Raw genomic sequence first — 57,671 nt, forward strand, 5'->3', positions numbered from 1 at the left:
CCGTCTTTAAATAGGCGGTATTTTTGACGCCGGAAAAGGCATAAAAGAGACAGTTGATCGGAGCCATAAAATTGGAGTGGTCAGTCATCTTTCGCGAAAAACGGTTGTGCTGCACCAACCCCCGTTTTTGCACATAAATAGCGCACACTACAAAAATTGCAAGAATGATAATACCCATAATAACAACCACTTTTCAGACAACAGGAATGGGCCTGTTATGCGCTATGGCAATAGTTTTGCAAGCGCAAATAACAGATTGGTAGAGCGGAAAATTTAACGGGGAGCGTCAACCATAACAGTATCCTTACTGACGGTATGAGAAAAAAGCGAGTACCGAATATGATAGATCATTTTTTGAAATGCACCTCTTGAAGTTGCTATTTTAAACCTTCGTTGTCACACAATCGACACAAAGAAAAAAATATTTTTCTGTTACCGGCTATCGCATTTTTCTACGTAATTTTCTTTACAGTTTCTTCGCGGTATGCGCAAAGCCGGCATTACCGCGAAAAAACGTCAGGGTGTATTTTTTCAGGAATCGTGCGTTGCTATTCCGCCACCCAGTGCCCGGTATAATTCCACCCGGTTGCTGAGCAGCTGCCGGTTTATTTCCAGTAATTGACTGGCCGAGGCAAACCGGCTGCGTTCACTTTCCAGTACTTCGCTGTAAGTACTGATGCCGCGTTCGTAACGCACCCGCGCCAGGTTGGCCCGCTCATCATCGGCGGCGGCAACACGCTGCAATGCCTGTTGTTGTTCGTGCAAACTGCGGCCGCTTACCAGGCTGTCGGCAACTTCGCGAAACGCCTGTTGAATGGTGTGTTCGTATTGCGCGACAGCAATGTGGTTACGGGTGTGCGCAACATCCAGATTGGCGCGCAAGCGGCCACCCTGAAAAATAGGCACATGCAATTGCGGCGTAAATGCCCACTGCCGGGTTTGGTGTTCAAACAAATCGGCGGCATCGTTACTGAGATAACCGTATTGACCGGTCAGCGTTACCTGCGGAAAAAACGCCGCTCTGGCGGCACCGATATTGGCATTGGCAGCACGCAGTAATTGTTCTGCCTGGCGAATATCGGGGCGCCGTTCCAGCAATTGTGACGGCGCGTCTGCAGCAACCGCAGCGATGACATTGTCGGCTAAAGGCGTGTCATCTTCTGTCAGTAAATTGTCAAAACCGCCGGTCAGCAATTGCAAGGCGTGTTGCGCCTGCTGCCGTTGTTGTTGCCGAACTGACAATTCTGCGCGGGCTGATTCAGTGAGGCTGATGTCGGTTTGCAATTCCATGTTGCTGCTCAAACCGCGTTGGTAACGTGCTTCGGTAATTACCAATGTGGCTTCACGGGAATCCAGCGTTTGTTGTGCAAGGCGTGCTTGCTGGCTGGCAGAACGTTCCGCCAGCCAGGCGTTGGCCACTTCGGCAACAATGGTAATGCGCGCACTGTCAGCGGCTTCTTCAGTGGCTAGATAATTAGCCAATGCTGCTGCAGAGAGATTGCGCACCCGTCCGAAAAAATCCAGCTCAAACGCACTGATGCCGACATTCACACCGGTGCTTTCAGTGACTGCTGATACACCGGTGACCGGATCAAGGTTACGACCGCGATTGAAATTGGCGTTGGCTTGCACTGCAGGCAAACGGTCAGCGCGTTCAATCCGGTAAAGCCCGCGCGCTTCTTCCACGCGCAACACGGCAACGCGCAAGTCGTGGTTGTGCGCCAGCGCTTTTTCAATCAGCGCCTGCAATGCCGGGTCGGTAAATTGTTGTTGCCAGTTTTTCGGGCTGCCGTTAGCGGCAACGGCGTCGCTGTTAAGCACAGCGTTGACCGGTTGCGCCACGGCAGGTTTTTCATAAGCGGGTGCAAGGCTGCACCCGCTTATGAAGGTTGTTGCCGCCAGCAAACCGGTGGTTAATGCCTGCAATTTCATGACTGCACCTCCACAGTTGCCACGCGACGCACCGGTTTGTTTTTAATAAAACGCCCCAGTGCAAAGAAGAACAACGGCACCAGATAAACTGCCAAAACCGTTGCGGTAATCATGCCGCAGATAACGGCTGTACCAATGGCACGCTGTGCGGACGACGATGCACCAGTGGCCAGCATCAGTGGTAACAAACCGACACCGAAAGAGACCGAGGTCATGATGATCGGGCGCAAGCGCACCCGTGCTGCTTCCATTACCGCGTCATAAATATCCATACCATCGCGATAAAAATCCTTGGCGACTTCCACAATCAGAATGGCGTTTTTCGCCGACAAGCCGATGATGGTGATCAAACCTACCTTGAAGTAAATGTCGTTGGGCATGCCCTGCACCATCACCCCCAAAATCGAACCGATCACCCCCAACGGCACCACCAGAATCACGGCGGCGGGAATAAACCAGCTTTCATAGAGTGCTGCCAGTACCAGGAACACCACCAGAATCGACAGACCGAACAGCATCGGCACCTGTGCGCCGGACAGGCGTTCTTCATAAGATTGTCCGGTCCATGCCAGTGAATAGCCGGCCGGCAGTTGCTGCGCCAGTTCTTCCATGGCGGTCATGGCTTCGCCGCTACTGAAACCGGGTGCGGCATTACCGGTAATGTTGAATGCCGGGTAACCGTTAAAGCGCGCCAGCGCAGGCGGCCCGACTTCCCATTCCAGATTGATAAACGATGCCAGTTTCACCATCTCGCCGCGCTGATTGCGCACTTCGAGTTTGCTAATGTCGTCCTGACTGAGGCGGTGGGCGCCATCGGCCTGGATGTAGATCTTGCGCACCTGGCTGCCCAACATAAAGTCGCCGGTGTAATCCGAGCCGAACATGATCGCCAGCGTGGAGTTGATGTCATTGATATTCACGCCGAGAGTCTCTGCCTTGTTACGATCGAGGCTCAAACTCAGTTGCGGCACGTCGGGAATACCGGCAAACATCACCCCGGCCAGACGCGGGTCGGTGGCTGCCATACCGATCAGCTGATCGCGAGCGGCAGCAAAGGTGGCGTAATCAATATCCGCGCGTTTTTGCAGGCGCAAATCAAAGCCGCCACTGCCACCCAGTTCCGGCAACGCCGGCGGGTTAAGTGCATACACCATACGATCCGGACGACCATAGAAATGCATGTTCACCCGGTCAACAATCGCCTGAACGTGTTGCTCGTCGCTGGTGCGTTCGCTCCAGTCTTTCAGGGTGACAAACAACATACCGCTGTTGGGGCCAACGCCGAAGAAGCTGAAGCCACCCAGGCCGAAGGTGCTCGCTACCGGCTCGTTTTGCAGCAGGTATTGCTCGATCTCGCTCACCGTCGCCATGGTTTCTTCCATGGTGGCGCCTTGTGGTTCGCTGACCATGATCATCAGGCTGCCCTGGTCTTCGTCGGGCAAAAAGGCCGAAGGCAGGCGCATAAACAGAAATGCCACGGTCGCTACGATAATCAGATACACCAGACCACTGCGCACCGGGTTGCTGAGCACTTTGCCCACGCCCTTTTGATAGCGCCGGGTGTTGCGGTTGAACATGCGGTTGAACCAGCCGAAGAAACCGCCTTTTTCATGATGGCCTTCCGGTACCGGCTTGAGCAGCGTGGCGCACAGCGCCGGTGTCAGCGACAGCGCAAAAAACGCTGAAAACGCGATAGATACTGCCAAAGTCACCGAGAACTGCCGGTAAATATTGCCCACCGCGCCGGAGAAAAACGCCATCGGAATAAATACCGAAATCAGTACCGCCGTAATCCCGATGATCGCGCCGCTGATTTGCTTCATGGCTTCCACCGTGGCTTCGTAAGGCGACATACCTTCTTCCACCATATGCCGCTCAACGTTTTCCACCACCACAATGGCATCGTCCACCACGATACCCACCGCCAGCACCATACCGAACATGGTCAGCACGTTGATCGAGAAACCCACCAGATGCATCACCACAAAGGTACCGAGCAGTGCCACCGGCACCACCAGCGTCGGGATCAGGGTGACGCGGAAGTTCTGCATAAACAGATACATCACCAGAAACACCAGAATCACCGCTTCAATCAGCGTGGTGAGTACTTTCTGGATAGAAATTTTGACGAAGGTCGATGACTCGTAAGGGATCTGATACTCCACACCGGCAGGCAGATATTTCATCTGCTCATCCAGCATTTCGCGCATGTCTTCCACCACCTGAACCACGTTGGAACCGGGCGCCATCTTGATACCCAACGCCGTTGCCGGCTGGCCGTTGACCTGGGCGCGGAAGCTGTAAAGGTCGGCACCCATCTCTACGCGGGCAACGTCACCCAGGCGAATCGCAGAACCGTCTTCGCGAATACGCAGGGGAATGTCAGCGAATTCTTCCGGGGTGGTGAGCTGGTCGTTGGCTACTATATTGGCGCTTAGCGGGGCGTCATCAGGTACTGCCAGGTTGCCCAGTTCGCCGATAATCAACCGGTCGTTGTAAGTGCGTACTTTGTTGGAAATATCTGCTGGCGTCAGGCCAAAAGCGGCCAGTTTTACCGGGTCCGGCCAGATACGAATAGCGTATTCGGCGCCCCACACAGCAACGCTGCCAACACCCTCGAGGCGGCGCAGCGGATCAAGCAGCGTAGATGAGGCCAGCTCACCCAGGTCGGTTTGGTCAAACAGCGGATTACTGGAGGTGAGTGACACCACCAATTGAACGTTTTCTGCGGCTTTTTCTACCTTGATACCGTTGCGGCGCACCACTTCCGGCATTCTCGACTCGACTACTTTCAAGCGGTTTTGTACTTCTACCGCTGCCAGATCCGGGTCGGTGCCCTGTTTGAACGACAAGGTGATAGAGGCCATGCCGGTCATACTGCTGGAGGCAATATGCAGCAAACCGGGCGCACCGTTCATCTCGCGCTCAATAATGGCGGTTACCGCTTCTTCCACAATACGCGGCGAAGCACCGGGATAAGTGGCGCTGACGGTAACGGTAGGCGGCGCGATATCCGGATACTGGGCTACCGGCAGGCCTTGCAGCGATAGCAAACCGCCCAGTGAAACCAGTAGCGCGATTACCCAGGCAAAAATCGGGCGATCAATAAAAAAACGGGCCATGGATTAATTCCCCGCTGCCGTGGGATCAATCGGTTCGACCGGAACCCCGGTCGGATAGAACGCCGCGTTGCCGACAATAATGCGCTCACCACCTTGCAGCCCTTCGGTTACCAGCCAGTCGCCGCCATCCATCCGGTCGGCGCGCACCAGTTGATCGGCCACGGTATTACTGGCGTCCACGGTTTTAACAAAGGCTTTGTTGCCCACGCGCACCAGCGCCTCGCGGGGGACGCGCACCAATTGCGGGTTGATGGCGGTGGTCAGACGAACCTGTACATAAGCGCCGGGCAGCAGCAGGTGATCCTGGTTATCAAACAAGGCGCGCATGGCGACGTTGTTGGTCTCCGGGTCTACCGACAAATCGGTAAACAGCAGCTCACCGGTTTTTTCGTAAAGGCTGCCGTCGGGCAACACCAGCTCTACTTCCAGCGCATTGTCAGCAGTTTGCAAGGAACCGGCGCGCAGCGCCTGTTGCAGGGCAAATACGGTATCAGCCGGTTGCGAGAAATTGACGTAAATCGGGTCCAGCTGTTCGACCGTGGTGAGAGCAGTAGTGCTGTCCTGACCGACCAGCGCACCTTCGGTGACCAGCGCGCGGCGGGCGCGGCCATCAATCGGTGACTCTACACGGGTATAAGCCAGTTCCAGCCCGGTGCGCAGTAGTTCAGCGCGAGCCGCTTCCAGCTCGGCGCGGGTGCGGGCAACGTCAGCGGTGGCTTCTTCGTAATCCCGTTCGCTAATAGCGCGAACATCCTGCAAGCCTTCGTAGCGTTTGGCTTTATCGCTGGCGATATCAAAACCGGCTTGCGCCTGCGCCTGGCGCGCTTTGGCGGCGGCATGGGCAGCTTCCAGCGGGCGCGGATCAATGCGGAACAGCACATCGCCTTTCTTCACATTCTGACCTTCGGCATACACCCGTTCGGTAACGATACCGGCCACACGCGCGCGAACTTCCGCCTGACGGAATGGTTCCAGGCGAGCCGGAAGCAATTCGATCATGGGTTCGGCCGTGGCCCGGGTGGTAAATAACGCTGCCGGCATCGGGCCTTCGGCAGCCTGCTCGGACGGCGTGTCAGACGAACAGCCAATTAACAGGGTCAGCAACGCCCCGGACAAAGCCGGCAGGCGCAAAACAGACAGGTAAGACATCCAAAGTAATCCTTTGAGAAGGGGGGAAGAGAGGAAAGTGGCGGCTATGCTAACCAAAATCTTTTAATTAATCAAACGTGTCTGATTAATTAAAAGTGAACGATTAGTGTATACTCGCGGTCACTAATAACAACGCAATTTCAATGGGAGTAAGGTGTGGCCAGAAAAACCCGGGAAGAATCCGAGAAAACACGGCAGTCCATCCTGGACGCGGCCGAGTCTGTTTTTCTTGCCCGTGGCCTGGCAACGGCGACCATGGCCGATATTGCCGATGCCGCCGGTATGTCTCGCGGGGCGGTTTATGGGCATTACAAGAACAAGCAGGAAGTTGCCATGGCCATGTGCCATCGCGGCTTTCAGGAAATAATCGACACCCTGCCGCCGTTCAAGGCGCCCTGGTGCGAGCAGATCATTGAATTGTTACAGCTGTTTTTACGGCGCTCGGCTACCTGTTCTTCCAGTGAGCGGGTACTGGAAATTCTCTATATCAAGATGGAAGAGCACGAAGAAAATTGTGCGCTTTTCCGGTTGCGCGATGTTTTCGAAAAGCGCTGGAACCACACCTCCCGCAAGCTGTTGCAGCAGGCGGTGAAAAATGGCGAGCTGCCCGCCGGGCTTGATCTCGACATGGCCAATGCCTCCCTGCTATCGCTTTATCATGGCATCAGCTGCACGCAAATCTGGCGCCATCCGGTGGATAAAATCGACTGGGATATGATCGACCGCCAGTTGCGCGCCTGGAGCAACACCCTCCGTCACTGCCCGGAATTTATTCGCAAGGCCTGACCTCCCCGAAAAGCCTGCCTGCGGACGCCGGGTGCTAACCACTTTGCTTTACCGGGTTAAGCCCGTCTGTTTGTAGCCGCCCGTAAGCCACGACCCGCAAGCCTGCCGCACATGAAAGGTTTCTCGCCATTTGCCCGGCTATACTGGATGGCAACCGCACAGCGCATGCCATCCTTCTGCCGTTTGTGTTTTGCCAGGGCGGGGCGTAGTATTGCGAACTGTTATCAACAAGGTATGTTGAATCGATGAAGATTCGTCGCGTGCATAAAAGCCTCGCTGTAGTGGCCGTTGCCTTTTGGCTGCTGGCGACTGCTATGGGCGTGCACGCGCATCTTTGTCAGGAAGTGCAGGATATTTCCTCTATCCACATGCACATGAAAATCGACACCGGGCATAACCACCACCATTACGACGGCAGCCATTCGGCCGATGACTCCTTCTGCAGTAAGGAAATGAACGTGCTGCAATCCGGCATGATTCACTTGCTGAAAATCGACATGGCGCTGTTGCCGCTGGTTGGTTTGTTGCTGTTACTGCTGGCCGTTTTCCGGCCAGTGTTTGCGCGGTCTCCCGATCGTGTTTTCTATTCCCACCGCACCCGGCTCCGGCCTCTTCTGCGCGCTCCGCCTGTTCCCCGCTACTGATCGTTTTCAGCCGCCTGTTAATCGCAGCGCCGGTTGATGGATATCTCCGAAGCATCCCTTTTTGCGTTGAACAGCAGCGAATTATTCGCATGCTGTGGCGATAAGCTGCAAAAAAACGGGATGCGTGATGTTCGGGCAGCGGCCAGCCGCTGCAATTTTCAGGAGCCGGATTCATGGCGAAGCCATTCCGATTTTTACCCTGGTTGTTGTGTACAGCCGGGCTGCTGGGCGGTGTACCCACCTTCGCCCAGGGGCTGACGCTGCCACAGGCAGTAGAAGCTACCCTTGCGGTTAACCCCCGCTTAAGCGGTTTTCAATTTCGTTATCAGGCGCTGGAAGGCGCTCGCGCTACGGCCGCCCTCGGCCCGCAACGGCAGGTCGCCCTGCAATTGGACGATGTCGCCGGTAGCGGTGAAATGCGCGGCGTCGATAGCGCAGAACTGAGCCTTTCACTCTCCTCGGTGATAGAACCGGCCGGTTTGCGCAATGCCCGGCTGGCCACGGTAGACAGCCAGCGCCAGCAGCTGGTGTTGGAGCAACAACAGGAAGCGCTGGCATTGCTCAGCGATGTCACCCGGCAATTTATCCGCACCACCGCTGCGTGGGATCGCTGGCAGCTGCAGCGCGAAGCACAACACCTCAGCCGGGAGATTCAGCGGCAGGTAGAGCAGCGTGTACAAAGCGGTGCCGCGCCGGAGGCAGACAGCTTGCGCGCCCGTGCGGCGGTTACCCGGCAGACGTTGATTACCGACCAGGCCGAACAACAATTTCGCGAAGAGCGGTTGCTGCTTGGCAGTTTCTGGCAGGAAAACAACCCGGTATTCGAGGCGCCAAAGGCGCGATTGATTGAGCAACCGCTGCTGCCCTCGCTCAGCGAATTGCTGGCGCGGGTAGAACAGCATCCGGCCTGGCAGCGGGCGCGGGAAGAAGAGCGGGTGCAGCTGGCACAGCAACGCGAGCTGGAGCGTCGCGCCGGACTGTCGTGGCAGTGGCAGGCGGGCGTCAAACACCTGCGCGCTACTGATGACACGGCACTGACGATGGGGATGAGTGTGCCGCTGGGAAGTCGTCAGCGCGCTACGGGTGCTCTCACTGAAGCGCGTGCCCGCCAGTCGTTGCTGGCACAGCAGCGCGACTACACCCGCTATCAGGCCAGCGTGGAAATCCGCCGTCGCTACGACGCCTGGCAGCAGCAGTGGCACAGCATTGATCGGCTGCAACGCGAATTATTGCCGGTGTTGCAACAAACGCTGACCGCCACCCGCAGTGCTTTTGAGCGCGGCCGTTACGGTTACCAGGAATTGCAGGCCATCCAGCAGGAATTGCTGCAAGCCCGTCTGTTGCAGGTAGAGGTTGCCGAGGCAGCCCATCTTGCCGGTGTCGACCTTGAATGGCTCACCGGCCTTGCCGTGCTGCCTGAAACCTCCTCTTCCGAATCTGCTGTGAGATTACCCTGATGAATACTTTTATTGCTGCATTACCGTTGCGCTTGCTCGCCCGGTCGGGTGCGCAGCTAGCCCGTTTGTTTATGCTCAGCCTGACATTGCTGGGCGCCGCTTCGCTGGTGCAGGCCCATGGCGATCACGACCATGACCACGAAAAACAATCACCGGTTGTGGATAACAGCACTCAGGCTGCTGACCACGACCACGACCACGACCACGACCACGACCACGACCACGACCACGACCAAAAGGCCGGAGCGGACAGTCACGGTCATAACAAAACCGAAGACGATCATAACCACGCCCATGGTGATGGCGACGATCACGATCACGAAGACCGGGTAACCTTCACCCCCGCACAGCGGCAACAACTGGGCATTCAAACCGCCACCGCCAACCAGGGCGACTTGCAGCAAACCCGCCGCTTTCGCGCCCAGGTAGCTTTTGACCCCCGTCAACAGCGCCGGGTACACGCCCGTTTTCCGGGGCTGGTGAAAAGCATCCGCGTACAACCGGGCAGCCGGGTTCAGGCGGGCAGCGAGCTGGCCAGTATTGAGGCCAACGAAAGTTTGCGCACTTATCCGGTAACCGCACCGATTGGCGGCCTGGTACTGGAGCAAAGCTACCAGACCGGTGAGCTGACCGCCGCCGAGCCGCTGTTTGTTATCGCCAACACCGGGCAACTGCTACTCACCTTTGCGGTATTCAGCCGCGATGTCAGCCATCTGCAAACCGGTCAAACGCTGTCACTAAACGATGGCGGTCGCCGTGCCTCGTTGACGCTGGAATCCCTCTTGCCCGACCCGCAAAACCCGTCGTTGTACCAGGCGAGAGCGGTGCTGGATAACAGCGCTGGCCAGTGGCAACCGGGTGAATGGCTGAATGTGGTGATTGCCACTGCCGCCTTCCAGGGCGTACTCACCATTGAGCGGCGCGCGTTGCAAAACCGTGAGGGGCGCGAGGTGGTGTTTGTGCGCGAGGGCAATGACTTTGTGGAGCGTGCGGTGGTTACCGGCAACCGCGACGCGCAGCGCGTTGAAGTGCTGTCGGGCTTGCAGGCCGACGAAGAATACGTGTCTGCCAACAGCTATCTGATCAAAGCCGAGCTGGAGAAATCCGGCGCTGCCCACGTCCACTAGGAGGCACCGCCATGCTCGATAAATTATTGCGCCAGGTGATAGAACACCGGGGACTGGTGTTGGTGCTGGTGTTGCTCACAGCACTGGCCGGTCTTTGGCAAACCCGTTATCTCACCATTGATGCGCTACCCGACATCACCAACGTGCAGGTGCAAATCAACACCGCTGCGCCCGGCTATTCGCCACTGGAGGTAGAACAACGCATTACCTGGAGCGTGGAAAATGCGCTGGCCGGGTTGCCGGGGCTGGACTACACCCGCTCCTTGTCGCGCTACGGCCTGTCCCAGGTGACGGTGATTTTTCACGAAAAAACCGACAGCATCGAAGCGCGTAACCTGATTACCCAGCGGTTGACCTCGATTAAAAGTCAGCTGCCGGAAGGTCTGGAACCGGTGCTCGGCCCCATGACCACCGGGCTTGGTGAAATCTTCATGTTTACCCTCACCGCTGACGATATTGCCCGTCAGGCGGATGGTTCGGTTTATGACGTCACCGCGCTGCGCGAGCTGCTGGAATGGGTGGTGCGACCGCAGTTATTGCGGGTGCCCGGCGTCACCGAAATTGATGCCATTGGCGGTTATGAAAAGCAGTACCACATTTCCCCCGATCCGCTGAAGCTGCTGGCCTACGGCATTACCCTGGACGATGTGCGCCAGGCGCTGCTTAACAACAACCGCAACCAGGGTGCCGGTTATCTGGAGCGTGAAGGTCAGCAATGGTTGGTGCGCTCCGAAGGCCAATTGGAACTGGCAGATATCGATCTGTTAGTGATTGCTCACTCCGGTGGTATCTCAGTAACCGTGGGTGATGTGGCGGAAGTTTTCATTGGCAAACCGCTGCGTACCGGCACCGCCACCCTGAACGGCGACGAGGCGGTTGTGGGCACCGCGATGATGCTGGCGGGCGACAATGCCCGTGATGTCTCCCACCGGTTATCCGGTTCCATGGATGCGGTTAACCGCTCTTTGCCGGATGGCGTCAGTGTCAAAGTCGTGTACGACCGCACCCGCCTGGTGGATAAAACCCTCGCCACCGTACAAACCAATCTGCTGGAAGGCGCGCTGCTGGTGATTGCGGTGTTGTTCCTGTTGCTGGGAAATCTGCGTGCTGCGTTGATTACGGCGGCGGTCATTCCGCTGGCGATGTTAATGACCGTTACCGGCATGGTGCAGCGCGGTGTATCCGCCAACCTGATGAGTCTGGGAGCGTTGGATTTTGGCCTGCTGGTTGACGGCACCGTGATCATTGTTGAAAACACCCTGCGCCGCCTGGGCGAAGCACAACATCGGCGCGGCGGCACCCTGTCACTGCGTGAGCGGCTTGACGTCAGTTGGGACGCCACCCGCGAGGTGGTGCGCCCGGCGCTGTTCGGGGTCGGCATCATCACCCTCGTGTACCTGCCGATTTTCACCCTGAGCGGCGTGGAAGGAAAAATGTTCCACCCGATGGCAATAACGGTGGTGATGGCGCTGCTGGCGGCTATGGTGTTATCGGTCACCATGGTGCCTGCGGCAATTGCACTGTTTATGACCGGCCCGGTGAGCGAAAAGGAAAACCGCCTGATGCTGTGGCTATCGGCCGTTTACCGGCCGGTATTGGGCTGGGCGCTGCGGATGCGGCTGTTGCTGGTGGGGGTGGCCATTGTGTTGGTGATGAGCTGTTTATGGCTGGCGACCCGCCTGGGTAGCGAATTTATTCCGCAGCTGGATGAAGGCGATATCGCCATGCACGCCATCCGCATTCCCGGCACCGGCCTCGAACAATCGCTGGTTATTCAGCAGCATCTGGGACAAGCGCTGTCCGAACTGCCCGAGGTTGATCATGTGTTTGCCAAGCTGGGTACGGCAGAAGTGGCCGCCGACCCCATGCCGCCCAACGTGGCCGATGCTTACGTGATCCTCAAACCCCGCGACCAATGGCCCGACCCGACACGCCGCAAAGCCGATGTACTGGCGGATGTAGAAGCGGTTGCCGACACCGTGCCCGGCAGCAACTACGAGTTCACCCAGCCGATCCAGATGCGCTTTAACGAACTGCTATCCGGTGTGCGCGCCGATCTTGGCGTAAAGCTGTTTGGTGACGATCTGGATCAGCTGCTGGCCTCAGCCAATGACGTGATGGCGGTGCTCAACACCATTCCCGGCGCGGTGGATGTGAACATCGAACCCATGGATGGCTTGCCGGTTATGTCGTGGGTGCCCAATCGTCAGGCACTGGCTTTGTGGGGCGTCAGCCTCGCCGACGTGCAAGACCAAATCACCGCCGCCATCGCTGGCGAAAATGTCGGTACCTTGTTTGAAGGGGATCGCCGCTTCGAACTGGTACTGCGTATGCCGGAAGCGTTACGTCAGGATGAAGACGCCCTCGCCCGCTTGCCGATTGCGGTACCGCGCCCGCCCGGTTACGTGCCGCTGGAAGAGCTGGTGGAATTGCAGCGAGGCGAAATGCCCAACCAGGTGCGCCGCGAAAACGGCAAACGGCTGGTCGTCATCACCGCCAACGTACGTGGCCGCGATCTGGGCTCGGTGGTGGATGAAGCCCAAACACGCATTCCGCAAGAAGTGAAACTGCCCGCCGATTACTGGGTGGAATACGGTGGCACTTTCGAGCAGCTGCAATCGGCACAACAACGCCTGCAATGGGTAGTGCCGGCCACGCTGGTGCTGATTGTTTTCCTGCTGGTGCTGGCCTTGGGCTCGTTGCGCGATGCCTTGATCATCTTCACCGCTGTACCGCTGGCACTAACCGGCGGGGTGCTATCCCTCTGGCTGCGCGACATGCCCTTGTCGATCTCGGCGGCGGTGGGCTTTATCGCGCTGTCCGGTATTGCGGTACTTAACGGGCTGGTGATGTTGTCTTTCATCCGCGAGCGCTGGATGGCTTGCGGTGATTTGCACCGCGCCATTATCGAGGGTGCCACTACGCGCTTACGTCCGGTACTGATGACAGCATTGGTCGCCAGCCTCGGCTTTGTGCCCATGGCGTTGAACACCGGCATCGGCAGCGAAGTACAGCGCCCGCTGGCAACGGTGGTGATCGGCGGGGTTATTTCTTCTACGCTGCTGACCTTGCTGGTAGTTCCGGCGCTTTACCGCCTTATCTACGGGCGCCGTAAACCGCCGGTGGTGGTGAAAGACTAAGTTATGAAAACAGCGCGTCTGAATAAAAAGCCCCTCAGACTGCGACAGTTTTTCACATCGGCATAGTGCGGGTTTGGCGTTAGGTGCCTTGTTCCAAAACCGTCGGGTCAGGGACGCCCGCCATGGATGGCGGAAGTTAGGGCAACGCAGGAGCAGTTGCCGTTGACTCGTCGGAGCCACATGGGTGGAGTGCGCATAAAGCAAAACATGTTTTGCGCGCACGGAACGCCAATCATCTGCGATGATTGGCCGGCTCCGCTTGCGGATGTTCATGCGTTTTTGGAACAAGGCACCTAATGACAAACGGGCAGGCTGGCACTTAACGTACATTCAGAAAAGCGGGATTTTTGTTAAAAACGTCAGGCACGACTGAAAAGTTGTGCCTTTTTTGTGTCCGGAATTAATCCGAAAACCGCACCGACTTATCCACAAACCCGTGTTGCCGGAAATACCAGGTAATCAACACCGCTGGCAGAATCAATATCAGTAGCGCCCACGGAAAAGACACCACGCCTGACGTCTCCAAAAGAACGCCTCCCAATATCCCACCGCCAGCAATCGCCAGATTCCAGCAAGTCACCAGAATGGACTGAGCCACATCAGCACCCTGCCCGGCAGTGTCGGCGGATGCGGTTTGTAACAGCGTTGGCGAGCCGCCAAAGGTAAAACCCCACAGGGCAATCGCGAGATAAATGATGGCCACATGCGAACTCGCCAGGCCAAGCATCAAGGCGGCCAGCGCAAAACCCGGGAGGCTCAGTAGCACCAGTTTGCGCAGCATGCGGTCAATCAACAAACCGACAAGCCAGATACCGGCGACCGAACTAATGCCGAACACCAATAGCACCATTCCTATCTGATCGGCCATGCCTGCGGGTGACAGAAAAGGCACAATAAAGGTGTAGAGAACGTTGTGGGCAAGCACCCACAATACCAGCACCGCCATCACGGCAGCCGCGCCCGGCGTGAGGAAAACCCGTCGCAACGGCAAGCGCTTTTCTGTTGTCTGGCCGGGATAATCGGGCGCGAAAATGGCAATCCAGGCAATCACCAGCAAGGTGAGCAGCGAGAGCGCCGCGAAGGTACAGCGCCAACCCAGCGTGGTTCCAAGCAGCGTGCCGAGCGGCACACCCATTGATAGTGCCAGCGGTGCACCTATCCCTACTACCGCCAGGGCGCGTCCTTTCAGATGGTCAGGAACCATACGCCGGGCGTAGCCCGCCATAATTCCCCACAACAAACCGCCCGCCATACCGGCGAACAGGCGGGCCACCATGGTCGTGGCGTAATCGGTGGTCAGCGCGGTCAGTGTGTTAAAGGCCAGTAGCACGCAAAGCGCCGTGATTAACAGCGGTTTGCGTCGCCAGCCCATCGTGGCACTTGTCAGCGGAATGGCCGCAACAATGGAGCCAATGGCGTAAATGGTGACCAGCTGTCCGGTCAGTGCTTCAGATACGCCGATATCCTGGCTCATTTGCAGCAACATACCAGCGGGGATTATTTCCGTTAAAAGCACCAGAAAACCGGCCATGGCCAGCGCCAGCAGGGCCATCCAGGGTAATCGGTCAGCGGCTTGGCCGCTGCGGGTGTTGGTGTGGGTCATTGATTTTCCTCGGTTAAACAGCGAGCGGATAACAAATCCGCACAGGCCGCGCAGTGTGAGCGGTAAACTACCGATGAAAAACAGGCTGTAGTTCCAAATACTTATGACTTGAATGTCATCAATGAGAGAGAGCAATGGATAACCTGGGGGCATTGAACGTGTTTTTGCGGGCGGCTGAAATGCGCAGTTTTACCCTCGCGGGTCAAAAGCTGGGTATCTCGGCATCGGCAGTAAGCAAAGCGATTGTGCGGCTGGAAACCCGTTTGGGGGTGCGGTTATTTCATCGCTCCACACGCACCATCAACCTCACCCCGGAAGGGGTTTTGTTTATGGAGCGCTGCCGGCGCATTGTTTGTGAGCTGGAATCAGCCGAGGCCGAGCTGTCGCAAACCCAGGGTGTGCCGAAAGGGAAATTACGCATCAGCCTGCCCTCCATCGGTACGTTTTTTATGGCGAAACTCACCGCCTTCAAACGCATGTATCCGGACATTCAGCTGGATATCGATTATTCCGACCGGCTGGTGGATGTGATTGAGGAAGGTTTTGATGCAGTGATTCGCAGCGGCGAACCGGCGGACTCCAGGCTGATGGCACGGCGTATCGGCTCGTGTCGCAAAGTGCTGGTCGGTTCGCCGCTATACTTCGAGCGCAAAGGCACACCCCGACAACCGCAAGATTTGAATAACCACGACTGCCTGCTTTATCGCTATCCCGGTACCGGCAAACTGGCTGCCTGGCCGGTGGGCGGTGTGGAAGATGGCATTATTTTAAAAGCCGGCATGGTCACCAACACCCTCGACCCGCAGATCTGTTTTGCCGAAAGCGGCCTGGGCATCGCCTGCGTACCGGAACTCGCCGTGCGGCGTCAGCTGCAACAAGGCAGCCTCGTCACCATTCTGGACGACTTCAATCATGACCCCATGGTGTTCAACATCCTCTGGCCCTCCGGCCGCCACCTCTCGCCGCGCATCCGGGTGTTTGTGGATTTTATTGTGGAGAATTTGTTTCCGCTGTAGAGAAACGTTGCCTGTTCGGTGATTTAACGAGAAAAATATAGCCGGCCTCTGGCCGATTTTGCCCCCACCATCGTGCTCAAAGCCAAAGATTTCGCTACTGAAATCACCATTCACAATGCCCGCACACAACAGATGCAAAGTGAAAAACACATTTCCAGCGAGCACGTCACCAACAACCAGGCGGTGCGACAAACTTTACTCAGTCGTGGTATCCAGCCCGAGAACCTCCCGGCAGCTGAGGATGTGAAAAAGGTAGAGCGCAGGTTGGCATCTGATGAGAAAAAATCATTGCAAAATCCCGACAGGTTGGAAAACGACCCAATCAACAATAATTGAGTTGAAATTAAGAAAGACATTTTTATGTGGGCGCGGGATGGAAACGGGAATACGAATTCAGGCGATGGGTTAAACGATAACGGATGCATCACCGTTGGCGTTTCAAGATCGCGATGAGTTTTTCCGCGAACAGATTGCTGAAAAAATTATTCAGTTATTGGTCTGGTAGATTCAGGTTTTCCACCAATTACTGATGGTGACTGGGACGGTATGGCAGGTGCGAGATTGCCCCGTTCCATATTTAATGATCGAATAAAAAAAATCTTAAAATTTTCACAGAAGAGAAATGACTTTACCTTGTCAGCGCATAGCTATCATTCACCAGCTCAACGATTTGTTCATCTGAAAGTGGTCCTTCCAGCGTCACCGTTATCCAATGTTCTTTATTCATATGCCACGCCGGGAAAATACCGGCTTGCTGACGCAGCGAACCCACCAGCTCCGGCCTGACTTTCAAATTAATAATTTCAACCGGCCCTTCTCTGGTTAATCCCAATTTTTCACCGGGAATACGGCTGACAAGGCCGAACCATTTACGGTTGTTGGCATGTCGCAGTACGGCGTTTTCAGGAAATTTCGGCCACGGATAGTCAGGTTCTATGCCGAACTGATTTCTGACAAGGTAAAACAATTGTTCTCTGTTCATCTGTCTCTCACTGTAACGCCGGTGGCGTATTCGGAACCGGAATTAAAAAATTTGCTATCAAAAAAATAGACCTGATTTTGAAATATATCTTCAGCATATTTTGACAAATTGATTTAACCGAGAATTTTTTACAGAGCAATCAGCTGATAGCCGTTCTGATTGAAATGGTGAATTTCATCGTTAGCTTGTTGGTAAAGAGTAGTCGCACCATCTTTTTGTAGTGGAGCGACCTGCGGTGTTGATTTCCCATTCTTCTTATTTACCGCTCAGGTATGTGCGCTTCAATGTGGTCTGAAAGGTGAAGGTTTCAGACCACAGTGATAAAACGTCAGACTTATTTGAACACCGGAATCGTGCCAGACGGGGAAGTACGATCACCTGCCGCTTTCAACTTTTTTCCAAGCTCACGAATGCGCGCTTCACCCCTAGCAAGAGCTGGTGCTGTGGTATGCACGGAGTAGTGACCCAAATGCAATGTATGCGGATGCGGTTTTGCCGATCCGAGTACAAAGACAGCATCTTCCTGCCCTTGAGCCTCAAGCGAGATGGGGGCACCGTCATCCGCAAAGACCACCATGTCACCTTGTTGCAGCAAAGCGCCTGCATCAAGCATACCGCTGGCCACTGCCAACCACGCTACCGTGTGGCCGTCGGGTGGTTGATATGTCCAGCGCTCTCCCGCGGGCAGTGTCACCAGCAGGTAATTGATGCCGTCCGGGGCATCAACAGGGCTTTGGATACCGTCGTAACATCCGATCACCACATGCGCGGGTCCTACTTTAACCATCTCGTTTGCTTCAATGTACTGGCTTTGCGGCTCCGCAAGCTCCAACTCCGCAGGCAGGGCCAGCCATAATTGAAATCCCTGGATGTGGGATACATCGACAGGAGGCGTCATTTCCTTGCCATGCCACACACCAATGCCGGCTCGCATCCACTCCACGCCACCATAATCGATCCGACCGCGTCCGCTGGTCGGGTCGTCGTAGTGCATGCTGCCTTTGGTAAAGACGGTGACCGTCGCTATGCCGGAATGAGGATGCAGCGGCATCTTTGCCATTTCGTGGATGGTGGACTCCTGCGCGTCGAAGATGTCGAGGAAAACAAACGGCTTCAGGGCCTGCCCCAGATCAGAGGGGCTCATGAGTCGCGTGATGGGGCCGGTCAGGCCGTGGCTCCGTCGGTGATGAACGATGCTTCGCGGCAAGGATGCCGGTGCATTCATCGCGGGTGTTGAACGCTTGTTCATGGTGTGCTCCCCCTCAATCCAGACGGATAAAGTGTTGGCGATTCAGCCAGGCGACGGTTGCCGTGATCAGCATCAATACAATCGCCGGTACGGGGCTGCCACCGATAACAAACAGGTGGATGCCGGCCGCGACGAGCATCATTGCCGCCAGCAGTGCGCCGCTAATAGCCACCGTTATCGGGAGCAGTAAGGTGAGCGCGCCGACAACTTCAATCACACCGGTGACCAGGCGGAACCACTGGCCAACGCCGATCTGATCAAATACCCCGACCATCATCGGAACGCCCATCAGCTTGGCAATTCCGGCCGCCAGGAATGCGGCTGCCGCGATGAGACGTAGCACCCAGGACAGTCCTCGGGTGAAGCGCCCGGTCGGGGATTGTTCAGGCAGGGAGGAAATATTCATCATTTGATACCTTGAAAAATAGAAGTGATGGGGTGGGTGAACCTGGCTCGTTCACACCAAGGCTCTTCCGAGCGGTATGTCGCAGCGGTTGAAAACGACCCACCTGGGGAAAACCTGGACGTCTTCCAGGGAAGTTATTCACATGTCGCTGTTGGAGCACACAATAGTGTTCCTGATGGAGGTATGCTAGGCGCCAAAAGTGATAATCAGTGTTGCAGAATGGGGGACGCTTATGGAAATCGAGGATCTACGGACATTTATTGAAGTAGCGGACGCCGGTGGTGTATCGCCAGCCGCCCGACGCCTTGGCATCGCCAAATCTATCGTTAGTCGGCGCCTGATCAGGCTGGAGAAAGAGCTGGGTATACAACTGCTTGCTCGCACCACCCGCGGTGCAGCCATCACCGAGGCTGGCGTAACTTTTCGTGAGCATGCTGCACGTATTTGTGCCGAACTGGACCTGGCACACGAGATGATCTTCCCCGGTGGGGATTTACGCGGTCGTTTGCGTATTGCCGCGCCTTTGACTTTCGGCCCCAGTCACCTGGCGCCGGTGTTCGCGGAACTGGCGCGCCAGCATCCGGCGTTGCAGCTGCACGCCTGCTACACGGACCGTTACGTCGACCTGGTCGCTGACGGTTTTGACTGCGGCATCCGTCTCGGCTATCTCGCCGATTCCAGTCTGATTGCGCGCCGTGTGGTATCAATGCGTGGCAGCCTGGTAGCGACTCCCGGTTACCTGCGCGAACACGGTGAACCCGAGACGCCAGAGGCGCTACTGGCGCACGACGCCCTTTTACAAGGCACAGAAAGCTGGCGTTTTATGGACGGTGACAAGATAGTTACCATTCACCCGCGTGGACGCTTCAAGGCCGATAACGGCCTGGCACTCGCCACCGCTGCGCTCGCTGGACTTGGCATTGCTGCGCTACCGGATTTTCTCATTGCCGATCACCTGGCATCCGGCGCTTTAAAACGGATCATGACCCGTTATCCCCCGCCGGAAGCAGGCCTTTACGTCGTTTGGCCACCCACCGCGCACCCTCCCCGGAAGATCCGTGCATTGATTGATCTGTTGATAGAACGCCTTGGTTAACATGGCACGTTTGGCGCATTTTCAAGATTGAACAACGAAAGATCCAGTCGGATACCGGGTGCACATAAAGTCCACGAAGGCTCGAACTTTGGGGCTTTGCAAGCGGCGAGAGGTGTGTAAAACCCAAAGCTCAACTTCATTACCGGAAATCCCCCATGACACCAGAGTGCCCTTTTCAAGCATCTGGCTAATGATGGATTGCGGCAGCATGGCCGCACCGGCACCGGCAGCGATGGCGTCGCGCACCATCAGCAGTGATGACAGACGTAGCACCGGTTGTGGCTGGATGGTGAATTGATCGTTGTTGACGGACCAGATATCACCATCCCGATAGGAGGGCGTAACGACGGCCGGAACCCGAAAAGGGGTTTCTTTGTGTCCCACCGGCATCTGAATAGAGGGGGCAGCAGCCAGCACCAGTCTGTCTTTGGCGAAACACCGCCCAACCAGGTTGCTGTCCTTGGCAGGGTTAATACGGATGCAAACATCAAAATGTTCATCCACCAGGTTGACCATCCGATCTTCCGCCACGGCTTCAATCTGCACTTCCGGATAGCTCGCCAGAAACTGTGCGGCAATCCGTCCCAGCGCTACTTGCGAAAATAGCAGCGGTGCCGCCACACGCAGGCGGCCTCGCGGCGCAGCAAGGCTGTCACGCGCCGCCGCGATTGCTTCAGCAACCTCATGCATCGGCCCTTCTGTTCTGCCCAGCAACAGCTGACCGGCTTCGGTCAGCTCCAGACGTTGGGTGCCTCGCTCGATAAGCCGAATGCCCAAGGCTTCCTCAAGATCGGCGACACGCCGTGACAGGGTGGCCTTGGATCGGCCGCTGGCGCGGCTGGCTTTTCCAAAACCGCCGTGAGCGGCAACCAACTGAAAGTCTCCCAGTGCGTTTAGATCCATGGTGTCTCAACTTTGATACGGTGTGTATCAATTGTAGAGTCTTTGCACTCAATATGAAACACACTATTGTGAGGCCCTACGCAACCCAAACCTCAATGGTGTTTTTATGAATAGCATTCGTGCCTTGGTACTGAACGAATACGGCGGCCCTGATGCCCTTGGCATTTCGTCAATCGCGCCACCAGCCGCCGGAGCGGGTCAAGTACTGGTTCGCGTGCAGGCTGCTGGCGTCAATGGCGTGGACTGGAAGCTGCGCGAAGGCCTTCTTCAGAAGGCTTTTCCGCTGCAACTGCCGACCGTTCTGGGTATCGAACTCGCCGGGATTGTCGACGCGGTGGGCGCGGGCGTAACCCGGTTCCGCAAGGGAGATCGCGTCATGGGATCCATCGGCGGATTAGGCGCTTACGCCGATCTGGTGGCGGTGAACGAGGCCAATCTCAGTCCGATGCCTGACGCTTTGAACTTCGTGGACGCGGCGGCCTTACCCATCGCTTCGGTTGCAGCCTGGAAAAGCCTCCATCTTGCTGGTCCCCTTCATTTCGGGCAGCGCATTCTGATCCAGGGTGCTGCCGGTGGTCTGGGTGGTTTTGCGGTGCAGTACGCCCATCAGGCGGGTGCCGTGGTGTATGCCACTGCCCGGAGCAATCACATCGACTATGTTCGTGGCCTGGGTGCGGATCATGTCATCGCCCATGACCAGCAGCAGTTTGAAAATCGGGTGAGCGATATTGACCTCGTACTCGACTACGCGGGTGGCGAGGTATTAAGCCGCTCGTGGGCCGTCCTCGCTAAAAATGGTGCCATCGTCAGCGCAGCATCACCCAATATTGTGGCAAGCACCCCGGTGGGCCGTCGCGGCTTCTGGTTCCAAAACAGCCCGGATGCCGCACACCTGCAAGCAGTCGCTGAAGACGTAGTACAGGGTCGCTTGCGCTCCAAAGTCAGCACTGTCGTGAACTTTGACGAGCTGCCCGCCGCCATCGAACGCCACCGAACACATTCCCAACCCGGCAAAACCGTTGTAACGCTTTCCGCTTAACCAACCGATCACCACCTCAATCAGGATTACCATCATGACTATTCTCGTTACTGGATCTACCGGCACTGTTGGCCGTCAAATTGTGGAACAACTCGTCAAGCGCGGTGCTGATGTACGCGCACTGGTCCGCGACCCGTCCAAGGCCGATTTCCCGGCAAGCGTTGGCATCGTCAAGGGCGATATGCTGGATGTCGACTCGCTGCGCAGTGCCTTCTCGGGTGTATCGACGCTCTTCCTACTCAATGCCGTCGCGCCCGACGAATACACCCAGGCACTGATTGCGCTGAACATTGCCCGCGAAGCTGGCATCGAGCGGATCGTCTATCTGTCGGTGTTTAATGGTGAGCAATATCTGAACGTGCCGCACTTTTCAGGCAAGTTCGGTGTGGAGCGGATGATCGAACAAATGGGGCTTAATGCCACCATCCTGCGCCCCGCCTATTTCATCAATAATGATCTTTCGGTTAAGGACGTCGTGACCGGATACGGTATCTATCCGATGCCAATCGGCAGCAAGGGGCTGGCGATGGTCGATACACGAGACATTGCAGAAGTGGCGGCCATTGAGTTGCTCCGTCGCGAACAGGCTGCTGCTCCGCTGCCCATTGAGCGCATTAACCTGGTCGGCCCCGATACGCTGACCGGCACCGATGTCGCCGCAATCTGGTCGGAAGTGTTAGGGCGCCCGATTGCTTATCCGGGCGATGACACCGCCGGGTTTGAAAAGAATCTCCGCCAGTTCATGCCGGGTTGGATGGCCTTCGACATGCGTTTGATGGCCGAGCGCTTCCTCACCGTGGGCATGATTCCCGAGGCTGGCGATGTCGAGCGCCTGACCACACTTTTAGGCCGCCCCCTGCGTTCCTATCGTGACTTCGCCACCGAGGTAGCAACCCCGGCTTAACCATCGGGAACATAGCCGTAATCTGTTCGACGGCTAGCGGCCCGGTGAAGTCCAAGGCGGAACCGGGCGTTCCTTTTTCAATATGCACTGAAGGAGATATGAAATGAGTGATGTATGGTCCCCTATTAACGTGGGCGCGCTGAAACTGCCACATCGACTGGCGATGGCACCAATGACCCGCAGCCGGGCAAAGCCTGACGGAACGCCAGGCGATTTGGTAGCGCAATATTATGCCCAACGCGCCAGCATTGGCCTGTTGATTACCGAAGGCACACAGCCCTCCGACGATGGGCAAGGCTACCTTGCCACGCCTGGAATCTACACCGACGAACATGTTGCCGGTTGGCGCAAGGTTACGGATGCAGTCCATGCTGCTGGCGGGAGCCTGTTTGTGCAGCTGATGCATGTAGGGCGTATATCGCACCCGGACAACACGCCGCATCATCGGCAACCTGTCGCTCCTTCGGCGATTGCACCCGGTGTCGACATGTTCACCATGAAAGGCATGCAGGCCATTCCCGAACCCCGTGAACTGACGACCGCTGAAGTCAAGCAAACCCTCGCCGACTTTGCACAAGCTGCCAGACGTGCCGTCGAAGCGGGGGCGGATGGTGTGGAAATCCACGGGGCGAACGGGTATCTGGTGCATCAGTTCCTCGCGCCGAATGCCAACCAGCGCAGCGATGAATACGGCGGCTCACTGGAAAACCGTGCCCGTTTTGCTATCGACGTGGTGCGTGCGGTCGCTGATGCGATTGGCCCTGAAAAGACCGCCATCCGCTTATCACCGGGGTTCCCCACCGGCGGTATTATTGAAGGGCAGGAGAACGATGATCTTTACCGCTACCTCGCGGCTGAGTTCGACAAAATCGGCATCGCTTACCTGCACCTTCTCCACGCCGGCAACGAAGCGCTACTGGCAGATATCCGCAAGGGGTTTGACGGGGTACTGATGGTGAATCGTCCTGGTCGCAAGCGCGAGCAGATTGGTTCGGACGTAGCCGGAAAAATTGCCGATATCGAATCGTTAGGTGCGATGGCGCTGGCCAATCCGGATCTCGTCGCGCGCTTGAAAACGGGCGCACCCTTTAACGAAGTGCGGCCGCAATTCTTTTATGCTGGCGGCGCGGAAGGTTATATCGACTATCCCGCGTTGGGATCAGCTTGATGTTACCAAGCACTGGTCGTTGAACGCAGGGCGTCAGCCAACCCGATGGCAGCTTGTTACCTGAAAATATCCAGTTGCCATCCCGAATTCTTCCGGGCGACGAAAATGCTTCGGGTTTACAGAAGCTGCCGGGATTCATGCTTAAAAAGCTGTTGAGTCAGAATCGGCTCGCATGTCTTCGCCGTCAGCGATTGGCAAATTCTGAATCTTGCGTCCTTGCCAGCATCAGTAGCAACATCACCACCAGCAGCGCAGCGCCCAGGTTGTATAACATTCCTGCTACAAAGGCAGAGATGTAGTGGTTGGCGCCAGTGCCTGACCCCAGTGCTGTGCTGAACAATATGCCGACAATAGCCACACCCAACGCGGCACCAACCTGTTGCAGGGTTGATATAACGCCTGATGCCATACCTGCCCGGGCTTCCTGTACAAACCCGAGTACCAGATTCAGCAAGGGCGTCATGATGAATCCCTGGCCCGCTCCCACCACGACCAGCACTGGTATCAGGTGAGTCGCCTTCAAGGCCGAACCCGCCGCCCACACCTGGACAACCAGCAACCCGATAGAAACGGCATAGACCAGTGCGCCAGCGACAATGGCAGGGGTTCCCCGGCGGGCAACCAAACGTGGCGCGAGTAGTGAGGCAACGACAAAGCCAAGGCTGCACGGAGCGAAAATGCTGCCTGCCAGAAACGGGTCAAGCCCCAGGCCGGATTGCACCAGCAGCGCGAAGCACAGAAAAAACGAGCTGGAGGTGGAGTAGATCATCAATACCAGTAGCGCTCCCAACGCGAATCGCCGCTGCTTCAATAGCTGCATGTCCACCAAGGGCAAATACCCTGCCCGGCGACGCCGTTCTTGCTGGTGGTAGAAAACCATCAGTAACACCAAAGCTCCTGCCATAGCTGCAAGGCTCCAGGCTGGCCAGTTTTTCCCTGGTCCTTCAATCAAGGGCACCAGCAGGAGCGCCAGCCCGCTGCTGACCAGTAGTACGCCTGGCCAATCCAGCGTCGGACCTTGCGGCGCGCGCGTTTCGGGAATATAGCGAGCCGCTGCAATGGCAGCCAGGCCGATAGGCACATTGATAAGAAAGATGCTGCGCCAGCCCAGGCCGAACAGATTGGCATGTACCAGCCAACCGCCCAGTATTTGACCCGCAATGGCTGCCAGCCCCAACGTCATACCCAGTAACCCGAAAGCGCGGCGACTGTCATTGCCATTAAAGTTGACGCGGATGGAGGCATAGACCTGCGGGAACAACAAAGCCGCTGCCATGCCTTGCAAAATGCGTGCGCCGATCAGAAAGCCGGCATCCGGTGCCAGCCCACACAACGCAGAGGCCGCCGTGAATGCCGCCATGCCTGTGACGAACAGACGACGGCGCCCGAACAAATCACCCAGCCGCCCGCCGGTAATCAGCAACACACCGAAGGCGAGTTCATAGCCGGCTACGATAAAACCAATCTGCGCGAAGCTGGCGCCCAGATCGGCCTGCAGGCTCGGAATGGCGACATTGACCACAAACAAATCGAAGATAGTGACGAAGCCTGCCAATAGCAGCACAGATAAACCCAGCCAGGGCGGGTTATTGATGGCGTTTGGAGGCAGTGTTGGCGTGCAGGAATTTGAGTTCATCTTGCGTATCCGTAATGAAGACGCGATCATTCTCAAAGTCTTTTTAAGCAATTACAATTTAACCATTTATGCTATTACTTAAAGTAATGGAGTCACCATGCGTACCATGGAAAAAACACGTCCTGATCTGGCGGCTTTTTTGCGGGCGCGCCGTGAGCGCCTGTCACCCGCCGATGTGGGTTTGCCCAGCGGCACACGGCGGCGCACGCCCGGGCTGCGCCGCGAGGAAGTGGCGGCACTCGCCGGTGTGGGGTTGACCTGGTACACCTGGCTTGAACAGGGGCGGGATATCGGTGTATCCGCGGCGTTTCTGGACAATTTGGCACGGGTGTTAAAGCTTGATGCCGCCGAGCGCCGCCACCTGTTTCTGCTGGCCCATGAGCGGTTGCCTGCAGAACCGGGCAAAACCTGGTGTGTATTGCCACCGCTGGTGCGCCGCCTGATGCACGACTTGCCCCATCCTGCTTATGTCATCAACCTGCGCTGGGACGTGCTGGGCTTTAACGCCTCTGCTGACCAGCTTTTCGGCTTCGGTACGCATGCGCCGGAACGGCGCAATTTGCTGTGGTTGTTATTCACCGATCCGCTACTGATTGAGCGATTTGTCGGTTGGCAGCAACAGGCGCCGCAAATGCTGTCGGCCTTTCGCCGCGACTTTGCCCGTGCTACCCAGGAAGCTGACCTTCTCGAACTGATAAATGATCTGGAGCGGGTATCACCGGATTTCAAACGCTGGTGGCATCAACATGAGGTACAGGCACCCTGCACGGGCGTTCGCCAGCTGCTCATCGACGACCAGCCGCTGGCATTTGAGCACACATCGCTCACCGTCGATGAAGACAGGCACCTCCGTCTGGTAGTTTATGCGAGGGAACAAGGTGGAGTAACAACAGCCTCGTAACTGATGTTTTTTTGTTTCAGTTACAGGGTTATTTCGGTTATTTTCTTCGAAGATAGCCGATTTACAGACCCAGTCATTTTTCGGCTGCACTGGCAGGAGAGCAAGCCGATTTCTGCTTCCGCTCATTCCACCCCACCCGGGTAGTCAATAGCAAAGCCGCTGTTGCAAATCCCCCGGCTAACCAGAGGTTGCTGGATAAACCCCGCTCATCGACGAGCTGCCCGCCTGCCCAGGCACCCAGTGCAATGCCGATATTAAATATCCCGACGTAGAGCGCGGTGGCGATTTCCATGGCACGCGGGGCGGCCTTCATGATCAACGTCATCAACGCAACCGATACACCGCCGTAGGCCAGGCCCCAAACCAGCAGTGCCACACCACCGCCCGCGAGGGAGCCGCCGATGGTGAGAAACAGCACCGGCGTTAGCAATAGCCCCAGCGCGATGATCAGCAGCGTCTGTGTGATGTGTCGTGCGGCAACAATGCCTGCGAGGAAATTACTGGCAATGCCTACGATGCCGTAAACGAATAGCAGCGCGCCGATCCATTGTGGCTCAAAGCCCGACACCGATATCAGCAGCGGGCGCACAAAGGTGAAGGCCATAAAGTGCCCGGCTACTAACAACAGCGTTAAGGCCAGTGCTATTTGAAGCTTGCCGTTACTCAACTGCTCCCCAAATTGGCGCAAGGTTGCCGAGCTGGCCACAGGCAATGTGGGAATCACCGCGAGATGAAAGACAAGCACCAACCCGCTAAACACGGCCATGCCGCCAAAAGCCCAGCGCCACCCGGCGAAGTCGCCAATCAAAGCGCCAAGCGGTACCCCCAGAACGGAAGCCGCCGCGACCCCGCCAAAAATAATCGACGTTGCCAGGCCAATGGCCCGGGCCGGAACCAGTCGAGCAGCCAGACTACCGGCAATCGCCCAGATACCACCCATGCAAAAACCCACCAGAATACGAGCGGCCAGCATCCAGCGCATATCGGCTGCCAGTGCTGAAGCAATGTTGGCAATCATCAACAAACCCAGCAGAACACAGAGAATCTTGCGCCGATCAATACCACCGGAAGCTATCACGACCAGGGGTGCAAACAAGGCTGCCAGCAGTGCCGGGAGCGATATCATCAAACCGGCGGTTCCTGTTGAACTCTCCAGGGTGTTTGCAATGGACGTCAGCAACCCGACCGGGAGCATTTCCGTTGTCACAACCGAGAAGGTCGCCAGGCCCACGGCGGCCACCGCCAGCCACGGGCCGTTGAACCGGGGCGTCGGCGTTTGAAGATGAATTCATGGTGCTGATCCTTTCAATAAAAAACGGACGTTGTCGTTGTCATCGGCAATGGCCGGGTCCCGAAAGCGATGAACACACCTCACTTCAGGAACCTTTACTTGCCTCTGGATGGCGGGTGCGGTGACAATACATACATGACGTATGAATAAAATCATATATACATACGCGCTGAATGTAAATAATCATACGTTTTGTATGTAAGGAGGGGCAGATGGTTCGTCGTACCCGAGCGGAAATGGAAGAAACCCGTGCCCGCTTGTTGCAAACGGCTCGCAAGGTGTTCAGCGAGCGCGGCTATGCAGACACGTCAATGGATGACCTCACCGCGCAGGCCGGTCTCACCCGTGGCGCGCTTTATCATCATTTCGGGGATAAAAAAGGTTTGTTGGCGGCGGTGGTAGATCAAATGGACGCGGAGATGGACGCGCGCTTGCGGGCTATTTCCGAGGCGGCTGACGATGCCTGGGAAGGGTTTTGCCGTCGCTGTCGCAGCTACCTGGAGATAGCCCTGGAGCCGGAGTTTCAGCGAATTGTGTTGCGTGATGCCAGAGCGGTATTGGGTGGCGCCTCGCCGGAATCCCAGCGCCATTGTATTACGTCAATGCAACAGCTGATCGACAACCTGATCCGGGAAGGCAAAGTGGCCGAGGTCAATTCGCAGGTGCTGGCCTCACTGATTTACGGCAGTCTGGTGGAAGCAGCTTTCTGGGTTGCAGATGCCCGTTCCAACAGCATTGATAGCGGTGCGCGTCTCGTGCAAGGCGTTGCTGCATTGGAATTGCTGTTACGCGGCTTGCGGGTCAACTCCTGATTCCGGCTACCGAACGCGCTAACCAAAAATATCCAACTGCCCTTTGGTGTTTTCAGCGGCCACCGGGATGCTGCGGGGTTTGCGGAAGCTGCTGAGGTTCATGCCTTGAAAATGGCTTTGTTGGTCGAGGCCGAGGCGGTGCACCGCTTTTTTAAAACGCTGCTGAATCAGCTCGGCCCAGATGCCTTCGCCGCGTCGGCGCTTGCCGAATTCTGCCCGGTAATCCTTGCCGCCGTGCATGTCGCGCACGCAGTTCATCACCCGCTGCGCACGTTCGGCAAAGTGCGCTTCCAGCCATTCCTGAAATAACGGGTTCACCTCCCAGGGCAGCCGCAAAATGGTGTAGCCGGCACCGCAGGCACCCGCGTTGGCAGCAGCCTCAAGAATTTTTTCCATGTCCTGTTCGGTTACAAAGGGAATGATCGGGGCAACGCTGACGGTGACCGGAATGCCGGCGCTGGCCAGTTTTTCTACCATTTGCAAACGGCGGGTGGGCGATGCAGCGCGTGGCTCCAGGGTGCGGGAAATGGAATGATCCAGGGTGGTGATGGTAATAGCCGCCACGACCAGATTATGTTGCGAAAGTGCCTGTAAAATGTCGATATCACGCTCGATCAGCGTGGATTTGGTGATAACCCCCACCGGATGCCGACACTCCAGCAAAACCTCCAGCACCTGCCGGGTGAGTTGCCATTGGCGTTCGCAGGGTTGATAGGCATCGGTATTTACGCCCAGCGCCAGCGGCGTAACCTGATAGTTGTCAGCGGCCAGTTCACGGCGCAATAAGGCAGGCGCGTTGGTCTTGGCGTAGAGGCGCGTTTCAAAATCCAGCCCGGGAGAAAGCCCCAAATAGCTGTGGGTCGGGCGGGCAAAACAATAAATACAGCCGTGCTCACAGCCCCGGTAGGGGTTGAGCGATGCACTGAAGGGAACATCCGGCGACCGGTTATAACTGATGATAGATTTGGCCACTTCGGGTGTAACGATGGTTTTTAGCGGCGGCGCATCGTCGTCCTCCTGCCACCAGCCGTCATCGACTGATTCGCTGTGCTGCACTTCGTAACGGCCGGTGATATTAACGGTCGCACCCCGGCCTTTGATGGCGCGGGTGGGCGCGACAATCCATGGCGTTTCCTGGGAGTAGTCGTCTTCGTAGGACATGGCGGCACAATACTGTATATAAAAACAGTATTGTGAGCAGAAGCGGTTTTGCGGTCAAGCGCGAGCTGCTGTTTTTACAACAGGGTCGCGCCTTTACCAGCAATAACGCTCACCCCTTATAGCGGTGAGCAAGAAAACAGCGGGGCTGACAGCAATCAATCGGAGGGGCGAAGGTGATCCGGGTGATCAAATTCGAATAACCGGTAAACCGGGACTTGAAGGGCGCGAGCAATTTTTTCCAGGTTATCAAACGATGGGCCATGGATGCCCCGTTCAATATTGCTAATAGACTCGATGGTGACACCCACCTGATCAGCCAGTTGTTCCTGAGTGATTTTCCCTTCAATGCGTAAACGTTGTACGCGACGGCCAAATTGTTTTCGTAACGGCTCCATACCAGACTCCTTTTCATGGGATAAGCCATGGTATTGAGGTTGAAGTTATACCGTAACGAAGCTAGACTTCGTGTTGTGTCTTATCTGACCAACGAAAGGGAGAGCGAAGGAAGATGAAAACGGTAATAGCGGAAAAATCGGTAAATCCCCTGCCACACAAACAGGATCTGGAAGATCGCATCCACCTGCAAATGCAAAAACTCCACGCCTTATGCGTAACCCATACCTTGCTGAACAGCCAGCCCCACCCTGTGCATGGCAACGTGCGCTTGCACTACGCCCTTATTCTTGAAGAACACTGCGACGAGCTCCAACAATTGCTGGATCGGCTTTTCCAATAACGCCCCTTGAAGGCGGAAGGTTCAATCTTCCGCCTGTTCGGCTTTGTGGCGAAGTTGCTGCAGCTGCTGCTTGAGGGTATTAAGGCCGGCTTTGATCTGCCCGGCGTGCTGGTGCATGCCTTCGAGCGTGGCTTTGTCGAGCGGTTGATCGCTCTTCATCAGTGCCGTCGTCGCATCGCAGAAAAAGGCACAACGGCTTTGAAAATCCACGAAATCGTCATAAAAATACAGCAAATCCACACTGACAGGCTGCTGGGGTTGATCCGGTTTGCTCATAGGTGTAACTCCTTCTACAGTGGTCTGTTATGCCAGACCCTTTATAAAAAATGAATGCAACCATGATGCGCCAGGGCTATCGGTAACCTTCCAATTCGGCGCTGTTGGCATCAAATTGCAACCAATTTTTGGTGGTTTGTACAATCTCTGCCGGTGTTCGTCGGGTTTTGCCTTTAAAGGCACACTCCCACACCACCAGCACTTTCCAGCCTGCGGCCTCGCAGGCGGCGATATTCTCCTGATCCCGCTCCAGGTTGCGGCCAATTTTCTCTTGCCAAAAAATGGGCCGGGTAGATGGCCACTTGAACAGATGGCAATGGTGGGCATGCCAGAAACAACCGTTTACAAAAATCACCGCCCGGTATTTGGGAAACACCAGATCAGGTTTGCCCGGTAAATCTTTACGGTACAGCTGGTAGCGAAAGCCTTCGTGATGCAGCGCTTTGCGCAAAAACACTTCAAAGCGGTTATCCCGGCCACGAATGCCCGCCATCATGGCCGAGCGTTTGGGCGGGGTAACAATATCCATCGCCCGGTCAGGCCCCGGTAGTCGCGGGCAGTTTTTTGCTTTTCCTGCGTGCCGGTTGGGTGGTTAATTCGCGAATATAAGGCAGCATTGCCTTGGCCACGGCGCCGATAACCGGCACCACTACGCTGTTACCAAATTGTTTGTAAGCCTGGGTATCGCTTACCGGTATTTTAAAAGTATCCGGGTAGCCCATTAACCGGGCGCACTCCCGGGGTGTCAGCTTGCGCGGGCGTTTGCGTTTTCCCTGGGAGACCAGAATTTCCGAGCCATCCTTGTAATAACGTGCCGACAAGGTGCGGGTAATACTCTCTTCTGTCACCAGGCCAAAGCCGAAACCATTACCGGCGGCGCGGTGTTTTTCGGCATAGCCTTGCAGGTAATTCCAGAGCTTTTCAGACAGGGTGTATTTGGCATTGATGGCCGCTTTGCTGCCATCGGTGTAAGGTGGCTCTGCGGTTTCGCTGCCATTTTGCGGGTGCAAAATGTCGCCCAGCCGGGCGGTCACGGCTGGCAGATCTACCTGATTCCAGGCAAATGCGGTGGGCTTGCGAAAGCCGACAATCATGATGCGTTCGCGGTGCTGCGGCACAAAGTGTTTGCCATCAATCACCTTGAAATGCACTTCATAACCCAGCTCACCTTGCAGCGTTTCCAGAATCACTTTGAAGGTGTTGCCCTTGTCGTGCGACAGCAGGTTTTTCACATTCTCCAGTAAAAATGCCGCCGGGCGTTTGGCGGCAATAATCCGGGCCACATCGAAAAACAGCGTACCCTGGGTATTACAGGCAAAGCCGTGCGGGCGACCCATGGCATTCTTTTTGGAAACGCCGGCAATGCTGAACGGCTGGCAGGGAAAACCGGCCAGCAGTACGTCATGGTCAGGGATATCCTGTTCGGTCACTTTGGTGATGTCACCCGCCAGTTGGTGCTGGCGATGGGGCGGAAAGTTGGCGAGGTAGGTTTTTTGCGAAAAGGGGTTCCACTCGCTGGTGAACAGACATTGGCCGCCAATGCTTTCAAAGCCCAACCGGATACCGCCTATGCCGGCGAACAGATCAATAAAGGTGAAAGCGGGTGGCGTTGTCGGTGTATCGGGCGCCAGTGGCAATACGCGCTGACGCAGCGCATCGGCGAGGTAGGCCGGTGGCTCATGGTCGCGAACTTCCCAGCGCCGCACGGTGCGCGCATCCACCCCCAACATGTCAGCCAATTCGTGTTGGCTGTAGCGCGCGCGGGCTTCCTGCAGCAGCTTGATGGTGGGTGATTCGCTCATACCGGCTTCTCTGGGTCAATTTCCGGACACTATGGCCTAAAAATGTCCCATGATCAATGCATAAGCTGGTTTTTTATACAGTTTATTCGAAGTGTTACTTAAATAAGAGGGCCGTTTGTTGACAAGGGCGGCCAACCACTGAAGCTGAAAATGAAAGGCTCCCAAGGCTAATAAAGACCGTCTGCCGCAGGGATGCGGCAGTCGAGCCCCCATGGATGGGTTTACGGCGTGTCTTGATTAGCCTTGGGAGCCTTTCATGTACATCCGGTTTGGAGAAAACTTCAAATACCGCCTTGTTGCCGTAAAAATCGCTCAACAGCCTTAAACGTGGCAGGATTGTCGAAAAGATTGTTATGGCCAACACCCTCCAGGCGGATCAGCTCTTTCTCGCCGCCCAATGATTCCCAGGTTTCCAGGGAATCATCCACCGGAATCACCACATCGTCATTAGCGATCAGCATCAGCGTGGGCGCGGTAATCTGGCTGGCGATGCCCTGCAAATCAAACGGATGTTTCATCAACCATTTCACCGGCACAAAAGGCAGCGTGCGCTGGCCGTTTTGCAGCGCGCTCTTTAACGGGGCCAGCAGAACCACGCCATGCATCGGCTTTTGAGTAGCGAGATAGCCGGTAACCGCTGAACCCAGGCTGCGGCCCATCACAAAAAACCGCACATTTTCACCGGGGTGCAGGCTGGCGGCGCGGTCGTAAATGGCCAGGGCATCGGCATAAAAACCGGTTTGAGACGGCAAGCCATCGCTCAGGCCGTAACCGCGGTAATTAAACGTATACACATGGCGAACCGGCAAGCGGCTCAATACCGGCAACATGCCGGCAACATCTTCGGCGTTACCGCCAAAATAAAACAGGATATGGGCATTGTTGGCCGCCGGGTTTTCCAGATGCCAGCCCTGCAAGTTGATATCGTCCTGTTCGAGAATAAATTCCCGGTTGGCGAAATCATGGTATTGGGAGGTGAGCGGCTGTGAGCCGGGAAATATCAGTTTGCCCTGATAAAACCAGGCCACGCCGCAGAGCAGCAAATAGCAGAGTAAAAGCCCCAGTAATATGGTCGACATGCGTTTTATCTTCATTGATGGGTTGGTCATCCTGTCTTGCTATTTGAATAACATGAAGTGGTAATGAAATCCATCCATCATGAATTTTTCCCGCTACTATGACGGCTATTTTTGTCGCGGTCGTTGTCAGAGACAGCCGTTGTTTTCAGATGACAGGATAACTCATGGATTCATTAACCCAAATCGCACTGGGCTCGGCGGTGGGTGTTGCCGTTATGGGGCGCCGTACGCCGGCCTGGAAAGCGGCACTGGCGGGCGCGTTTTTTGGCACCTTGCCAGATTTGGACGCACTTATTAAACATGCTGATCCTATCCGCAACATGACCTTCCACCGGGCAGAAAGCCACGGGTTCTTTTATCTCACCCTGCTATCGCCATTGCTGGCCTGGCTGGTATTGCGGCTGTGGCCCAACAGCGGCAGTTACCGGCGCTGGTTGCTGGCGATCTGGCTGATTCTGATTACCCATGTATTGCTGGATGCATTAACGGTATACGGCACCCAGCTGCTGCAACCCTTCAGTGATCACCCCTTTGAAGTGGGCAGTATTTTTATTATCGACCCGCTGTATACCCTGCCCTTGTTGCTCGGCTTGTTGTTAACGCTGCGTCGCAAAGCCGATAATTTCCGCCGGTGGAATAACCTGGCACTGGGTTTCAGCAGCGCTTATTTGTTGTGGGGTATTGGAGCGCAATACCACGTCAAGCAAGTGGCCGAAGAGACGCTGGCGCAACAGTATCCGCAGGTGGAGCAAATTCTGGTAACGGCAACGCCGTTTAATACCTGGGTGTGGCGGGTGCTGGCGATGACGCCGGACGGTTATCTCGAAGGTTTTTACGCGCTGAATGATAGCGACAAAGCCATTAAGTTTGATTTCTTCCCGTTTGCTGATGCCTCTTTGCAGGCAGCAGCAAAACAGATTGCACCGCACCAGTCAGCGGCGCCGCTGCCGGTGTCGGAATGGGAAATTGCCCGTATGGCCTGGTTCAGCCACGGCTTTTTTCATCTGAGGGAAGAAGATGGTCGGTTGATCATTTCCGATTTGCGGATGGGTCAGGAGCCTTTTTACACCTTTAATTTTGTGGTCGCCGAGCGCGATGCCGATCAACAATGGCAAGCAATAAAACCGGAGCTGGACACGGTGCGACCACCGATTCGCGCTACCTTGTCATGGCTGAAACAACGCGCCACCGGCCAGCGCATTGCGCCGCCACGGGTTGCGGATTCTTATCATATTGAATGATAATTAAGTTTCATTCCACTAACGATAAGATGAAGGAACATGACAATGTCGCTGACGATAATGGCCATGATTGGAGTAGTGATTAAGCTGGGCATCGTTGTATTTTTGCTGATGATGGTATTTTATTTTGTGCGTGCACAGCAGCGCATTGCCAAGGCTAATGAGCAAATGGCGCAGTCCCAGGCAGAAACTGCCAGACATCTTGCTGCCTTGGCAGCCCGCGCGAAACATCTCCCGAGAGAATAAATTCTGCAGGCTCCTTTTACTCGCTGGCGCTTAACTACTCACTGACGCGTAAGGCACTCGCGGTGCCAGGAGCCATTTCCCCGCGTTGCCTCTGTCTGCCATTCCAGACAGGGACGCCCACGTCTTTCGCCCGGGTTTTCAATAAACGCCAGCGCCAACCTCTCACTTTTTTATGTCGAAAAAGCTGACATTTTTTGCTGATTTAAGAGCCATTAAAAAGGCTGCCTCGTTTATACCCTTGTATCAAATGACGATTTTAATGACGGCATTAAATATGCTTCATTAAATGTGACGCATGTCGCATTTGTCGCGAGGAGATAGTTATGTCCAGCTCATGGAAAACTGGCCTTGTTGGTGTGGCGATGGCACTGTGCGCTTCTTCGGTCAGTGCCTGGGTAATTACCTGTTTACCGAATGGTCAGCGTCCGGTGACGCTGATCGATGCAATTGATTGCACAATACAAGACCCGATCAACCTGAATGGCGCGCATGATATTAATGCGCTATTTGGCATCTACGACTGGATGAAAGGAGGCAAATTAAATAGTCAGAGCAGCAAGAATTTGTTTTCGCTAATTTCAGATTCCCTGGATACCAGAGTAACTGGAGCTTCGCACACCGGTGCATCATTCCCCCAAGCCTACAACCGTTCAGCAATTGCTATGCCTTTTGGTCCGGGTGGTGGTAATTCGAATACATCTGCCTGGCTGATAACACCCGGTGAAACTTCTGGTGCGTTTACGGATAAAGACGTTGCAGCAGTTGATAGGGGTTTAACCAATGATGTTTTGTTTGGCTCCAATTCGCCCGAAGTAAAACTGCCTGAACCTAATATCGCTTTATTGTTGATGACCGGGCTAGTGTCTATTTTTTTAATACGTCGTCGTATTGCCAGCTAGTGAAGTAAAACGTTTGAGAGCAAAAGCCGCGGAATCTGCCGCAGCTTTTTGCTGCATTGGCATCCCGCGCACGGCACCTTCCCAAAGAATAAATGCTTCAGGCTCCTTTCCAATGAGTGCTACCTAACGCATTCGTAACGCACAAGCGGTAGAGGGAGCTATTTCCTCCACGACTTTAGTGCCGCCCTGTTTAGTCCCTCATGTAGTTATTCACTAAGCCATAGCGGCAATTTCCTTTCTTTTACGTCGAAAAAGCTGACAGTTTTTGCGCTTTTCCGGGCTGCAAAAAAGCGGTTCTGCTTATGTCCTTGTATTGAATGAGGATTTTAATGACGGCATTAAATATGCTTCATTAAATGAGACTTATGTCACATTTAACGCGAGGAAATAACTATGTCCAGCTCATGGAAAATTGGTCTTGTTGGTGTGGTGATGGCACTGTGTGCTTCTTCTGTCAGTGCTGGTGTAGTCACCTGTTTACCGAATAATCAGCGCGTAGCAACGCTGAGCGATGCGGTTGAGTGCAGAACGCAAAACTCAATCAACCTGAATGATTCGAATGATATTAATGCGCTTTATGGCACCAGCTACAACTGGATGAAAGAAGGCGAATTAACCAACCAGGGCAGCAACGATCTGTTTTCGCTGACTACCAATTCCTGGGGTACCAACGTAACAGGAACCTGGTATATCGATGCGTCATTCTGGGATTTATACAGCCGTGCGGTTATTACCATGCACGTCGGTCAGGGCGGTGGTAATCCGGATGCATTTGCCTGGTTGATTACACCCGGTGAAACTTCAGGTTCGTTTACTTACAAAAGAGTTTCTGGCGGTGGTGGCGGTTTATCCAATATGTTTTTATTTGGCTCCGGCACACCCGAAGTAAAAGTACCCGAACCTAATATCGCTTTATTGTTGATGACCGGGTTGTTGTCGATTTTCTTTATACGTCGCCGTGTTGCCTGCTAATAAAGTAAAACGTTTGAAAGCAAAAGCCGCGGAATTTGCCGCGGCTTTTTAATTAATCTTCAGCCCTTAATGTTAGAGTGCAATCTTAAATTAAAGCTTTTTCTATACAGCGAGCAGATGCTCTTCGTGACACTTCGCGTTCCCATTTTTAGCTAATTTCTAAATTCATATAAGCCTCAGTGGGTTATTCGATAAAATTTTTCGAGAACGTCCGGCTTTGTGTGTGGAGAGTTCCAATTACCGACTTAATGGCTTAGGAAAATTTACGATTCCGTGTTTTTCACAAAATATTGATTTAGTGCTGGATCTAAAGTTTCATCGAAATAAAACTCCAGCCAGTCATCATCACTAGTTTCCTCTCTTATAATATTAAGGGACTTTAATAAATACCCAGAGCTAATCTTATCTAGTAAAATTGCCCCTACATCTTGATGATCACGTAAGAAATCTTTATGGCTTAGCTCGCCGGTGATTAAGCGTAATACGGTTCGCAATGAAATCCTTATTTTTTTTCCCGTCATTTGAAAACCACCATAAAAATCAGCCCCAGGAATATAATGTCCAGCGCGAAGAACATTTATCGAATTTGTTGCGTTGCGCTCTGGTTTTGAGAATTTTTCTATAGTTCTATTTAAGGCAATAGTTAGATCAGCTATTTTTGAATAGCAATTTTTTTTCGAAAACGAAATAATCTCGAAATTACGAGTTATTTCGTTTCCAAAAATACCTTTTGTTTGCTCTTTTACGTGAATCAAAAAGACAAAGCTAATAGTTTCTTGACTACTCAAAAAATTATCTATTATTGATATTGCTCCATAGGAACCGTAACTGTCGCTTTGATTTGTAAATAAATCACAGTCACCATCGCATATAAAGATACCTTTAATTCCATGGAATCCAGACTTTTTTAATTGGTCTCTTTTTTTTATTAAACGATTATATAAGACGTTATTATGAAGGGTAGGGGCTTTCTTAAATGATGGATAGCCCATTGAAAGAGTTGATTTTCTAGGAACATATTTGATTGCGATTTCTATGTCATCATATTTACTATCTATTTGATGATGAATGTTTGGAAGCTTGGCGATATTTTGCATGAATGCTTTAAATTTATATTCTATAAATTTTCTGGTTTCCGATTTTTCAGGCAATTTTAACCTTATCTTCTTGCGCAATTCATCGGTCCCTCCGAATCGAAAGTCGAAACCTGAGAGACTACTAACCCCTAGTTTTTTAGAGACTAGACGAAACTCTTCCAAAAAGTACTCAATATCATTTTTCTTGATGCTATCTTGATCGCTAATACAAGTAATATCAGAAACCATTTCGAACTCTTGGCTAATAAAATGTATATCTGGTCGAGAAGTTCCTCCATGATTAAATTCGTAGTTAACTTTACCAATTTCCGAAAGTAAGTTAATTACTATTATTTCCCATAGTGCATCTAACGATTTAATGTTACCCGCATTTAGTTTGGAAACTAGCTGTCTTAGCGCATCCGTGGGTATAAATTGGGAAGTTTCGTTGATGAGGTGTTGAGTTGCTCGCCTAGAAAGAATTGGCATTCATCATTTTCCTCTGCTTCAAAAATAAAAAAATCATCTTATTGCACTTGTATCTAAGAATATCAATGTGAGGATACTGACCGATCATTACCACCGCTATTAATTTTATCGAGGATTTTTTAATTCCATCGACTTCATTAGATAGAGAAAAAGTAAACCAATTTTTTGGGTTTTCTTTGAGACAACCCCTGTCAGGGGGTGCATTTTTCTCCAGAGATAGCGCAAGCAGACGTTTCTACTTGTATGGTGCAGTGGCCGATATTGAAGCGGTCTTGCAGTCGTTGCTGAATGGCGCACAGCAGGGCGGCGTTATCGGTATTGTCTGCCACTTGCACATGCAGGCTGGCGAGGATTTTTTCGCCGGTCAACGCCCAGATATGCAGGTGGTGTACGTTGATCACGCCGGGAACCTGATCGGTCAAATCCTGAATGACCTCGGTCGGGTTCAGACCTTCCGGGGTGCCTTCCAGCAGAATATGGGCGGAGCGTTTTACCAGATCCCAGGCGCTGCGCAGAATCAGTAGTGCCACCAGTACTGCCAGAATCGGGTCGATGGCGGTCCAGCCGGTGGCCATAATCACCAGCGCCGCGACGATGGCGGCCACCGAACCCAGCAAATCCCCCATTACATGCAACAGCGCACCGCGCATATTCACGTTGTGGCGGTCGCCCCGGTGCAGAATCACAAAGCCAATAATATTCACCAGCAGCCCGATAATCGCTACCACCAGCATCGGCCCTGCCAATACCGGGCCTGGCGCTTGCAGGCGCTGGATGGCTTCAAAAACAATCCAGCCGGCAATGAGAAACAAGGTAAGCCCGTTGACGAAGGCGGCGAGAATTTGAAAGCGGGAATAGCCAAAGCTGCGGCGGTGGTCTGCCGGGCGCGTGCCCAACCGAAACGCAATCCACGCCAGCGCCAGCGCGGCGGTATCTGACAGCATATGGCCGGCATCGGCCAGCAGCGCCAGCGAGCCCGAAAGAATACCGCCAATCACCTGCACAATGAGATAGCTGCCGGTCAGCAGCATCACCAGCAAAACCCGGCGCTGGCTGTCGGCGGTTACGTTGATAGCATGGCTGTGGTCATGGTCATGGTCATGGTCATGGTCATGGTCATGGTCATGGTCATGGGAGGAATTGTGGCTGTGGGGATGATCGTGATGATGCGAGTGACTCATAAGAACAAACCTTGTAATGCTGCCCGGATCACGGCGAAACACCGCTCCGCAGTGACATTCCAGCATACGCCGATAACCCGGTTATGGGTACCGTCAGCCATTCTCATTGAGGAGGAAAAAGTGCGGAAAAACAGGGAAATAACGCTAAAACAACAGACCGTTCAGCGCCTGGCTGACGGTCTGTTGTGTGGGGCCGGTGTGGGTCAGTCGGCCGGTTGACGGGGGATATTGGCGATCATGCTGCGCATATCGTGGCCGGTCGGGTTTTGGTACAGGCGCAAACCGAACTCCGGTAATACCGCAAAAATATGGTCGAAAATATCCGCCTGAACCCCTTCGTGCGCCACCCAGGCGGTGTTGGCGGTAAAGGCATAAATTTCCAGCGGAATACCGGTATCGCCGGAGCTGAGCTGGCGCACCATTTGAATCATGTCCTGATTAATGCCGTTATGTGCACGAATGTAAGCGGTCAAATAGGCGCGGAAGGTGCCCAGGTTGGTAAGCCGACGACCGTTAACCGGCGACGACGGATCAACACCGCGCGCCGAATTATCCTGTTCGATATCGGTGAGGCGGGTTTCAATATATTCGCTTAGCAAGTGCGCACGGCGCAGGCGGGCAATATCTTCTTCTGCCAGAAAATGCACGCTGGTAGCGTCAATATATACCGAGCGTTTGATGCGGCGACCGCCCGAATCAAACATGCCACGCCAGTTTTTGAAGGAGTCGGAAATCAGCGCATAGGTGGGCACGGTGGTGGTGGTGCGATCCCAGTTATCGACCTTCACCGTGGTCAGGTTGATATCCGTTACAAAACCGTCAGCGCCGTATTTCGGCATTTCCAGCCAGTCGCCCACCGCCAGCATATTGTTCGCTGAGAGTTGAATGCCGGCAACCAGGCCCATAATCGGGTCTTTGAATACCAATAACAGTACCGCACTCATGGCCCCCAAACCACTGAATAACAGCAGCGGTGATTTGCCGATCAGCAGCGAAATAGCAAAGATCACCATCAAAAATGCGGCGACCAGCTTCAAACTTTGCATAATCCCGCGGGTAGGAAATTTGCGGGTAGAGGGCAGTCGATCCAGCAGCGTGGTTAAGGTATCAAACAGTGAAAACAGCGATAACAAAACAAACAGCAGAATCCACAGGTGCGTGAACACTTCAATAATTTCCAACGCGCCCGAACCCGCATCCAGCCACAAACGCGCCTGTACAAACAGCACCACCCCTTGAAAGGTAAGCACCAGGCGGCTAAACAGTTTGTTTTTGAAAAGCGCGGTATGCAGCCAGTGTTCGTTGCGGCCGGTCTGCCGGTCAATAACCGGCAACACGCCATGGTGCAGAACAATGTGAATCACCAGTGCGGTGAACAGAATAATGGCAAGAATAATCGCGGTGCCGATTGCCGGTGTGATGGTCAGGCCAAGTGATTCCAGCCAGTTAAACAGCGGTTCTTTCATAAATCCTCACGTGGTTGGCGGTTCGGCACGCGGTGGCTACAACAACAGAGCTGCACCGATCAGCAGAGCCGGAACCATGAACAGTACACCGGCGACCTGCCCGCTGGTTCAATCGCGCCTGATACGCGCAGCGGGCAATCTTTTAAAACCGGTAACGTGTTGCGCTGACCCTGGCTGAAACCGGGTGTTGTCAACGGCTTTATCTGTGCTGGTGGTAGCGTCGTGCCCACAGGCGGCAACACAATACACCCACCACGCCGCTGCTCATCAGCAGCGCAAAAGGCACAGGCGTTCCAGTATAGCACCAGGCCAGTAAAGGCCCGGCCAGAGCACCCGCGCCAAAACGCAAGGTGCCGGTTACTGCCGTGGCGGTGCCGGAATGATCGGGGAATTGCATAATAATCATGGCATCGGTATTGGTAGACACCAGCGAAAGGCTTGCCATCAAGGGGCCAATACACAGCACCGCTGGCCACAAGCCCAGCTCGAGAAAGATCACAGTACACAGCGCCGTGGCGAAAACCAGCGCACCCCCCAGGCCAATTTTCAGCATCACCTCCGGCCCTACCCGCGTTACCACGCGGCTGTTGACGGTATTGGCCAGCATTAACAAACACACATTCAAACCGAACAACACGCTGAACATCTGCTCGTTGGCCCCGAAATACTGGATGTAAACAAAGGGCACGGCGGTGAGAAAACAGAAAAAGCTGAATGAGGTAAACAGAATGGTGGCGATCAACGGGCGGGTATGGCGGCGGGAAAACACCGTCGCATAGCTTTCAATAAAACCCGGCTTGGGGGTATCGCTGGCCTCGGGTCTGATCTCCGGCAGCCAGCGCCAGCAGAGAATGGCAATGGTAATGGCGTAGATGGCCAGCAGCAGAAAAATACCGTGCCAATGCCCTATCCACAGAATAAGGCTGCCAATCGCCGGTGCCGCCAGTGGCGCTATCATCATAATCAGCGACATGTATGACATGCCTTTGGCGGTATGTTCCTGATAGAGGTAACGAATAATACCCGGCACCACCACCGTGGCCGCCGCGCCGCTCAAGGCTTGTACCGAGCGCCACAACAGAAACCACTCAATGCTATCCACTTGGGTTAGTGCCAGACTGGCAATGGCAAAACCGGAGAGCCCCAGCATGGCCAGCGGACGGCGGCCAAAGCGATCTGCCAGTGGGCCGAATAGCAGCATGCCGGTGGCGTAGGCGGCGAGAAAGATGCTCAGCGATTGCTGAATCTGGCTGATGTGGGTGTCCATGCTGAGCGCCATGATCGGCATGGCGGGCAGATACATATCCACAGCGAGCGGTGTAATAGCGATAACGCTGGCCAGCAAAATAATGAGGCCAATGCGGGGTTGAGCGGTATGCATGAGGTGTCTCTACTTCAGGCAGCAAGCGGCGAAAAGTGCCCTGCTGTAAAAGACCCGGAGGTTCGGGCCATCAGGCAAGCGATTTAACCGGTGGTAATGATAGTCCTATTTGGTCAGCTTGCGGGGATGGGTTTTGGGAGAGGCAGAGCGGGTGTGATTGTCTTTGCGGGATGAGAGCTGGTTTTCGGATGCTCGCTAGAGGAATGCCTGCTGAAGGTTCGGTGGTTGTCTGGTGGTAGCAGGTACCGAGGACACGCCGTGAACCCTTCCCTGGGGGCTCGACTGCCGCATCCATGCGGCAGACGGTCCTCAGCACCTGCTACCACCGGACATTGGAGGCTTCGGAGTGGTTGGCGGGTAATTTTGCAGAGAGGAGATTTTCGTAATTTCCGGGCGGTGAGGGGCTTCGGGTATTAATAGGCATCAATAATACTTTCGTGAAGTTGCCCAATTATTGCCTCGTTGTGAAGACAGCTTCTTGCACTTGGTGCCAACGAACGTAGGTATGACATGTGAGGTTAGATTTTCAGGGTTGTTCTCTCAACCAATCACTATGGCAAAAGTTGTGGTACTGAATAGACCAACAGGCAGGCTGGATTTTGACTGAAGGGATCCTGGCGTTTGCTTTGCTCCGGTATTCAATACATGTCTTACATCGGCAACGTGGCTTTTCCAAAACCCGATCTCTTCAGGAAAAATCGGAGACGTTCCTTCGATAAAGCACAGTGTTCAGGCGCGGTCATGGTAGCTGTTGAGGACCGTCTGCCGCATGGATGCGGCAGTCGAGCCCCCAGGGAAGGGTTTACGGCGTGTCCTCAACAGCTACCATGGCCAAGCCACGCTTCAATATAATTGTAAGCACTTACTTACTTCAAAACCCCTTTCAAAGCTAAATCGGCAAAGCGTTGCAGAACCTCAGCCGCCACCGGAGTATCACTCACATTTGCCACCAATTCCTCCGGATTCTGCTTATCACGGCGTAAAGGTTCGGCCTGTTGCTGGATATACTCCCGCATAATCGGCGCATCGAATTCCGGGTGGAACTGAACGCCCCACGCCGCTTTACCTACCCGAAACGCATGGTGCGGTTCAAACGCATTACTCGCCAAATGCACCGCGCCCTCCGGCAAGCTCAACACGGTTTGGGAATGAGTCGCGTGGGCGGTAAAGGTTGCTGGCAAACCGCTGAACAAATCATCCGACTCGGCGTTTTCCGTTAACGCAACCGGCACCGTGCCAATCTCCTTCCCGTGGGGGTGATAGCCAACCACGCCGCCAGTTGCATGAGCCAGTAACTGGTGACCGTAGCAAATGCCCAGCACCGGCACCTCGGCGGCAATTAACGCGGGTAACCAGGCGGCTATAGCTTCACTCCACGGCTCTTTATCCGTCACCATCGCGTGGGAGCCGGTAATCACAATACCCGCGCAGGCTTCAGGATCGGGCAAGGCTTCTCCGGTGTTCGCACCAATAACGCGCACTTCAAGATCGGCATTTTTACCCAGCCCTTGCCGCACCCAATCCTCGAAATCGCCATTATCGGGCGCGAACGTCGGGAAAGTAGAGCCGGTTTTGATGATATAAAGCGAAGGCATGGTAAGAACTCCTGTACCAACGGTGGATCAAACAAGGGCGTTTTGCGCCAGATGCCCGGGTGAAAGCAAATCCTGTGCCCCACATCAGGCCAGGGTGAATTGCGGTGTCAGAATTCCGGCTTGCTCGGGCGCACGGTGGCCATCTGTATATTTAACCAGTACACTGCCGCTTACCTGTCCGGGCGTTTCGGCAAAATTGTCGCAACAGGTTACACTGGCGCCCTTTGATTGTCCGTTACCCAAGAGTCTGTCTGCCCATGGATGTTTCTCCCCTGCTCAACCACCTTAACGATGCGCAACGTGCGGCTGTGTCTGCACCGGCTGGCAATCAGCTGATCCTCGCGGGGGCCGGCAGTGGAAAAACCCGGGTGCTGGTGCACCGTATTGCCTGGCTGATTCAAATAGAACAGGTATCGCCCTGGTCCATTTTGGCGGTGACCTTTACCAACAAGGCGGCGCGTGAAATGCGCGGGCGGCTGGAAGAGCTGTTTAGTGAAATTGGCCACCCGGTCAACACCCGCAATATGTGGGTTGGCACCTTTCACGGCCTGGCGCATCGCTTGCTAAAAGCGCACTGGCAAGACGCCAACCTGCCGCAAAACTTCCAGATTCTCGACAGCGACGACCAGCTGCGTTTGATCAAGCGGGTGTATCAAACCCTCAATATTGATGATGAAAAATGGCCGCACAAACAGGCCCAGTGGTACATCAACGGCCAAAAAGACGAAGGTCTGCGGCCACAACATATTGAAGAAACCGCTGACCCCTTCGTGCGCACCATGCTGCAAATTTATCGCGCTTACGAAGCAGACTGCCAGCGCGGCGGCATGGTGGATTTTGCCGAGCTGCTGTTGCGCGCCCACGAACTCTGGCTGAACAAACCGCACCTGCTTGAGCACTACCGCAACCGCTTTCCGTTTATTCTGGTGGACGAATTTCAGGATACCAACAGCGTGCAATACGCCTGGCTGCGCGTGTTGGCCGGCAAGCAATGTTTTGTAACAGCGGTAGGTGACGACGACCAATCCATTTACGGTTGGCGCGGTGCCAAAATTGAAAACATCCAGCGCTTCGCTGAAGACTTTGGTGATACCGAAACCATTCGTCTGGAACAAAATTACCGCTCCACCTCCACCATCCTCAAAGCCGCCAACGGTGTTATTGCCCACAACTATGGTCGGCTGGGCAAAGAGCTGTGGACCGACGGCGACAAAGGCGAACCGATTTCGCTCTACGCGGCGTTTAATGAACAGGATGAATCGCGCTTTATTGTTGAGCGCATTCAGGAATGGGTACGCCAGGGCAAACCGCGAAACAGCTGCGCCATCTTGTACCGCTCCAACGCCCAATCGCGTTCGCTCGAAGAAGCCTTGCTGCGCGAAGCCATTCCCTACCGCATTTATGGCGGGCAACGATTCTACGATCGTCTTGAAATTAAAAACGCTACCGCTTACATGCGCTTGCTCAGCAACCCGCATGATGACGCCGCCTTTGAGCGGGTTATCAACACACCCACGCGCGGTATTGGCGGTAAAACGGTGGACGATATTCGCCAGCATGCTCGCGCTGCGGATGTTTCACTATGGCAGGCGTCGCACAATATGCTCGCGCACAAAGCACTTACTGCGCGTGCCGGTAATGCGTTGCAAACCTTCGTCACCCTGATAGAAACGCTCAGCGAGCGCGCCAGTGAAATTGATCTGCAAGGCGATACGCCAGCGCTGGATGAAATCGCCAAAATGGTGATTGAAGATACCGGCCTGCTCGACTTTCATCAGAATGAAAAAGGTGAAAAAGGCCAGGCGCGCGGCGAAAACTTGCAGGAACTGGTCAACGCCTGCCGGGTGTTTGATACTGATGAAAGCGAAGAACTCAGCCCGCTGCAACAATTCCTCGACACCGCCGCGCTGGACGCCGGTGAAACCCAGGCTGATGAATTTGAAGATGCCGTGCAGCTAATGACCTTGCACTCGGCGAAAGGCCTGGAATTTCCGCTGGTATTTCTCGCCGGTGTGGAAGAAGGTTTGTTCCCGCATCGCATGTCCGCCGATGACCCGGACCGCCTCGAAGAAGAACGTCGTCTGTGTTACGTGGGCATTACTCGCGCCATGGAAAAGTTATACATCTCCTACGCTGAAACCCGCCGCCTCTACGGCAACGAAACCTTCAACGCGGTATCGCGTTTTGTAAAAGAAATTCCCGAAGGTTGTATCCAGGAAGTGCGGTTAAAAACCGCCGTAAGCCGCCCGGTCAGTTTTCAACGCGGCACCACCACGCGCCTGAACTCCAAAGCCAGCATGAGCGACACCGGCGAAGGCACCGGCTTGCAACTCGGTCAGCGGGTGAAACACGCCCTGTTTGGCGAAGGCATTATCGTCCACTTCGAAGGCAACGGCCCCACCGCCCGCGTACAAATCAACTTCGACGGCGAAGGCAGCAAATGGCTGATGGTGCAGTACGCGAAATTGGAAGTGCTGTAATGGCGTAATAAAAAGCCGTTTACTGGTTAGTAAACGGCGGAAGCCTGCCCAAGCCTCTATCGACACAAACGGACAAAATGGCTTTTTTATTTTCGCCGGATAATTATTGCAAACGCTTCACCAGCTCCACGCGGCGGTTGAGTTTTTTTCCGGCTTCGGTGGTGTTGTTGGACACCGGGGCATAAGGGCCAACGCCTTCGGCTTGCAAGCGTGATGCGGCAATTTTTTGATCATCCACCAGAGCTTTGACTACCGCCGCGGCGCGGTTTTTTGACAGCGTCTGGTTTAAGGAACCGGAGCCGGTGTCATCGGTATGGCCAACCACATACAATAATAAATCCGGATTTTTGCTCAGCAGTTCGCCAATTACTTTCAGGGTTTCCAGCGACTCTTCTTTAATATCCGCTTTGCCGGTATCGAAATAAATGCCGTAAATCAGCGCCTTGCCATCGGCATCCAATTGTTGTTTCAGGGTGTCGGCGTTGATCGTTACCAGATCAGTTTCCAAGGCTTTGGTGCGCACAATATTTTGTTGTACCAGTGCATCGCTTTGATAAGCACCCACAAACACCGAAATAAAAACCTCACTACCGGCAATGTCTTTTTTCGCCAGCAGATAATAAGGGTTGCGGTAGTAGTTGTACGCATTGTTATTCAAAGAAGCCCTGGCACCCAGTGCCCGAACCTCGGACTCGCTACCGCACTGTGCCAGTGCGCAGGAAGAAAGAATAGTGAAGTCGGCCGTTTTCAGGGCTTGCTGATAATTCTCAAACGCTTTGAGCGATGAGGTATTGGCAATTTTATAAACGTGTCTTGCCAAATCGCCTTCGGTGGCAATTTCTGCTTGTGCTGTGTCTTTTGGCGCGGGCAAAAAAGTGAAGCGTTCGTGATCCACAAGGCTGTGCGTTTCGAGTTTTGCGCCAGGGTAGCGGGCAATTAACGGATGATCTTTTTCCAGTTCTTTTGCGTTAGCGGTTTCTTGCGGGCGTTGTGCTGCGCTGCCTTCTTTAAAATAATCGCTATTCATGTTTATCAAATCGTTTTGCAATGCCACTTCGCTAACCACTACCTGCTGCACCGCCACCGAGTCGTTATAACTGCCAATAAACCAGGCTGCGTAGACTTTTCCCTGGGCTTCTTCTTTTTGCGTTAGCAAATAATAGGGGCTGCGATAATGGTTATACACGCTTTCGGCAATAGCCAGCTTTCCGCCGACGCTATCCGGTTCCTGGCAGTTGTCTTGTTCGCAGGAAAACACCACCTTAAAACCTGCCGTTTCTGCGGCCTTGCGATAATTTTCATACACCTTCAACGACGATACCGATTTGATTTCCCAGGAGTGCCGGCTCAAATCGCCCACCACCGCCAGCGATGGCTGATCACCCGTTGCAGGAAAAGTAAAATTTTCGTATTGAATCAGGCTGGAGCGCTTTAATGACGCATCCGGGTAGGCGTTAAATAATGAGGTCGCGGTGTTTTTGGCCATTGCCGGCAGCGCAATCAGGCAACCGGCAAGCAGAATGGCAGGCAGACGAAGAAATCGGGAAGGTGACATAGGGATCGGGCTCCTTGATAACCGATGGCGTGCGGTTATATTTATCGTTGCCCGAATTGTACACAAAATATGTGACGGATGAACAACGTCCTGTGAGTTGCGAGTACCGCAGCGCACTGCCCGCCATTATTCAACCTGGTCTTGAGTAACCGGAAATACATTAACCCAGTATCAACGGGTTCAATTGCCAAACCGAATAATTCAACGCGGTCGCGAAACTGACCCACAATAAATAAGGAATGAGCAGCATGCCGGCCAGCGGTTTAATTCGCCAAAAGGCAATCAGCGTGGCGAGAATAAGCAGCCACAGCGCAATGATATCTATAAATGCCAGCGCGCCCAGGTGCCAACCGAAAAACAACCAGCTCCACAACGCATTCAGCACCAGCTGCACGAGAAACAGCGTAAGCGCGGTGCGCGCAAACGCAAAGCCGCCCACGCGCCACACCAGCCAGGCAGCAAAACCCATAACGGCATAAAGCACCGACCACACTGGCCCGAAAACCCACGACGGCGGTGCCCAACCTGGCTGCACCAATTGACCGTAAAAATTTTCTGCCTGAACAGAAGCCGCTGCACCAATGGCAGCGGTAATAAAGCAGATCAACAGCCAACCGACCAGACCGGTAATGCGTTGCGCTTTGGTTAATGAACTCATGCCGGTCTCCGGGCGTTGTCAGAAAAATTGCGTTAATTATTTAACGGCTTCACGCTGCCAGCCCTTATCGGTTTTACACAGCCGATACTGACCTTCGAGTGAAACGCCTTTGGAATCGAACAGGCTGATAGCAATATTTTTGCAATTACCTGCTGCGCCATCAAGTAACACTACGGTGCCATTCACTTTGGAGCCGGGGTTGAACCAGGTAACCGGAACACCGGCTTCGCCGCTTTCGAGTGCTTGCAAGGCGTGTAACTCAATCAGTTTGATATCGTCATCGCGCAACGCTTGCAACCGTGAATCGGCAACTTGCCATTTACTGGCAGCATTTTTACAAATGGTAAAGCCGTAGGTTTCGGCATGTTTTTTCGGTGCAGAAAAATTCAGTAAGGTGCGACGGCATGGCAAGCCGGCTTCGCTATAGCTGAGCTTGGGTAAAATTTTTACCGTTACTTTGGAATCTGGCGCTTGCCAGCGAACGATTTCCTTGTCCGGTGTGGTTTCAAGAATGTTGGCAATTTCTGCCTGCAAACTGTCAATGTCCTTGCCCGAAAGGTCGCTCATTAAACTGTCTTTTAAAAAACCGAAATTACTCGCGCTTACGGGCAATGCCAGGCTGCACAAAACCGGTAAAAGCCAGCGGCGTAAAGATGCTCGTTTATCCATAACTCACTCTCCAAAAATTACTACCAACTCGAAATACCAATGACAAAAATTGTTTGATCAAGGTTAGTTTTTAAGCGCTATCAAGGTTTTTTGTGCGACGGTACTTTTTGCAATAACGCATGGGCGGCGGCATTGGCGCCTTTGGTGAGATCCACCTGGTCTGCACCTGACTCCAGCAATTTGCTCACGCCCCCCTCCCACAATAAGTCATTACTTTTTGTGGCTCGCAAACTGAGTGTTACAACACCGTGTTCCAACATATTACCGGTGCCTTGCGGTTCTTCCCAGCCGGTGAAATAAAAATTACCGGCTTCATCCTGTGACCAGTGCGGCCCGTGAGCAGGTTCCTCAATGCCGGGCCGGGTGACTACCGAAATGCGGTAATCCACAATCAAATCCGCGTTGCTGGTAGCAGCTACATAACCTTTGTCTTTCAAACCGCTTTCTACCGCAGCACGAAATTTCGAATCGAATTCATAGGCATTGGCGCCATCGGCAGCCGTTAACGCCGCCGCTTCCCAGCGGTAAGTGTTGAGATTTTTCAATGCGGGGGATGCCGCCTGAATTTCGTAATAGCGAATGGGCGTGCAAGCAACCAGGGTGAGCAACAGCGCCAATGAAATAAAGCGGCCAGGGGTGCCTTTAACGGCAGAGAAAAGCGGGAGCATAATCCATATTCCATCTGGTGTAGGGTGTTTTGAGTATAGTCAGGCACCCTGAAAATGCGACAGCTCCGCACCGGTTAATCTTTCCTATGCCCATTAAAAAAGCGACCTGTGCCGCATGAGCACAGGTCGCTTGAAGGTGGGAGAAAGATCAATCAACCCTTAATTGCAATGAGTAAAGCGATCCGCCCCCGTCCAGCAAACGCCGGTAATAATGCAATCAGCCAAGTCATTATCAAAGGTGTTGGTGGCGTGGCTGAAAATTCTGAACCAGCCGCCGTCATCCCACACGGCAGTGGGATAGTGGCGCGATGTGGCTTCGGTGTAATGCATCTCCTGATACCACTTGCGAATATTGTTGCACTGCATGGTTTGCTTTTGCTTCTGCCAACCCACACCCCACTCGCTGACATAAATCGGCATGCCGCCGCCGACACTGCTGGCCCACTCCGAGGCGGTATCAAACGGTTCCTGCAGCATTGCAGCGGTCCAGTTCATCGCATGGTTGCCATCTTCCCCGGCAAAATCCCAGGGGCTGTAGTGGTGGAAAGACGCCATCACATAGTCATCTTTGCCGCCACCCACGTCGTCCAGATTCGGCCAGGCGCGCGCCAGTTCGTGGGCACCAAACCATTGGTCGCCACCAATAATGATGATCCGCCGGGGATTGGCCGCACGGATTTTGGCATAGGCTTTACCGCTCATTAAACGCAGATTTGCCGCCGGCATGGCTGCACCGCCATTGCTCACGCTGGCGTGTGGTTCATTGAGTAACTGGAACATCAAACGGGGGCTGCGATCGCCCACTATGTCCGTCACATCTGCCCAGATACGCTCCAGCACCGCAGACCGGCTGGCGCTGTTATCTTTCAGGCCATACTCATGATGGGCATTAATGACCACATACATACCGTCCAGTGACAGCGCGTAATCAATGGTGGCGATAATTTCTGCCAGGCGCGGGTTATTGCGGTCAACCACACCGGTTAACGGGTTGGCCAGGCGGTTGCCATCTACCGGCTCGGTCCAGGTGATGGGAATACGAAGGTTGCGAAAGCCTTTGGCATGGTAGGCATCAATTTTTGGTTTTGAATTGGCAAAGGAAGACGGGTTTTGATCGCCCTCAAAGGTATTGCCCAGGTTAAACCCCGCGCCCATCTCTTCAATGGCCTGGCCCGCCGTTTTCCAGAGTTCACCGGTGGATGCCGAACTTTGTGCGGATGAGCTTGCGTAGGAACTGGAGCTGGTAACCGTCGCGCTTTCACTTTGCTGGCTGCTTTGTGCGCTGCTTGATGAACTGCTGGTGGCTGCCGAGGGCGGTGTTGATGAACCTCCGCCCGACCCGCCACAAGCGGCCAGGAGCAACGGAAACGCAAACAGCATCAAACCATTTTTTATCAACATACTATTCTCCAGAGGTACCCGGTGAGTTATGTGTTATCCGGGAAAATTGCCAGGGGGTACAGTGAGCTTGATGGGTTTTATATCATCCAGGCATGCCCGACAACCCATCAGCGTTATGTTCGCTCTGAAGGGTGATTTAGCAATAACGCCACGAAAAAGTAGACCGGATAGCCGTATTTTCTGAAGTTCGCACCTGTTCTGTCTCTTGCGGAGTATCATTACCACCTGCACCATCATTGATGAGAACCCAGAATGCCCGACCCCCAAACCGGTTCTGCACCGGTTGCACCGGCCATGCCCCACGGTAAAGCCTTTAAAGGTTTTTTGCTGGCGCTCGCCGGTTTACTGCTATTTGCCTGTATGGACGCCTCCACCAAATATTTAACCGCGCATTACAACGTGCCTTTTGTGGTGGCGATGCGTTATCTCATTCACTGCGGGTTGATGTTGTTATTGCTCGCACCCCGCCATGCCGGAAGTTTGGTAAAAACGCAGCGCACCGGCCTGGTCGTTTTGCGCGGTGCCACGCTGGTCGTATCGTCATTGTGTGTGGGGCTGGCGTTGCAACGCATGCCGCTGGCAGAAACCACCGCGATCAACTTTCTTGCGCCCATGCTGGTCATGCTGGTGGCAAGCCCGGTACTGGGTGAACGCATCGGCACCATTGGTTGGCTGGCAGCAGGTGCCGGTTTTATCGGTGTATTACTTATTGCACGGCCCGGTGGCGGGCTGGATGCGCTCGGCGTTTTGTTTGCCATGGGCGCAGTGGTTTCCAACTGCATTTATCAACTATTGTCCCGCATTCTCGCGCGCACCGAAAAAGCCGTTGCCATGTTGTTTTACACGGCGCTGGTCGGCTCTATTGTCTTTGGCTCGCTGTTGCCCTGGTCGTGGGAAAGCGACACGCCCTCGCAAACGGAGCTGGTGCTGTTTGGCGTGATGGGCTTATCTGCCGCGCTGGGCCACTATCTATTTACCCTCGCCTACCGTTACGCCGCCGCTTCGGTGTTATCACCGGTGCTGTATTTGCAACTGCTGTGGGCGGCGTTACTGGGCTGGTTGATTTTCGGCACCCTGCCGGATGCGCTGGCCACGGTAGGTATGATTATTATTGCCGCGTCCGGTTTTTTAATGGCATTCAAAATGCGCTGGGGTGGTAAAGCGAAAACGAAAAAATAACCAATCAGGTGTGATTGGTTTGTTGTAGCCCTCAGCCACGCCAAAACCAGAGCGCGCCGGTCAGCAAAATAGCGAACACGCCGATGGCAACATTCACCAGCAAACCCCAGCGCGCGTTGTAACCGGGTGGGAACTCGGCAGGTGTTAATGTGGCAAGCACCTGCCGATACTGAAAAGCAGAAAATAGCGAGGTAAACGCACCGAGCAAAATAAACGCCAGTCCCAACCAGAAAGTCGCCAGCATTTGTGCGGCATGCATGGCATTCGGCGCAATGCTATCTACCAGCAAACCGGCCCGCTCCACCACAAACCCGAAGGCAATTAACGACAAGCTGGTACGGTTCCACGCCAGCAAAGTACGCTCGGCCGCAAACAACACTCTCGGATCTTTCAAATCAGACATACCCAATCCCGCACTCACAAGGTTATTCAGCCTGATGGCTAAAGCCATCATAGCGGGTGGGCGGGGAGTAGGGAAATATTGACCCCTTACAGCACTACTTTTAAAACACAGGGCAATAACGATGGGAGCCCATTAAACAGTCTCTTCAGAAAAACATTGGCATTCAAAATGGCCGCTGCTTTAATGCAGGAATAACGAAGTATGTTGAATTCCTACACTTTTATGCGCTTCGTGGCTAAACCTGCCTGCTAATTTCTAAAACTATTGGGTGAATTAAGGAGCTGATATGCCTGATAACCAACAATTACCGCTATTTGAATTGGACTCGTCAAATATTCCACCGGTTGCACCAGCGAACGATGCCGCCCCTGATAATACTGAAAGCCCTTTTAGTAAATATATTGTTTATGTCGATGAAAGTGGCGACCATGGCATGCAAACAGTGGATGAACAATATCCCTTGTTTGTACTGGCTTTCTGTGTTTTTCATAAGCGTCATTACAGCGAGAAAGTGGTTCCTGCGCTGGAAAAATTTAAATTCAATTACTTTGGTCACGATCAGGTCATCTTGCATGAAAATGAAATTCGCAAGGAGAAAGGCACATTTACCATTTTTCGCAGCCGTGAACAAAAACACCAGTTTATCGGTGATTTAACGGACATAATTGAGTACAGCAATTTTATTTTGATCAGTTGCGTGATTGATAAACGCTCGCTGCGTAAGCAGGTTGATATGGAATCCAACCCCTACCACATCGCATTGGGTTTTTGCCTGGAGACTTTGTACGAGTTTTTACAGGAAAAGCATCAACAAGAGAAAAAGACATTTGTGGTAGTCGAATTCAGAGGCAAGAAAGAAGATGATGACCTTGAATTGGAATTTCGGCGCATTTGCGATGGCAACAATTGTTTCAATCAACCCTTGCCTTTTGAGGTGTTGTTTTCCGATAAAAAAGCCATGTCATCCGGGCTGCAATTGGCAGATCTGGTCGCCAGGCCGATAGGATTAAGTGTGCTGCGACCACAACAGGAAAACCGGGCTTTTGAAGTATTAAAACGAAAGTTCTATTGCGATGGTGGCAGAGCCGAAGTAGGGAAAGATTATGAGGGGTTGGGGTTAAAAATTTACCCTGCTTCAGAAAGCGAAAAGCCCCGATGATACTCACCGAGGCCATAACGCCGACCGGGAACCCCCAATCCATTTGCGTATAGTATAGACAACGATGCCGCCTCATATCAACAGCGGGAATGCTTACGTTCGATCCGCCGGGTGGTTAACGCCATCCGCAACCGGAATATCTTCAATATGCATGGGGTTAATGCCCTCAAGACAAGCAACATTGAACCCGTACTGTGACGGGTTTGAGCGGCGTTGATGGTGTGTGTAAATGCCGCATACCGAACAAAAATAATGGCGGGCCATATGGGTATTGAACTGGTACAAGCGCAACACATCCTCGCCTTGTACCACGCGAATACCACTCAACGGCACCGAAGCCACAATTGCCCCGCGCCGCCGACACAGCGAACAATCGCATCGCCGAATATCCACCAGCCCATCCGGCAAATCCAGTTCAAGCACTACCGCTCCGCAATGACAACCGGCACGGTGTTTGGGTTGAATGGCGGCGCCATTTACCGATTTCAAATCAAGGCTCATAAAGGTTCCTTTGTGTTGAATAAGTATCTTAAAAACGAGGCGAATCAATTGGTAATGAATAGATGGCGTGTAATGTGTGTAATATTATCTTAAAGGGATAACCAGAGAAAAATTTATAACTAATTGATATCAAGAACTCATCAGGTGCTATGGCGCATAAATATCCCTTGGGATTTAATGAGTAGAAATTCAATAAAGCAGCTGGCTTTAATGTATGGCAGAAGGAACGGTAAAGCGCATGTTCAGAAATATATTTACCTCGCAGCTCAAGTTCATAGCCTTCCCAATAAAAAATATTTTCTATGAAAGTATTTAAAAGTTTTAATTTCTGCTTTGTGCCCAAAGCGGACACGTGCGCGAGATAACGAGGGCGCCACTACATCTCCTCCATTGACTATGTTTTGAATAGTCATACTTAAAAAAATAGCGTCTTTGTGCATCTTCAAAATTAAAAATCGAGATGAACTTTGGTTCTTATTAATGAATTCTTATAGAAGAGAAATTGAAGCATGGAAGATAATATAAAGACAGCAGAGGTAGTAAAGACCCTTGAAGCAGAGGTTAAAGTTTTTGCTAATTCTCAACCGTATTGGGCGAAATACTTGTGTTCTGAAATGTTAGCGGGCAATGAAATTTCTGACACCATAATTGACACTGCGTACTCTTGCTTACTTGAAGAATTAGGCCTTAAAGAAGAAACTGAAAAGCCCGAAATTTCTATTTCTTACAACTCTAATGCATCAGACGATTTCAAAGAACATTTATCCTTCGACTCCCTAACTGACGTTGAAGGAGTTAATGCACTTACCGAAAACCAAATCATTGAGTTAACAAAAAATCTTACCATCATTTATGGTGCTAATGGTGCAGGAAAGTCTGGATATGTTCGACTTCTGAAAAACACTTTTTACTCAAAAGACAAGAAGGAAATTCTTCCAAACATCAGTATTGAGTCAGGACACAAACCAATAGCTGCAACATTTAATTTTTCTTCAGATGGAGTTAAGGTTTCATTAAAATATCCCGACAACGCTGGTAACGGAATATTTAATCAATTTGCTGTTTTCGATGGAGACATTGGCAAGAAACACCTAAGTGTAAGAAACGATTTTACTTTCCGTCCTGCTGGCCTGCGGTTGTTTAATGATTTTAACGCAGCTTTAGAAAAATTAAACGCAAAGCTTAATAGCGATATTCAGACAAAAACTATAGTAAACCCGTTTGCCGATGATGATATTTTTCAGGGTGAGTCTGAAATAAAGGCTTTTATAACTCAGTTATCTCATAATTCAAAACTTGAGGAGTTAAAGGCGCACTTGCCTTATTCTAATGAGGAAAAAGAAAAGAAAACTCAGCTTGATAAGCAATATGACGACTTAAAAATCGCCCTCGCTCAAAAAGATAAATTCCTCAAGGAATTGCAACGCATAAAAGTGCAATTAGCTACTCGAAAATTGAATTTAGAAAGTCAAAATCTGTTGTTTTCTCAAACACAGTTAGACGCTGTAATATCAACTATCGCTGCTTGCAAAACAAAAGAAACCGTCGCTCAAAAAGAAGGCTTTGAGAAATTCAAAACCGATAAGGTCAAAAATGTAGGCTCCACAGAATGGAAGCAATTCATTCAAGCGGCTGAAAATTTTGCCTCAACCCAAGAAGAAATCGAATATCCAGAAATTGGCGATAACTGCTTATTATGCCACCAATCAATTATCGATGATGTACCTAAAACTCTGATACGTAGTTATTGGGCCTATATAAAAAGTGTAGCTGAGCAAGAAGCCAGAACAGAGAATGAAAAGCTTATCAAAATTAAAGAGGAATACGAAAAATTAGACTTCGATAAATTTCCTGAAGATGACACTGTGACTGCTTGGCTAAAAGAAAAATACGAAACTGAATTAACAAAAATTGAAGACCAACTGAAAAAGCAAGCTGCAATAAGTGAATCGATTATTTCAAGCATCAATAAAAAAAACGATTTTCCACTAGTTGAAATGCAATTGGATTTAGATTCTTTAGATACTATTAGTACGGAAATAGATATAGAAATTAAGGCGTTTGAAGAAGATGAGCAAACTAAAAATCTGGCTGATCTACTACAACAAAAAACGTATTTTGCTCATAAGGAAAAGCTAGTCGTCAGATATACTGATGTTGAAAAATTGCATAATAATATGATTTGGGTAAACAAGGCCAATAAGTTCAATAAGCAAAGCTTCAAGTCCCAATCAACCAACACGGAAAAACGCATATCAAAAGAATATTTCAATATCGATTATATCAATGCATTTAATGACGAATGCGAAAAGCTGAATGGAAATTTCGGCATTGAAATAGATGCGAAAAGTTCAGATGCGCAATCTAATCGTCAACTTTTTCTTAAAGGAAAAGACCCTTCTGCAATTTTGAGCGAGGGCGAACAAAAAGTAATTGCGCTTGCTGATTTTATTGCGGAAACCAATATCACAGCAATCAATAAAGGAGTTATTTTTGACGATCCCGTTAACTCTCTTGATGAAAAGAGAAAGAGCGTTATTGCTGAACGTCTTGTTTCTATTTCTGATGAAAAGCAGGTTATAATTTTTACACATGATTTAGTGTTTGTTTCTAGCTTAATAAACTATGCCACAGATAATAGTCTGCTACATGAGTGCCACTGGATTGAAAACAGAAATGGAAATCCTAGACAAGTTTGGTTAAGAAATTCTCCATCTTATGAAAAGGTTTACCGTAATGCTGAGCCTGTAAAGAAATTATACTCAGGTGCAAACAAAGACGAGTGCGCACCAGAACACAGAGAGTTTTTAGTTAAAAGCGGATTCACTGCATTGCGTACTTGCTATGAGGTTTTAGTAATTAATGATTTATTTAAAAATGTTGTACAAAGATATAATGAACGAGTAAGTGTTGATAGCCTTTCCAGTGTCCATTTTGACGAAGCTTTAATAAATGAACTCCTTGATAATTTTGCCCAATGCTGTAGGTATATGGAAGGACACACCCATAGCGACAGGTATGCTTACAGAAAACCA

General features: G+C 53.1%; 51 protein-coding genes (2 of these 51 running past the window's edge). 22 read left to right on the plus strand and 29 right to left on the minus strand.

Annotated elements, in window-relative coordinates; genetic code table 11:
* From C4F51_RS00745 to C4F51_RS00760, 4 genes are all read right to left on the minus strand, one after another.
* On the minus strand, nucleotides 1-178 hold the start of the coding sequence (locus C4F51_RS00745) for an aspartyl/asparaginyl beta-hydroxylase domain-containing protein (RefSeq protein ID WP_193906260.1). It extends 722 nt beyond the left edge of the window; only the first 178 of its 900 coding nucleotides appear in the window; the start codon lies at nucleotides 176-178; its stop codon lies off the left edge, out of view.
* 353 nt (nucleotides 179-531) lie between these two features.
* Nucleotides 532-1,932 (minus strand): efflux transporter outer membrane subunit, encoded by a 1,401-nt coding sequence (locus tag C4F51_RS00750; protein WP_193906262.1) that lies wholly within the window; start codon nucleotides 1,930-1,932, stop codon nucleotides 532-534.
* Nucleotides 1,929-5,054: a multidrug efflux RND transporter permease subunit gene (locus tag C4F51_RS00755; protein WP_193906264.1), complete on the minus strand. Its 3,126-nt coding sequence runs from the start codon at nucleotides 5,052-5,054 to the stop codon at nucleotides 1,929-1,931. The genes C4F51_RS00750 and C4F51_RS00755 overlap by 4 nt, the downstream gene beginning before the upstream one ends.
* A 3-nt stretch (nucleotides 5,055-5,057) precedes the next feature.
* Nucleotides 5,058-6,203, minus strand: a complete 1,146-nt coding sequence (locus tag C4F51_RS00760; protein ID WP_193906265.1) for an efflux RND transporter periplasmic adaptor subunit — start codon at nucleotides 6,201-6,203, stop codon at nucleotides 5,058-5,060.
* A 156-nt stretch (nucleotides 6,204-6,359) separates the two neighbouring features.
* Here C4F51_RS00760 and C4F51_RS00765 point away from each other — a divergent pair, with 156 nt between their 5' ends.
* The 5 genes from C4F51_RS00765 to C4F51_RS00785 all read left to right on the plus strand — a co-directional run bounded on the left by C4F51_RS00765 (nucleotide 6,360) and on the right by C4F51_RS00785 (nucleotide 13,357).
* Entirely contained in the window at nucleotides 6,360-6,989 is a 630-nt protein-coding gene (locus C4F51_RS00765; RefSeq protein WP_193906266.1) for a TetR family transcriptional regulator, read from the plus strand.
* 245 nt (nucleotides 6,990-7,234) lie between these two features.
* Nucleotides 7,235-7,633: a hypothetical protein gene (locus tag C4F51_RS00770; protein ID WP_193906268.1), complete on the plus strand. Its 399-nt coding sequence runs from the start codon at nucleotides 7,235-7,237 to the stop codon at nucleotides 7,631-7,633.
* A 173-nt stretch (nucleotides 7,634-7,806) separates the two neighbouring features.
* Nucleotides 7,807-9,090 (plus strand): TolC family protein, encoded by a 1,284-nt coding sequence (locus C4F51_RS00775; protein ID WP_193906270.1) that lies wholly within the window; start codon nucleotides 7,807-7,809, stop codon nucleotides 9,088-9,090.
* Nucleotides 9,090-10,217: an efflux RND transporter periplasmic adaptor subunit gene (locus C4F51_RS00780; protein WP_193906272.1), complete on the plus strand. Its 1,128-nt coding sequence runs from the start codon at nucleotides 9,090-9,092 to the stop codon at nucleotides 10,215-10,217. The genes C4F51_RS00775 and C4F51_RS00780 overlap by 1 nt, the downstream gene beginning before the upstream one ends.
* 11 nt (nucleotides 10,218-10,228) lie before the next feature.
* Nucleotides 10,229-13,357 carry an efflux RND transporter permease subunit gene (locus C4F51_RS00785; protein WP_193906274.1) on the plus strand — a complete coding sequence of 1,043 codons (3,129 nt, stop codon included), beginning with the start codon at nucleotides 10,229-10,231 and terminating at the stop codon, nucleotides 13,355-13,357.
* Between the two features lie 400 nt (nucleotides 13,358-13,757).
* On the opposite strand, the gene C4F51_RS00790 is transcribed toward C4F51_RS00785, so the two are convergent.
* Nucleotides 13,758-14,960 carry an MFS transporter gene (locus C4F51_RS00790; protein ID WP_193906276.1) on the minus strand — a complete coding sequence of 401 codons (1,203 nt, stop codon included), beginning with the start codon at nucleotides 14,958-14,960 and terminating at the stop codon, nucleotides 13,758-13,760.
* Between the two features lie 134 nt (nucleotides 14,961-15,094).
* Here C4F51_RS00790 and C4F51_RS00795 point away from each other — a divergent pair, with 134 nt between their 5' ends.
* Nucleotides 15,095-15,976: a LysR family transcriptional regulator gene (locus C4F51_RS00795; RefSeq protein ID WP_193906278.1), complete on the plus strand. Its 882-nt coding sequence runs from the start codon at nucleotides 15,095-15,097 to the stop codon at nucleotides 15,974-15,976.
* 72 nt (nucleotides 15,977-16,048) lie between these two features.
* On the plus strand, nucleotides 16,049-16,312 hold the full coding sequence (locus C4F51_RS00800; protein WP_202987572.1) for a hypothetical protein: 264 nt from the start codon (nucleotides 16,049-16,051) through the stop codon (nucleotides 16,310-16,312).
* 292 nt (nucleotides 16,313-16,604) lie between these two features.
* Here the strand turns inward: C4F51_RS00800 and C4F51_RS00805 are convergent, their stop codons facing one another.
* The 3 genes from C4F51_RS00805 to C4F51_RS00815 form a co-directional block, all read right to left on the minus strand.
* Entirely contained in the window at nucleotides 16,605-16,958 is a 354-nt protein-coding gene (locus C4F51_RS00805; protein ID WP_193906280.1) for an MmcQ/YjbR family DNA-binding protein, read from the minus strand.
* Nucleotides 16,959-17,292: 334 nt separating this feature from the next.
* On the minus strand, nucleotides 17,293-18,207 hold the full coding sequence (locus C4F51_RS00810; RefSeq protein WP_202987573.1) for a pirin family protein: 915 nt from the start codon (nucleotides 18,205-18,207) through the stop codon (nucleotides 17,293-17,295).
* Between the two features lie 13 nt (nucleotides 18,208-18,220).
* Nucleotides 18,221-18,616 carry a DoxX family protein gene (locus C4F51_RS00815; RefSeq protein ID WP_202987574.1) on the minus strand — a complete coding sequence of 132 codons (396 nt, stop codon included), beginning with the start codon at nucleotides 18,614-18,616 and terminating at the stop codon, nucleotides 18,221-18,223.
* Nucleotides 18,617-18,845: 229 nt separating this feature from the next.
* Here C4F51_RS00815 and C4F51_RS00820 point away from each other — a divergent pair, with 229 nt between their 5' ends.
* Nucleotides 18,846-19,709, plus strand: coding sequence for a LysR family transcriptional regulator (locus C4F51_RS00820; RefSeq protein ID WP_193906282.1), 864 nt, complete (start codon nucleotides 18,846-18,848; stop codon nucleotides 19,707-19,709).
* Nucleotides 19,710-19,730: 21 nt separating this feature from the next.
* Here C4F51_RS00820 and C4F51_RS00825 read toward each other — a convergent pair whose 3' ends face one another.
* On the minus strand, nucleotides 19,731-20,612 hold the full coding sequence (locus C4F51_RS00825) for a LysR family transcriptional regulator (RefSeq protein WP_193906284.1): 882 nt from the start codon (nucleotides 20,610-20,612) through the stop codon (nucleotides 19,731-19,733).
* A gap of 106 nt (nucleotides 20,613-20,718) precedes the next feature.
* Here C4F51_RS00825 and C4F51_RS00830 point away from each other — a divergent pair, with 106 nt between their 5' ends.
* From C4F51_RS00830 to C4F51_RS00840, 3 genes are all read left to right on the plus strand, one after another.
* Nucleotides 20,719-21,651, plus strand: a complete 933-nt coding sequence (locus C4F51_RS00830; RefSeq protein ID WP_193906286.1) for an NADP-dependent oxidoreductase — start codon at nucleotides 20,719-20,721, stop codon at nucleotides 21,649-21,651.
* A gap of 34 nt (nucleotides 21,652-21,685) precedes the next feature.
* The gene (locus C4F51_RS00835; protein WP_193906288.1) at nucleotides 21,686-22,555 is read left to right on the plus strand and encodes an SDR family oxidoreductase; all 870 of its coding nucleotides are present in this window, start codon (nucleotides 21,686-21,688) and stop codon (nucleotides 22,553-22,555) included.
* 103 nt (nucleotides 22,556-22,658) lie between these two features.
* Entirely contained in the window at nucleotides 22,659-23,723 is a 1,065-nt protein-coding gene (locus C4F51_RS00840) for an alkene reductase (protein WP_193906290.1), read from the plus strand.
* 184 nt (nucleotides 23,724-23,907) lie between these two features.
* Here the strand turns inward: C4F51_RS00840 and C4F51_RS00845 are convergent, their stop codons facing one another.
* A complete protein-coding gene (locus C4F51_RS00845) occupies nucleotides 23,908-25,359 on the minus strand; it encodes an MFS transporter (protein ID WP_193906291.1) in 1,452 nt (483 codons plus the stop codon).
* 97 nt (nucleotides 25,360-25,456) lie between these two features.
* Between C4F51_RS00845 and C4F51_RS00850 the strand changes: the two genes are divergently transcribed.
* Entirely contained in the window at nucleotides 25,457-26,260 is an 804-nt protein-coding gene (locus C4F51_RS00850) for a helix-turn-helix transcriptional regulator (protein WP_193906293.1), read from the plus strand.
* Between the two features lie 73 nt (nucleotides 26,261-26,333).
* Here the strand turns inward: C4F51_RS00850 and C4F51_RS00855 are convergent, their stop codons facing one another.
* On the minus strand, nucleotides 26,334-27,500 hold the full coding sequence (locus C4F51_RS00855; protein ID WP_328701279.1) for an MFS transporter: 1,167 nt from the start codon (nucleotides 27,498-27,500) through the stop codon (nucleotides 26,334-26,336).
* A gap of 263 nt (nucleotides 27,501-27,763) precedes the next feature.
* Between C4F51_RS00855 and C4F51_RS00860 the strand changes: the two genes are divergently transcribed.
* Nucleotides 27,764-28,363 carry a TetR/AcrR family transcriptional regulator gene (locus C4F51_RS00860; protein ID WP_193906295.1) on the plus strand — a complete coding sequence of 200 codons (600 nt, stop codon included), beginning with the start codon at nucleotides 27,764-27,766 and terminating at the stop codon, nucleotides 28,361-28,363.
* 18 nt (nucleotides 28,364-28,381) lie between these two features.
* Here the strand turns inward: C4F51_RS00860 and C4F51_RS00865 are convergent, their stop codons facing one another.
* Nucleotides 28,382-29,524: a PA0069 family radical SAM protein gene (locus tag C4F51_RS00865; protein WP_193906296.1), complete on the minus strand. Its 1,143-nt coding sequence runs from the start codon at nucleotides 29,522-29,524 to the stop codon at nucleotides 28,382-28,384.
* Nucleotides 29,525-29,679: 155 nt separating this feature from the next.
* Nucleotides 29,680-29,919: a helix-turn-helix domain-containing protein gene (locus C4F51_RS00870; protein WP_193906297.1), complete on the minus strand. Its 240-nt coding sequence runs from the start codon at nucleotides 29,917-29,919 to the stop codon at nucleotides 29,680-29,682.
* 113 nt (nucleotides 29,920-30,032) lie between these two features.
* Between C4F51_RS00870 and C4F51_RS00875 the strand changes: the two genes are divergently transcribed.
* Nucleotides 30,033-30,260: a hypothetical protein gene (locus C4F51_RS00875; RefSeq protein WP_193906298.1), complete on the plus strand. Its 228-nt coding sequence runs from the start codon at nucleotides 30,033-30,035 to the stop codon at nucleotides 30,258-30,260.
* 21 nt (nucleotides 30,261-30,281) lie between these two features.
* On the opposite strand, the gene C4F51_RS00880 is transcribed toward C4F51_RS00875, so the two are convergent.
* The 4 genes from C4F51_RS00880 to C4F51_RS00895 form a co-directional block, all read right to left on the minus strand.
* Nucleotides 30,282-30,536: a hypothetical protein gene (locus C4F51_RS00880; RefSeq protein ID WP_193906299.1), complete on the minus strand. Its 255-nt coding sequence runs from the start codon at nucleotides 30,534-30,536 to the stop codon at nucleotides 30,282-30,284.
* 76 nt (nucleotides 30,537-30,612) lie between these two features.
* The gene (locus C4F51_RS00885) at nucleotides 30,613-31,065 is read right to left on the minus strand and encodes a very short patch repair endonuclease (RefSeq protein ID WP_193906308.1); all 453 of its coding nucleotides are present in this window, start codon (nucleotides 31,063-31,065) and stop codon (nucleotides 30,613-30,615) included.
* 7 nt (nucleotides 31,066-31,072) lie between these two features.
* Nucleotides 31,073-32,338, minus strand: a complete 1,266-nt coding sequence (gene dcm / locus C4F51_RS00890; RefSeq protein WP_193906310.1) for a DNA (cytosine-5-)-methyltransferase — start codon at nucleotides 32,336-32,338, stop codon at nucleotides 31,073-31,075.
* A 281-nt stretch (nucleotides 32,339-32,619) separates the two neighbouring features.
* Complete coding sequence (locus C4F51_RS00895; protein WP_193906312.1) at nucleotides 32,620-33,417, minus strand: alpha/beta hydrolase; 798 nt, start codon at nucleotides 33,415-33,417, stop codon at nucleotides 32,620-32,622.
* 164 nt (nucleotides 33,418-33,581) lie between these two features.
* Here C4F51_RS00895 and C4F51_RS00900 point away from each other — a divergent pair, with 164 nt between their 5' ends.
* The 4 genes from C4F51_RS00900 to C4F51_RS00915 all read left to right on the plus strand — a co-directional run bounded on the left by C4F51_RS00900 (nucleotide 33,582) and on the right by C4F51_RS00915 (nucleotide 36,775).
* Nucleotides 33,582-34,658, plus strand: a complete 1,077-nt coding sequence (locus C4F51_RS00900; protein ID WP_193906314.1) for a metal-dependent hydrolase — start codon at nucleotides 33,582-33,584, stop codon at nucleotides 34,656-34,658.
* A gap of 45 nt (nucleotides 34,659-34,703) precedes the next feature.
* Nucleotides 34,704-34,904: a hypothetical protein gene (locus C4F51_RS00905; protein ID WP_193906316.1), complete on the plus strand. Its 201-nt coding sequence runs from the start codon at nucleotides 34,704-34,706 to the stop codon at nucleotides 34,902-34,904.
* Nucleotides 34,905-35,227: 323 nt separating this feature from the next.
* Nucleotides 35,228-35,803 carry a PEP-CTERM sorting domain-containing protein gene (locus C4F51_RS00910; RefSeq protein WP_193906324.1) on the plus strand — a complete coding sequence of 192 codons (576 nt, stop codon included), beginning with the start codon at nucleotides 35,228-35,230 and terminating at the stop codon, nucleotides 35,801-35,803.
* A gap of 393 nt (nucleotides 35,804-36,196) precedes the next feature.
* Nucleotides 36,197-36,775 (plus strand): PEP-CTERM sorting domain-containing protein, encoded by a 579-nt coding sequence (locus C4F51_RS00915; protein ID WP_193906332.1) that lies wholly within the window; start codon nucleotides 36,197-36,199, stop codon nucleotides 36,773-36,775.
* Nucleotides 36,776-37,038: 263 nt separating this feature from the next.
* Here C4F51_RS00915 and C4F51_RS00920 read toward each other — a convergent pair whose 3' ends face one another.
* From C4F51_RS00920 to C4F51_RS00940, 5 genes are all read right to left on the minus strand, one after another.
* Complete coding sequence (locus C4F51_RS00920) at nucleotides 37,039-38,340, minus strand: hypothetical protein (protein ID WP_193906334.1); 1,302 nt, start codon at nucleotides 38,338-38,340, stop codon at nucleotides 37,039-37,041.
* Between the two features lie 191 nt (nucleotides 38,341-38,531).
* Nucleotides 38,532-39,521 carry a cation diffusion facilitator family transporter gene (locus C4F51_RS00925; RefSeq protein WP_193906336.1) on the minus strand — a complete coding sequence of 330 codons (990 nt, stop codon included), beginning with the start codon at nucleotides 39,519-39,521 and terminating at the stop codon, nucleotides 38,532-38,534.
* Between the two features lie 203 nt (nucleotides 39,522-39,724).
* On the minus strand, nucleotides 39,725-40,987 hold the full coding sequence (locus C4F51_RS00930; RefSeq protein WP_193906338.1) for a mechanosensitive ion channel family protein: 1,263 nt from the start codon (nucleotides 40,985-40,987) through the stop codon (nucleotides 39,725-39,727).
* Nucleotides 40,988-41,186: 199 nt separating this feature from the next.
* The gene (locus C4F51_RS00935) at nucleotides 41,187-42,368 is read right to left on the minus strand and encodes a Bcr/CflA family efflux MFS transporter (protein WP_193906340.1); all 1,182 of its coding nucleotides are present in this window, start codon (nucleotides 42,366-42,368) and stop codon (nucleotides 41,187-41,189) included.
* A gap of 866 nt (nucleotides 42,369-43,234) precedes the next feature.
* Nucleotides 43,235-43,963 (minus strand): glutamine amidotransferase, encoded by a 729-nt coding sequence (locus C4F51_RS00940; RefSeq protein WP_193906342.1) that lies wholly within the window; start codon nucleotides 43,961-43,963, stop codon nucleotides 43,235-43,237.
* Nucleotides 43,964-44,220: 257 nt separating this feature from the next.
* Between C4F51_RS00940 and uvrD the strand changes: the two genes are divergently transcribed.
* Nucleotides 44,221-46,443, plus strand: coding sequence for a DNA helicase II (gene uvrD / locus C4F51_RS00945; protein ID WP_193906344.1), 2,223 nt, complete (start codon nucleotides 44,221-44,223; stop codon nucleotides 46,441-46,443).
* A gap of 103 nt (nucleotides 46,444-46,546) precedes the next feature.
* Here the strand turns inward: uvrD and C4F51_RS00950 are convergent, their stop codons facing one another.
* The 5 genes from C4F51_RS00950 to C4F51_RS00970 form a co-directional block, all read right to left on the minus strand.
* Nucleotides 46,547-47,998, minus strand: a complete 1,452-nt coding sequence (locus C4F51_RS00950; protein WP_193906346.1) for an OmpA family protein — start codon at nucleotides 47,996-47,998, stop codon at nucleotides 46,547-46,549.
* A 160-nt stretch (nucleotides 47,999-48,158) separates the two neighbouring features.
* Nucleotides 48,159-48,656, minus strand: a complete 498-nt coding sequence (locus C4F51_RS00955) for a TspO/MBR family protein (RefSeq protein ID WP_193906348.1) — start codon at nucleotides 48,654-48,656, stop codon at nucleotides 48,159-48,161.
* Between the two features lie 36 nt (nucleotides 48,657-48,692).
* A complete protein-coding gene (locus C4F51_RS00960) occupies nucleotides 48,693-49,325 on the minus strand; it encodes a hypothetical protein (protein ID WP_193906350.1) in 633 nt (210 codons plus the stop codon).
* 80 nt (nucleotides 49,326-49,405) lie between these two features.
* Nucleotides 49,406-49,993, minus strand: coding sequence for a DUF4136 domain-containing protein (locus C4F51_RS00965; protein WP_193906352.1), 588 nt, complete (start codon nucleotides 49,991-49,993; stop codon nucleotides 49,406-49,408).
* A 159-nt stretch (nucleotides 49,994-50,152) separates the two neighbouring features.
* Nucleotides 50,153-51,394 (minus strand): glycoside hydrolase family 5 protein, encoded by a 1,242-nt coding sequence (locus C4F51_RS00970; RefSeq protein WP_193906354.1) that lies wholly within the window; start codon nucleotides 51,392-51,394, stop codon nucleotides 50,153-50,155.
* A gap of 252 nt (nucleotides 51,395-51,646) precedes the next feature.
* Between C4F51_RS00970 and C4F51_RS00975 the strand changes: the two genes are divergently transcribed.
* Entirely contained in the window at nucleotides 51,647-52,573 is a 927-nt protein-coding gene (locus C4F51_RS00975) for a DMT family transporter (RefSeq protein ID WP_235992247.1), read from the plus strand.
* 31 nt (nucleotides 52,574-52,604) lie between these two features.
* Here the strand turns inward: C4F51_RS00975 and C4F51_RS00980 are convergent, their stop codons facing one another.
* Nucleotides 52,605-52,976 carry a YidH family protein gene (locus C4F51_RS00980; RefSeq protein WP_193906356.1) on the minus strand — a complete coding sequence of 124 codons (372 nt, stop codon included), beginning with the start codon at nucleotides 52,974-52,976 and terminating at the stop codon, nucleotides 52,605-52,607.
* Between the two features lie 286 nt (nucleotides 52,977-53,262).
* On the opposite strand from C4F51_RS00980, the gene C4F51_RS00985 reads away from it, so the two are divergent.
* Nucleotides 53,263-54,135, plus strand: coding sequence for a DUF3800 domain-containing protein (locus C4F51_RS00985; protein ID WP_193906358.1), 873 nt, complete (start codon nucleotides 53,263-53,265; stop codon nucleotides 54,133-54,135).
* 93 nt (nucleotides 54,136-54,228) lie between these two features.
* Here the strand turns inward: C4F51_RS00985 and C4F51_RS00990 are convergent, their stop codons facing one another.
* Nucleotides 54,229-54,636 carry a GFA family protein gene (locus C4F51_RS00990; RefSeq protein ID WP_193906360.1) on the minus strand — a complete coding sequence of 136 codons (408 nt, stop codon included), beginning with the start codon at nucleotides 54,634-54,636 and terminating at the stop codon, nucleotides 54,229-54,231.
* A gap of 509 nt (nucleotides 54,637-55,145) precedes the next feature.
* On the opposite strand from C4F51_RS00990, the gene C4F51_RS00995 reads away from it, so the two are divergent.
* Nucleotides 55,146-57,671: the 5' portion of an AAA family ATPase gene (locus C4F51_RS00995; RefSeq protein ID WP_193906362.1), read on the plus strand. 78 nt of this gene lie beyond the right edge of the window; 2,526 of the gene's 2,604 nt are visible here — the first part of the coding sequence; its start codon is at nucleotides 55,146-55,148; its stop codon lies beyond the right edge, outside the window.

The organism is Cellvibrio polysaccharolyticus (assembly GCF_015182315.1).
Classification (GTDB): Bacteria; Pseudomonadota; Gammaproteobacteria; order Pseudomonadales; family Cellvibrionaceae; genus Cellvibrio; species Cellvibrio polysaccharolyticus.

Bases quoted from the DNA above. Each gene is read 5' to 3' on its own strand.
- C4F51_RS00750 (WP_193906262.1), bottom strand. From the start codon at position 1,932: ATGAAATTGCAGGCATTAACCACCGGTTTGCTGGCGGCAACAACCTTC.
- C4F51_RS00755 (WP_193906264.1), bottom strand. From the start codon at position 5,054: ATGGCCCGTTTTTTTATTGATCGCCCGATTTTTGCCTGGGTAATCGCG.
- C4F51_RS00760 (WP_193906265.1), bottom strand. From the start codon at position 6,203: ATGTCTTACCTGTCTGTTTTGCGCCTGCCGGCTTTGTCCGGGGCGTTG.
- C4F51_RS00770 (WP_193906268.1), top strand. From the start codon at position 7,235: ATGAAGATTCGTCGCGTGCATAAAAGCCTCGCTGTAGTGGCCGTTGCC.
- C4F51_RS00775 (WP_193906270.1), top strand. From the start codon at position 7,807: ATGGCGAAGCCATTCCGATTTTTACCCTGGTTGTTGTGTACAGCCGGG.
- C4F51_RS00780 (WP_193906272.1), top strand. From the start codon at position 9,090: ATGAATACTTTTATTGCTGCATTACCGTTGCGCTTGCTCGCCCGGTCG.
- C4F51_RS00785 (WP_193906274.1), top strand. From the start codon at position 10,229: ATGCTCGATAAATTATTGCGCCAGGTGATAGAACACCGGGGACTGGTG.
- C4F51_RS00790 (WP_193906276.1), bottom strand. From the start codon at position 14,960: ATGACCCACACCAACACCCGCAGCGGCCAAGCCGCTGACCGATTACCC.
- C4F51_RS00795 (WP_193906278.1), top strand. From the start codon at position 15,095: ATGGATAACCTGGGGGCATTGAACGTGTTTTTGCGGGCGGCTGAAATG.
- C4F51_RS00805 (WP_193906280.1), bottom strand. From the start codon at position 16,958: ATGAACAGAGAACAATTGTTTTACCTTGTCAGAAATCAGTTCGGCATA.
- C4F51_RS00810 (WP_202987573.1), bottom strand. From the start codon at position 18,207: ATGAACAAGCGTTCAACACCCGCGATGAATGCACCGGCATCCTTGCCG.
- C4F51_RS00815 (WP_202987574.1), bottom strand. From the start codon at position 18,616: ATGATGAATATTTCCTCCCTGCCTGAACAATCCCCGACCGGGCGCTTC.
- C4F51_RS00820 (WP_193906282.1), top strand. From the start codon at position 18,846: ATGGAAATCGAGGATCTACGGACATTTATTGAAGTAGCGGACGCCGGT.
- C4F51_RS00825 (WP_193906284.1), bottom strand. From the start codon at position 20,612: ATGGATCTAAACGCACTGGGAGACTTTCAGTTGGTTGCCGCTCACGGC.
- C4F51_RS00830 (WP_193906286.1), top strand. From the start codon at position 20,719: ATGAATAGCATTCGTGCCTTGGTACTGAACGAATACGGCGGCCCTGAT.
- C4F51_RS00835 (WP_193906288.1), top strand. From the start codon at position 21,686: ATGACTATTCTCGTTACTGGATCTACCGGCACTGTTGGCCGTCAAATT.
- C4F51_RS00840 (WP_193906290.1), top strand. From the start codon at position 22,659: ATGAGTGATGTATGGTCCCCTATTAACGTGGGCGCGCTGAAACTGCCA.
- C4F51_RS00845 (WP_193906291.1), bottom strand. From the start codon at position 25,359: ATGAACTCAAATTCCTGCACGCCAACACTGCCTCCAAACGCCATCAAT.
- C4F51_RS00850 (WP_193906293.1), top strand. From the start codon at position 25,457: ATGCGTACCATGGAAAAAACACGTCCTGATCTGGCGGCTTTTTTGCGG.
- C4F51_RS00860 (WP_193906295.1), top strand. From the start codon at position 27,764: ATGGTTCGTCGTACCCGAGCGGAAATGGAAGAAACCCGTGCCCGCTTG.
- C4F51_RS00865 (WP_193906296.1), bottom strand. From the start codon at position 29,524: ATGTCCTACGAAGACGACTACTCCCAGGAAACGCCATGGATTGTCGCG.
- C4F51_RS00870 (WP_193906297.1), bottom strand. From the start codon at position 29,919: ATGGAGCCGTTACGAAAACAATTTGGCCGTCGCGTACAACGTTTACGC.
- C4F51_RS00875 (WP_193906298.1), top strand. From the start codon at position 30,033: ATGAAAACGGTAATAGCGGAAAAATCGGTAAATCCCCTGCCACACAAA.
- C4F51_RS00880 (WP_193906299.1), bottom strand. From the start codon at position 30,536: ATGAGCAAACCGGATCAACCCCAGCAGCCTGTCAGTGTGGATTTGCTG.
- C4F51_RS00885 (WP_193906308.1), bottom strand. From the start codon at position 31,065: ATGGATATTGTTACCCCGCCCAAACGCTCGGCCATGATGGCGGGCATT.
- dcm (WP_193906310.1), bottom strand. From the start codon at position 32,338: ATGAGCGAATCACCCACCATCAAGCTGCTGCAGGAAGCCCGCGCGCGC.
- C4F51_RS00895 (WP_193906312.1), bottom strand. From the start codon at position 33,417: ATGTCGACCATATTACTGGGGCTTTTACTCTGCTATTTGCTGCTCTGC.
- C4F51_RS00900 (WP_193906314.1), top strand. From the start codon at position 33,582: ATGGATTCATTAACCCAAATCGCACTGGGCTCGGCGGTGGGTGTTGCC.
- C4F51_RS00905 (WP_193906316.1), top strand. From the start codon at position 34,704: ATGTCGCTGACGATAATGGCCATGATTGGAGTAGTGATTAAGCTGGGC.
- C4F51_RS00910 (WP_193906324.1), top strand. From the start codon at position 35,228: ATGTCCAGCTCATGGAAAACTGGCCTTGTTGGTGTGGCGATGGCACTG.
- C4F51_RS00915 (WP_193906332.1), top strand. From the start codon at position 36,197: ATGTCCAGCTCATGGAAAATTGGTCTTGTTGGTGTGGTGATGGCACTG.
- C4F51_RS00920 (WP_193906334.1), bottom strand. From the start codon at position 38,340: ATGCCAATTCTTTCTAGGCGAGCAACTCAACACCTCATCAACGAAACT.
- C4F51_RS00925 (WP_193906336.1), bottom strand. From the start codon at position 39,521: ATGAGTCACTCGCATCATCACGATCATCCCCACAGCCACAATTCCTCC.
- C4F51_RS00930 (WP_193906338.1), bottom strand. From the start codon at position 40,987: ATGAAAGAACCGCTGTTTAACTGGCTGGAATCACTTGGCCTGACCATC.
- C4F51_RS00935 (WP_193906340.1), bottom strand. From the start codon at position 42,368: ATGCATACCGCTCAACCCCGCATTGGCCTCATTATTTTGCTGGCCAGC.
- C4F51_RS00940 (WP_193906342.1), bottom strand. From the start codon at position 43,963: ATGCCTTCGCTTTATATCATCAAAACCGGCTCTACTTTCCCGACGTTC.
- uvrD (WP_193906344.1), top strand. From the start codon at position 44,221: ATGGATGTTTCTCCCCTGCTCAACCACCTTAACGATGCGCAACGTGCG.
- C4F51_RS00950 (WP_193906346.1), bottom strand. From the start codon at position 47,998: ATGTCACCTTCCCGATTTCTTCGTCTGCCTGCCATTCTGCTTGCCGGT.
- C4F51_RS00955 (WP_193906348.1), bottom strand. From the start codon at position 48,656: ATGAGTTCATTAACCAAAGCGCAACGCATTACCGGTCTGGTCGGTTGG.
- C4F51_RS00960 (WP_193906350.1), bottom strand. From the start codon at position 49,325: ATGGATAAACGAGCATCTTTACGCCGCTGGCTTTTACCGGTTTTGTGC.
- C4F51_RS00965 (WP_193906352.1), bottom strand. From the start codon at position 49,993: ATGCTCCCGCTTTTCTCTGCCGTTAAAGGCACCCCTGGCCGCTTTATT.
- C4F51_RS00970 (WP_193906354.1), bottom strand. From the start codon at position 51,394: ATGTTGATAAAAAATGGTTTGATGCTGTTTGCGTTTCCGTTGCTCCTG.
- C4F51_RS00975 (WP_235992247.1), top strand. From the start codon at position 51,647: ATGCCCGACCCCCAAACCGGTTCTGCACCGGTTGCACCGGCCATGCCC.
- C4F51_RS00980 (WP_193906356.1), bottom strand. From the start codon at position 52,976: ATGTCTGATTTGAAAGATCCGAGAGTGTTGTTTGCGGCCGAGCGTACT.
- C4F51_RS00985 (WP_193906358.1), top strand. From the start codon at position 53,263: ATGCCTGATAACCAACAATTACCGCTATTTGAATTGGACTCGTCAAAT.
- C4F51_RS00990 (WP_193906360.1), bottom strand. From the start codon at position 54,636: ATGAGCCTTGATTTGAAATCGGTAAATGGCGCCGCCATTCAACCCAAA.